The sequence below is a fragment of the Chryseobacterium sp. UYP7 genome (assembly GCF_056279225.1).
Genome location: NZ_JBWBQW010000008.1, coordinates 173,015 through 217,124, shown reverse-complemented (window position 1 = coordinate 217,124; position 44,110 = coordinate 173,015). Strand labels below are relative to the sequence as shown.

General features: G+C 34.8%; 30 protein-coding genes and 2 pseudogenes (1 of these 32 only partly in view). 22 read left to right on the top strand and 10 right to left on the bottom strand.

The features are described 5' to 3' along the window. A pseudogene (locus tag ACZ9HT_RS15430) lies at positions 1-237 on the bottom strand (hypothetical protein); the annotation flags it as partial. Between the two features lie 313 nt (positions 238-550). Between ACZ9HT_RS15430 and ACZ9HT_RS15425 the strand changes: the two are divergent. The 9 genes and pseudogenes from ACZ9HT_RS15425 to ACZ9HT_RS15385 form a co-directional block, all read left to right on the top strand. Further along, positions 551-898 carry a hypothetical protein gene (locus ACZ9HT_RS15425; protein ID WP_476041389.1) on the top strand — a complete coding sequence of 116 codons (348 nt, stop codon included), beginning with the start codon at positions 551-553 and terminating at the stop codon, positions 896-898. After that, complete coding sequence (locus ACZ9HT_RS15420) at positions 898-1,473, top strand: hypothetical protein (protein ID WP_476041388.1); 576 nt, start codon at positions 898-900, stop codon at positions 1,471-1,473. Before ACZ9HT_RS15425 ends, ACZ9HT_RS15420 begins: the two co-directional genes overlap by 1 nt. 231 nt (positions 1,474-1,704) lie before the next feature. Next, on the top strand, positions 1,705-3,420 hold the full coding sequence (locus ACZ9HT_RS15415; RefSeq protein ID WP_476041387.1) for a hypothetical protein: 1,716 nt from the start codon (positions 1,705-1,707) through the stop codon (positions 3,418-3,420). Between the two features lie 75 nt (positions 3,421-3,495). Then, complete coding sequence (locus ACZ9HT_RS15410) at positions 3,496-5,337, top strand: DUF8202 domain-containing protein (protein ID WP_476041386.1); 1,842 nt, start codon at positions 3,496-3,498, stop codon at positions 5,335-5,337. A 22-nt stretch (positions 5,338-5,359) separates the two neighbouring features. Then, positions 5,360-15,682, top strand: a complete 10,323-nt coding sequence (locus ACZ9HT_RS15405; RefSeq protein WP_476041385.1) for a toxin TcdB middle/N-terminal domain-containing protein — start codon at positions 5,360-5,362, stop codon at positions 15,680-15,682. Beyond that, positions 15,679-16,176, top strand: coding sequence for a hypothetical protein (locus tag ACZ9HT_RS15400; protein ID WP_476041384.1), 498 nt, complete (start codon positions 15,679-15,681; stop codon positions 16,174-16,176). Before ACZ9HT_RS15405 ends, ACZ9HT_RS15400 begins: the two co-directional genes overlap by 4 nt. 14 nt (positions 16,177-16,190) lie before the next feature. Then, complete coding sequence (locus ACZ9HT_RS15395; protein WP_476041383.1) at positions 16,191-17,039, top strand: RHS repeat-associated core domain-containing protein; 849 nt, start codon at positions 16,191-16,193, stop codon at positions 17,037-17,039. Continuing rightward, positions 17,039-17,398, top strand: a complete 360-nt coding sequence (locus tag ACZ9HT_RS15390) for an immunity 8 family protein (RefSeq protein ID WP_476041382.1) — start codon at positions 17,039-17,041, stop codon at positions 17,396-17,398. The genes ACZ9HT_RS15395 and ACZ9HT_RS15390 overlap by 1 nt, the downstream gene beginning before the upstream one ends. Positions 17,399-17,579: 181 nt before the next feature. Next, positions 17,580-18,425, top strand: a pseudogene (locus ACZ9HT_RS15385) (RHS repeat-associated core domain-containing protein); the annotation flags it as partial. Between the two features lie 169 nt (positions 18,426-18,594). Here the strand turns inward: ACZ9HT_RS15385 and ACZ9HT_RS15380 are convergent. Further along, entirely contained in the window at positions 18,595-18,987 is a 393-nt protein-coding gene (locus ACZ9HT_RS15380) for a helix-turn-helix domain-containing protein (protein ID WP_476041381.1), read from the bottom strand. A gap of 501 nt (positions 18,988-19,488) precedes the next feature. On the opposite strand from ACZ9HT_RS15380, the gene ACZ9HT_RS15375 reads away from it, so the two are divergent. The 8 genes from ACZ9HT_RS15375 to apaG all read left to right on the top strand — a co-directional run bounded on the left by ACZ9HT_RS15375 (position 19,489) and on the right by apaG (position 28,044). Then, entirely contained in the window at positions 19,489-19,755 is a 267-nt protein-coding gene (locus ACZ9HT_RS15375) for a GIY-YIG nuclease family protein (protein ID WP_476041380.1), read from the top strand. Positions 19,756-19,825: 70 nt separating this feature from the next. Next, positions 19,826-20,095 (top strand): GIY-YIG nuclease family protein, encoded by a 270-nt coding sequence (locus tag ACZ9HT_RS15370; RefSeq protein WP_476041379.1) that lies wholly within the window; start codon positions 19,826-19,828, stop codon positions 20,093-20,095. Between the two features lie 346 nt (positions 20,096-20,441). Beyond that, complete coding sequence (locus ACZ9HT_RS15365) at positions 20,442-21,710, top strand: glucose-1-phosphate adenylyltransferase (protein ID WP_476041378.1); 1,269 nt, start codon at positions 20,442-20,444, stop codon at positions 21,708-21,710. Between the two features lie 78 nt (positions 21,711-21,788). Next, positions 21,789-22,826, top strand: a complete 1,038-nt coding sequence (locus ACZ9HT_RS15360; RefSeq protein WP_476041377.1) for an SRPBCC family protein — start codon at positions 21,789-21,791, stop codon at positions 22,824-22,826. 96 nt (positions 22,827-22,922) lie between these two features. Next, a complete protein-coding gene (locus tag ACZ9HT_RS15355; protein WP_476041376.1) occupies positions 22,923-25,730 on the top strand; it encodes a 2-oxoglutarate dehydrogenase E1 component in 2,808 nt (935 codons plus the stop codon). Between the two features lie 5 nt (positions 25,731-25,735). Then, positions 25,736-26,302, top strand: coding sequence for a hypothetical protein (locus tag ACZ9HT_RS15350; RefSeq protein WP_476041375.1), 567 nt, complete (start codon positions 25,736-25,738; stop codon positions 26,300-26,302). 18 nt (positions 26,303-26,320) lie between these two features. Further along, positions 26,321-27,577, top strand: a complete 1,257-nt coding sequence (gene odhB / locus ACZ9HT_RS15345) for a 2-oxoglutarate dehydrogenase complex dihydrolipoyllysine-residue succinyltransferase (protein WP_476041374.1) — start codon at positions 26,321-26,323, stop codon at positions 27,575-27,577. Between the two features lie 80 nt (positions 27,578-27,657). Next, a complete protein-coding gene (gene apaG / locus ACZ9HT_RS15340; RefSeq protein WP_476041373.1) occupies positions 27,658-28,044 on the top strand; it encodes a Co2+/Mg2+ efflux protein ApaG in 387 nt (128 codons plus the stop codon). Between the two features lie 16 nt (positions 28,045-28,060). Here the strand turns inward: apaG and ACZ9HT_RS15335 are convergent, their stop codons facing one another. From ACZ9HT_RS15335 to ACZ9HT_RS15310, 6 genes are read right to left on the bottom strand one after another with little or no spacing between them, the layout of a single operon-like run. Next, a complete protein-coding gene (locus ACZ9HT_RS15335) occupies positions 28,061-28,618 on the bottom strand; it encodes a 3'-5' exonuclease (RefSeq protein WP_476041372.1) in 558 nt (185 codons plus the stop codon). A 39-nt stretch (positions 28,619-28,657) separates the two neighbouring features. Further along, entirely contained in the window at positions 28,658-29,425 is a 768-nt protein-coding gene (locus ACZ9HT_RS15330) for an alpha/beta hydrolase (protein WP_476041371.1), read from the bottom strand. After that, entirely contained in the window at positions 29,426-30,718 is a 1,293-nt protein-coding gene (locus ACZ9HT_RS15325) for a hemolysin family protein (protein WP_476041370.1), read from the bottom strand. 53 nt (positions 30,719-30,771) lie between these two features. Next, positions 30,772-31,638: an alpha/beta hydrolase gene (locus ACZ9HT_RS15320; RefSeq protein WP_476041369.1), complete on the bottom strand. Its 867-nt coding sequence runs from the start codon at positions 31,636-31,638 to the stop codon at positions 30,772-30,774. A 58-nt stretch (positions 31,639-31,696) separates the two neighbouring features. Beyond that, positions 31,697-32,659 carry a glycosyltransferase family 2 protein gene (locus ACZ9HT_RS15315; RefSeq protein WP_476041368.1) on the bottom strand — a complete coding sequence of 321 codons (963 nt, stop codon included), beginning with the start codon at positions 32,657-32,659 and terminating at the stop codon, positions 31,697-31,699. A gap of 28 nt (positions 32,660-32,687) precedes the next feature. Next, positions 32,688-33,560, bottom strand: coding sequence for a lysophospholipid acyltransferase family protein (locus ACZ9HT_RS15310; RefSeq protein ID WP_476041367.1), 873 nt, complete (start codon positions 33,558-33,560; stop codon positions 32,688-32,690). A gap of 86 nt (positions 33,561-33,646) precedes the next feature. Between ACZ9HT_RS15310 and ACZ9HT_RS15305 the strand changes: the two genes are divergently transcribed. After that, positions 33,647-34,234, top strand: a complete 588-nt coding sequence (locus ACZ9HT_RS15305; RefSeq protein ID WP_476041366.1) for a thioredoxin family protein — start codon at positions 33,647-33,649, stop codon at positions 34,232-34,234. A 51-nt stretch (positions 34,235-34,285) separates the two neighbouring features. Here ACZ9HT_RS15305 and ACZ9HT_RS15300 read toward each other — a convergent pair whose 3' ends face one another. Together ACZ9HT_RS15300 and ACZ9HT_RS15295 are read right to left on the bottom strand one after the other, a co-directional pair. Next, the gene (locus tag ACZ9HT_RS15300; protein ID WP_476041365.1) at positions 34,286-35,647 is read right to left on the bottom strand and encodes an aldehyde dehydrogenase; all 1,362 of its coding nucleotides are present in this window, start codon (positions 35,645-35,647) and stop codon (positions 34,286-34,288) included. Positions 35,648-35,710: 63 nt separating this feature from the next. Beyond that, complete coding sequence (locus ACZ9HT_RS15295; RefSeq protein ID WP_476041364.1) at positions 35,711-37,309, bottom strand: GMC family oxidoreductase; 1,599 nt, start codon at positions 37,307-37,309, stop codon at positions 35,711-35,713. Between the two features lie 172 nt (positions 37,310-37,481). Here ACZ9HT_RS15295 and purB point away from each other — a divergent pair, with 172 nt between their 5' ends. The 4 genes from purB to ACZ9HT_RS15275 all read left to right on the top strand — a co-directional run. Further along, positions 37,482-38,909: an adenylosuccinate lyase gene (gene purB / locus ACZ9HT_RS15290; protein ID WP_476041363.1), complete on the top strand. Its 1,428-nt coding sequence runs from the start codon at positions 37,482-37,484 to the stop codon at positions 38,907-38,909. An 83-nt stretch (positions 38,910-38,992) separates the two neighbouring features. Continuing rightward, the gene (locus ACZ9HT_RS15285; RefSeq protein WP_476041362.1) at positions 38,993-42,682 is read left to right on the top strand and encodes a phosphoribosylformylglycinamidine synthase; all 3,690 of its coding nucleotides are present in this window, start codon (positions 38,993-38,995) and stop codon (positions 42,680-42,682) included. A gap of 149 nt (positions 42,683-42,831) precedes the next feature. Beyond that, on the top strand, positions 42,832-43,437 hold the full coding sequence (locus ACZ9HT_RS15280) for a SatD family protein (RefSeq protein WP_476041361.1): 606 nt from the start codon (positions 42,832-42,834) through the stop codon (positions 43,435-43,437). Continuing rightward, positions 43,438-44,110 carry the 5' portion of a DUF3307 domain-containing protein gene (locus ACZ9HT_RS15275; RefSeq protein WP_476041360.1) on the top strand. Its footprint extends 29 nt past the window's final position, so the window shows 673 of its 702 coding nt (coding positions 1-673); it begins with the start codon at positions 43,438-43,440; the stop codon falls past the right edge of the window.

Genomic DNA, 44,110 nt, shown 5'->3' with positions numbered 1-44,110 from the left:
TAATTTGGGACTCACTGTTTCCTCCTTAGCATGGGAAAACAAAAGTTCAAGCTCTGCGTCTGATTTTTCGTTGATGATCTCAAAACTTAATCCAAGGACTTCAAATAACGAAATATATTTCTTTACGGTGTTTCTGGAAAGTGATAAGTAGTTACTAATAAACAACTTACTCTTTCCGTTGCTATAAAATTTAATGACTTTTCTAATTTTACTCATGTCTGTTGTTTTATTGGCCATAATCCGTATTTTTTATACGAATTTATGGTGCTAACAACATGAAAAAATCAATCGTTTTTACCTCAAAAAACCAACCAAAATCCAGGTGGTCAATTTGCTCCGAATCTTGGTGGTCACTTTGCTCCGAATCAGGTGGTCAATTTACTCCGAATTTTGGTGGTCAATTTGAGCGTTTTTTCCACCTGATCTCACTTTTCCTGAAATCACCAATGAAATTTATTATATAAAAGACTCATTATGCTATTCGCTTGGAAAAGAAAATAGCAGCAGCATTGTTCTTTCAGAAATTTCAAAAAAACAGAAACCATTTTTAGTGGAGAAAAAGAAAGAGGGCGCTCTTTTTTCAAAAGAATGGATTCCCAATTATCTTCATCGTAAAAACATCAGCGATACGGTTTTATTCAATAAAAAATACAAAAGATTTGAAGTAAACGCTGCCAAAAGTTTCTCAAGATTTTATATTTATCCAACCGACACTATTTTACCATATTCTATTTATAAGCACGCTGAAATCGACTATGGAGGAAGGTTAGAGTGTGTTGATTCCTATAATAAGGAGAAAGATGTTTTTGTCACGCTTCAACTATCACCACGAAAAAACTGGGACGAGGAAGCCAAAGAAATTTTCGAGTTTAATGAGTTTGTGAAAAAGAAAAAGTGATGAATACAAATCCAACTCTTTATACGATCGCAGAAATTTCGGAAATTTCAAAGAGCGTTTCTGTCTTAGATTATTTCCTTCATCTTGAAAAACAGAGTAAAGTAAATTTTGATAGAAAAACAGGGAACGACTATTATTTTAGGACAAACGACAATAAATTTTCAGTTTCAGAAAACCAATATTATGATTTTAAAACAGGTGAAGGCGGTCAAATAATAAAAGCAGTAATGGAATTGGAAAAAATTGAGTGGAAAGATGCGCTTGAATTTTTGAAGAATTTTAAGGGACAAGTTTCGGAACAAAATAGAGTTGCAGAAAAAAGAAAAGTAGACTTTGGAAAAAAAGCTACGCAGTTTTCTGAAGTCGTAATTACAAATTCTTTTATTCCTAATAATGAAAAGTTGGTTTCCTATTTTGAAAAGCGAGGAATATCGAAAAATATTTTAATAGAAAATACGCGACAAATCCATTATGAGTCTGCAGGAAAGAGATACTTTGGAATTGGAATCGAAAATCTTTCTCAAGGCATCGAAAATCGTAATCCATTAATGAAAAGTAAGATTGGGAGGAAATGACATTTCTAAACTAAAAGGTATCAGAGACGAAATGATTGTTTTTCAGGAATTTACAGATTACACATTAATAAATTTATTACTAATAATAATTATTTATTAATGTTTGTTAATAAATGATTATTATTTCATAAAAAAAGTTAAATTTGTGCTTGTATTTTATTTTTTTTAATATAAATATAAGTATATCATTGCTATTTAAATCATTTTAACATATTTTTATAATTAATTTGTATGAAAAAAAATTTATTTTTTCTATTGCTTTTCCTTTCTTTTTCCTGTTTTGCACAAAATGAACAAGCAATTTATTTACAACAAGAGCATGCCAGACTTGCAAGAGTAAGTAATCATGAAATAGCTATTCAGAATTATATTAGCCAAAATATAGCCTCCCATACGTTATCATCAGTAATAGTAAACAGAATATCTGCACAGAAGCATGAAGATGGAAGTGACCTTACTCAGGCTGAAATGAATGAAGTATTTCTTAATACTAAAAAACAAGAACTGAGAATGCAATATTTTAATGAAAACTCTTCGGCTGGCAATGATTATATAGCAACCGTACCAACGGAAGGAACGACTTGCTTAAATAATGGATTTGAAGATAATACCACATCTGGTTTTGCATTATATTCGGAAAATCTATATAATTCATGGGTTATTTCTAAAAATTTCCCTAATTCAACATCGGGGTTTGCTGTGGATCCTGAAATCATAACTATTGTAGATAATTCTAAAATAGATCCAATAACCAAATTATCTCGAGTTGGAGATATTGCTGATGGTAATATACACAGGGCGATACGCTTGAATAATAGTAAAGTTGGAAACAGAGATGTTTCAATGATAAAAAAAACATTTACGATACGACAAGACCAGGATAATATTACATTCAGATATGCTTTAGTTTTAGAAGACCCTCAACATCCTGGAGGATATAACCCTTACTATCAATGGCGTTTACTAGATTCAGCTGAGAACGAAATTACGCAGAATACTATAATAGCGGATAGAGATAATACCTTGGTTTTTAAAAAAATAAATAATGGGGATATTGTATATACAGAGTGGAATTGTGAAAGCATAGATGTTTCTCAGTATAGGGGACAAAACGTAACACTACAAATTATTCTTTCAGATTGTGGTTATACCGCGCACTGGGGATATGGATATTTCGATAATTTTTGTGACACAAAATGTTCAGCACCCACTTTTGGAAAAGTCGTTTTAGATCCGATGGGAATTACTTGTCCGCTACTACCTCTTACTGTATCGGGAAGTTTCATAACTCCTACTGGTTTTGAACTGGAAAAATTAACCCTTAAAGCAAAAGATCTCACAACACTTCAGTACGTGCCTTTAAGCAATCCTAATCAATATACCTTATCTGGAAATGAGTTTCGTTTTAAAGTCGTAGGGCAGGACTTATTTCCTTCGGGACAATCATCAAGTAAACAATTTGACTTTATTGTTATCGCAAGTTTTAAGCTAATTGGAGCAAGCACGTCAACTTTGGATGTTCCAAGTCAGAGCGCTAATGATGGACCAGATGTTACGTTTAACAGTGCTTGTAAAATTTGTAATGCCTGTTCATCAGAAGTAATTAATATACAATTATTTGGAAGTTGTAATGGAGGTCTAAACGATTATTATTGTGGATTTCAACAAGAAATCAATTTTAGTGCAGTTTTAGGAGCTACGACAGGAACTTATAGAATTTATAATGTGGAGGCAACCAATCCAAATCGCAATGAGGTCTCAATATATAATAGTGGGAATGAGATTCCAATAAATACGCCATCGTCTTGTTCAATTTATTGGTATTGGAACGATTATTCTTCAGAGGTCCCCACAGATATGACTGCTGATATTGATTATACTGATGCTAGTGGTAATAAAAGAACAAGTCATTTATATTTTACTGCAACAAAGAGTTATGGTAATTAAAAGACCAAAAACATTATTTAATATTTGTGAAAATTGCCAATGTTTTTTATTAAAATTAATATCCTAAATCAAAATATGAAAAAACTTTATTTATTACTTATCATTATCACATATAATCATTTTTACTCCCAGAATTTTTTTGGGAACATCCCCGATTTGGTGTTTAGAAAAGAAATAGTAAAGTTGCCTTCTGTTTCAGATACTCTTGAAGGTCATCTCATGAATTATCATTTTGTTAAGGATACTTTAACTTCGCCTTTTTTATATAATACCAAATCAAAATTAAATGACTTAAGTATTATCTATGTGGGAAACAGATTGGGAGGAGCAAACAGAACTTCACTGGGCAAAGTAGGAAGTGCAAACATCACAAGTACTGGTGTATATGATTATGGAGATACGTTATCAATTAATATCCCTATTGAACAGCCTAAAATCCTCACCTATTCCAAAAAAGATAAAAGCAGGAGTCCTTATGTCTTTTTATCACCCATCAAAAATAAAAACCTTTTCATCGCAGATCTACTTATTTTCAATAGAACCCTTTCCAACATAGAAAAGCAACAAGTTGAAACCTTTCTATCGATTAAATATGGAATTTCTATCAATTATATATCAGAAAAAAATTATCTATCCTCTGATGGTAATACGATATGGAATTTTAAGGACAACAAAAAATATGGATATCGTGTTACCGGTATTGGCAGGGATGATATTTTTCAGCTTTATCAAAAACAGTCAATGAATGCGGATAATGATGTTGTAACATTTGCCTTAAATAAAAAAGAACTATTAAACGATAATAATACCGGCTCTTTAGATAATATGGAATTTTTATTATGGGGTGACAATAATGAAGAACTTGTATATCCGGAAGAAGATTTACTCTCTACTCATTCAAAAGGTGATCTATTAAGAGTTTGGAAAGTATCGGCAAAATCAGGAGCTGGGATCAATACTTCTACTTATTTTAATCTGAAAGATGTTAACTCAGCTGCAGAAATACCAAAGCTTAAAATTTTTAGAACTTCAGAAGATTTACAAAATAATATTGCAGAATTATATTCTGGGGAAAAACATAATGATTCAATATATGTTTTTAAAAATATTACCTGGGATTTGGATCATAATGGAACTGATTATTTCACTTTAAATAATAGTCAAACCACAGGAAATGTTTCAATTAGCAGTACTTGTAGTGAACTTCAAAATGGAACAGTAAAAATAGATATACCTTCCAATATTAATGCTGTAAATTATTCTCTTTACGATAAAAAAAACAATGTATTTATTAGTAATCATGAGTCATTTAGTGCAGGTAAGATTGTAATAAATAATTTAATACCAAGTCAATACCAAATTATTATCCACAGATCAAATAATCTCCCTGAAATTATTAAAACATTTGATATGGAAGGTATATCTAATCAGAATGTAGAAGATTATTATTTATGGCAAGGAGAATCTATCGAGTTAGATATCAATTACCAAAATTACCAATACACTTTAGTTAAACCTAATGGTTCGATCATTACACACCCTCCTTTTTTATTAGAAGGGTTGGGTAACTATACTTTAAAAGTGAAAAACAGATTAGGTTGCGAAATACAGAAACAATTACGCGTTCTTAATCAAACTGATTATGCCGATCAGAATGAGAACTCATTATTTAAGGACATAAAACTTTATCCTAACCCTTCACATGATGGTATTTTCACCGTTAAAGTGGAACTCAAAGCTCCCAAACCTATTACAATTCAGGTATATAACTCTTTAGGAATATTATTAAAACAAGCGCATTATAATGATACACAGAATGTGCTTTCAACATTTTCAATTCCACCTGTTGTTGGATATTATAATGTTAAAATATTCATTCCAGAAGAATCAAAAGGTTATAACCTTCTTATCAACTAATATCCAATATTCAAATAGAAAGATGACGAATTCAAATTCTTTTTTTAATGTGAAGCATTCAGGACTTTTTTTGCTTCTTATTTCCCTGTTTTTTTCTTTTACTAACCCTAACGAAATTTTAAAGCCTGCTCATTTCTCAAAGGAAACAAAAAATCGTTTTAATCCTTTTTTATTCGGTGGACAAAAAAGCGGACAGAATTCGTTGGAGCATTTTGCTTTTCAACTTAAACATGCTAAATCTGATCAATCAAATTATGGGGCTATATCACATAAGGATAACACTGGAACTAATTTTGAGCCAACATATGAGGGAAATCTAATTTATAATAGCACAGATAATCACGAAGCAATAATTGGAAGTGAGAATAAAGAAAATTGGAATGATGATCCTGCTGATAATATTTACAATGTAAATGTACTTAATTATGACAAAAATAAACAATATACCCTTACTTATTCAGTAAAAGGATTAAGTAGTAGTTCTTCTATAACTAGGAGCATTAATCAAAGTTTTTCTTTGGGAGGATATGTTTCAATCAAATCAGATTCGTGGGTAGTTATCAAAGAGGAAATTGACCCTTCTTTAATAAATCAGGGGAGCAATCAGATCCTTTTTAATACCATAAATTCCAGTGATTTTTATCGTGTAAAAGATGTGAGTATTATTGAATCTAAAAAAAATGAAAATTCATTTTACAAAATAACTTCCAAAATTATTGCGAATGATAGAATTTATATAAAAGGATATTATAATGAAAATTCCCTCATTGAATCAATTGATATCTTAGGAAAAAAAGCATCCATAACCAAAAATGAATTTGAGTTTTTTGATTCTTACAATCAGAATGATAAAAAAGGTCTAAAAATTAAATTTACAAAAAAGAATGGAAGTGTTGTTGAAGAAAGTATTTCTAATTTTGATAAAGACAATAATGCTTTAATATATAATTATAATCTACCAGAAGAGAAAATTATTTCGAAGAGCAAACTCGGAGTATTAATTGGTTTGAGAAATATAGATCTTCCTCCTGTAGAATCCTCAATAACCAATGTAAGTAGAGATTACGGTGGTTTTCGCTATCAAAATTTTTCTGAGGAAAAAAAAACCATTCAATTGCCTTATGATAAAAATAAACTTCCCAAGGGATCTTTTGAAAGTGATATTGCCCCCTTCGGGTTTAATTATTTGCAAAAAAAATGGCAGCGATTAAAAATTGACAGTATAGATACAGAAAAAGAAGTAGTGATTTTCACCATTGAAGGAGGGGGGCAAAATGATTATGTAAATGGAATAATTAAAAACCCTGAAAGTCCTGAAACTGCATCATTCACGCCTACGACTACGAATGACATTCCAGTAGCAAATCCCACGTCAAAAATCAATATGATTTCGCCACCAACTGTTAACCAACAAGGTTCAGCAAACGTGTCTTATCCAATAGAAATTCCTTCCGGGATTAATGGTTTTCAACCATCCATTTCAATTAATTACAATAGTGATAGTAAGAGTGGAGGCTGGGCTGGACTAGGTTGGGATGTTCCGGTAGAAACTATTGATATAGACACCCGTTGGGGGGTTCCAAAATTTGATTCAATTAAAGAATCTGAAATTTATACGATTAATGGAGAACAATTGGTTTTTGATGATAATTATTTACCCAATAAGATCCCTTACAATGGGAATACCCGTGGAATTGTAGATAAACAATTTTATTTCCGAACCGGTGTGAAAGAAGGAGCGAAAATTATCAGAAAAGGAACTAGTACACAAAACTATACCTGGGAGATAACAGACAGTGACGGAAATGTTAAAAAGTATAATGATGTATTGAAAGATGGAATCGGAAATAATATACGATGGTATCTTTCCTCTATTATAAATAAATATGGGCAATCGCCCATTGAGTATATTTATGTAGATAAAACATACGATCTGGGGAAAAACACCGAAGGAATAAACAAATATTTAGAAAAAATTAAATATTCCAATAATACTACAGTAGAGTTTGATGTTAATTCATCGGTTATTGATGGTCTGAGAACACCAAATCGAAATGATATAGTTTCAAGTTATAAATTAGGAACTAAAATTTCTGAATTTAAATTATTGGATAAAATCACCGTAAAACGAGAAGATAAAAAAATAAGAGAATACCAATTGGTATATAAAACTGGTGACTTTGAAAAGACAGTACTTTCCAGTATTGTACAAAAAAACGGGAATAATGAAGAGTTTAATAGGCATAATTTCAATTACAGCAAATTTGGTGAAGATTCTTCACATTGGGATGGTGAAGATAATTATAACTTATTCTCTGAAAATACACAAACAATTTATTCTGACACGGATAAGCTAAACAATGGTTTTTTCCCTGGATCTGATATGACCTTACTTAGTGGAAACGAAGGAAAGATTTGGAACTGGAGGGGTGCACTAACGATAGGGTTTTCTAAGTCATTGGCGTCTTGGTTTTTCCCAATTACAATTGATTTTACTAAAAAAGGTACTATTGGTTTTAATTATTCTTATACCGAAAATGAAAATTTTGGTAAATCCCAACTAATGGATATCGATGGCGACGGGCTTCCTGATAAAGTTTTTTATAAAAATAATGGCACCATTGCATACCGAAAAAATCTAGGTACTTCATTCAGTTCAGGAAACCCCATTACCGTAAATGGTCTTAACAATAAGCCATTATCAAGGGGCAACTCCTACACCAATACTTTTGGCTTAGAGTATAGCTGGAAGAGTAAAGCGTCTGGAGGTATTAATTACTCAACCACAAAAACCAATTCCCCAATTTATTTTTCTGATGTAAATGGTGATGGTCTTGTTGATTTGGTTTCTTATGGACAAGTATATTTCAATAAAATTAGATCAGATAAAAACAATGTTTTCAATTCATTTTCTGCTGTCGAAGATAATTATAAAGCTTTAAATGAAACTCCCAATACGATCTTAAAAGGTATTGATGCTCCAATTACTACAGTACCAGAAGAAGAAAATACTCTTTTGTCAAATATTGTACGTGTTTGGGAAGCACCACAAACAGGAGTTGTTGATATTTCAAATGTAATTAAGCTAGAGCAAAATTCCACTAGCGGACAAGGTATTGATTTTTGGATTGAAAAAGGTGATTTAACCAGAAACAATGAATTTGGATCTATAACTCCTTCCAATGTGATTCCCAATTCTCACATTATTTTAAATAATGCCAATTCAAACAATCAATATTTACCTGATATCTTGGTGCAGAAAGGGCAAAGAATCTATATGATTGCGAGCTTAAAAGAAAAATCAGCCGGAGATAGAATAAAAATAAACTCTAATATTCAATACAGACCAAATGCAGATATACCAAATGTAAATCTTCAAGATGCTAATGGAGAGTACTTTTTTAAATTTGATGCAAGAGAATCATTTTTAGAAAGTTCATTTAAAGGAAATGCAATTGGAGATAAAGGGAATGCAAAAATCATGTGGGCAGGACTACCAAATGAAGTTTTTTCGGATGCTGTTAGTTTTAAGATTTATAAATTTGAGAAAAAAACATCGGATACTATCACACTAACTGCTCCTGTCCCAACCCTCATTTTCCATCAGAAATTACAGCGTGGTCAGTCACTGAGTGAACTTGCAACTGATGAGAATTTGATTGCAGGAGTGAATATTGAAAACTTCCCTGTCAATACCAACAGCACTGATGCAGACCCAACTATTACCTATTTGTATTTAGATGTCTCATCGGATACTAATATTGCCTGGACCAAAATAAACTGGCAGCCCAAAATACACATAGATATTCCTAATGAAGCTTCGCAAGAATATAACGCTGTTGTACAATACCGAACCTTTTCTGAAAAAATAAAAATACAGAATTTCCCACCACTAGGGAGGGAGTTTACAACAACAGATAAACGCAGATATTACCCAGCTTTTGGGGAATGTTATAATGATATCTCTATACCTGTTGCGAATTCAAGCGGGGCTGAAGTAACTTTTTCAATGAAGTTTATAAACTATTACGATAAAGTGCAAGGAAAGTTTTTTCCCGTTTATACTAAAAAAAAGAAAGTTGTTGTAAAAAATGGATGGATGGAAACACCATCCATTGACTATTACGGTTCGGCAACTTACAGTCAGTTGTTTTATGAAATACATACCGATAATTATGAAGTAGGTAAATATCTCGGTAATTTGAACCCTTATGTGAATATTGTAGATAATAACTGTTTTCTTTCTTCATCCGGAGAAAAGCTGAACTATTATTCATCGCGCTCCAATACTAAGCACTATAATCTCTTATTGGGTCAAATGTGGCAAGGTTGGGGTGGTTTGTCTTATAACGGTTCTTATAACAACTCGGTGAACTCTCCTATAAAGGAAGAAGATTTCAATCCTTCCAATTTATTCAGTGAAGATGATAATTATATTGCTGAACCTCCATGTAGTCCTCTTGCATCAGACTATGAAGATTGTCTTTTAAATTTTATAAACGCTCAAAAAAATAAAAGATATTTTACACCCCTTGAAGTGGATGCGGAAAGTCATACTTATACTTCCCCAATGGAGTCTTCTGTTCTTGATAAGGAATACTTGCAGCCTTATAATTTAATGGCACACAAACCATCTCAAACTTTTGAAGGAGCTCCTAAATCAACAACCGCTAATCCTTTGGCTATTATAACCCACTCGAAAGGTTGGAGCCTTAATATGTATGGTGGTTTTTCAATACCTGGTACCTCATTCAATGTTGGCGGTAACGGAGGATATTCCAAAGACAATACTTCTGAATTTTTTCAAGATTTTAATGGTGATTCTTATCCGGATATTATTATAGAAAACCAATATTACAAAACTGATATTACTGGTGCCCTTACTGCTCCGGAAACATTGAAATCAGCTAAAATAATTGTAAATCAGACATACAATGCAGGTTTGAATGGTGGGTATAGTAACAGTATTAACTCCACTAAAGCTTCCAATAATTCTCAAACTGATTTCAATTCATCCGGTGAAAAATCTTCTCATACAGGAACTTCTGCAAATTCAGCTGGAGTAAGTGCCAATCTATCTGTAGGTGCCTCTTGGTCTGGGAATAATAATATTTGGCTCGATATAAATGGAGACGGATTAATGGATTATATATCCAATGGTCAAGTATATGTTAACAATGGAAATGGTTTTGAGCTGGAGGACTGGAATATAGGCTCTGATGTGTTCAAAAATGAAACTGTCGCGGTTTCAGGTGGCGGCGGCGTTAGTATAGGTGGCGGAAGTTGGGTGATGGGAGTAGGCAAAAACCTGTCCTCCTCAGCTACCCAAGTTATTTTTATTGATATGAATGGTGACGGATTATTAGATAAATTGAAAAAACATAATAATCATCTTTATCTTTATATTAATACGGGTAAAAAGATAAGCGATACCTTCGTTGATCTAGGGGAAATAAATGCAGGAATTAACACCCAGAATTCATCTGGTTTTAATGCTTTTGGAACCATCTGTCCCGTTATTTTTAAAATTAAAGTGTGTGTATCTTTGGGGGGGAACAAGGATCAATCTACTAACAGGCAAACGACAGATTTACGGGATTTTAATGGAGACGGGCTACCTGATATACTGGTATCTTATAATGACACCCAAATGACTGTAATTTCAAATCAGTCGGGTAAATTAAATTTATTAACTTCAATTGAAAATCCATTAGGTGGCAGAATGAAACTAACTTATGATAATATAAGTTCGTTGTCTCAAAAGAAAATAGGGAATACCTATCAAATGCCATTTACAAAGCAGGCATTGGTGAAACTAGATATTGATGATAATGAATCTACTGCGAATATTCTTGCACGAACGAACGAAAATCGACCTGTTTATTATAAACATTATTTTTTCGATTATGAAAACGGAGTGCAAGATAGAAGAGAACGCAATTTCTTGGGCTTTGGTAAAGTAACGACAAAAGATATGACAGGGATTACCCAAGTTACAGAATATGAAACCAATTATACCAATCAGTCTGATTTTTATGTGCCTTATGACAGTACTTCTGTCAGAAAATATTTTTATAAAAAAGGACTGATAAGATCTACCTATACTTTGGACAGTATAGGCGGACAAAGGGAAAGACAAAGAGTTAATTACACTTATCGTTATTTCGATCAAACGGCAGACAGTTATATTTTAACTGAAAGACAAACAGAACCTCAGTTCAAAGATATCGGAAGAATCATTCCATTCTTATTTAAAACTGAAAGTATCACGACCGAATATTCAGGAACGGGCCACCATAGTAAAACAGTCATCTCAACCGTTAATAAATATGACAAATACGGTAACGTAACAAAATATACCGATTTGGGTAGTAATCCTACCAATACTTCCGATGATCTTATTGTTTCTATTGTTTATCATCCGGTAAGTACAAACAATATGGGTGGTATTCCTCAACAACATATTGTTACAAATTCGAGCAATACGGTTCTAAGAAAATCCGAGACTGAAATAGATACTAAAGGTGAGATAACAAAAATCAAACGTTTTATTGGTGATAATTTTGCAGAATATAAATATGAATATAATTCTTATGGCAATCTTACAAAATCGATCTTTCCTAAAAACGAAGATGAGTTGGAAACTGATCGGATGTTCTATTCTTATGAATACGATCCAACTTATCATACTTATTTAACCAAAGTATCTGATGCCCGAGGTTTATCCAGTAGCACAACTTATGATACCAATTATCTGTTTGGAGTTCCAAAAACAGTTACAGATGCTAATAACAGTGTCGTTACTTATACCTATGATTCTTTTGGGCGTTTAACTGAATATAGAGCACCTACAGATTACAACTGGACTATCAAATTATCTTATTATAAATTAGGGGATTTGAATTCCAAAGTTGCGGTTACGGAAAAGAGAGCTCCAATAGTAAATGGTATTGTACCTTCTTTAAATTATTTCAGCAGTGTTTATGTCAATAATTGGGGTGAAGAACTTTCTACGAAGAAATTGTATGGTGGAATTGCCAACAACTATATCTATACCTACACTAAATCACCGCTTAAAGATATTAAAGGGCGAACTATAAAGAGCTTCATCAATAAATTAGCGACCCAAGAAACAGGAAGTATTTTAGATGCAATGAAAAACTTTAGGCCACAAGATAATCAAATGTTGAATGCAGATGAGTTTAAGAATTTTTATGTCAATTACAAATATGATGAACTTGATAGACCAATAAAAGCCATTCAAAATGCTGTATTAACTTACGAAGGAATTAAACCCTTAACAACAGAAACCCAATACGGATTTGGTGCAGATCGTAATGGAATTATTCAGTTTACCAAGAAAACAATTTCTCCAAAAGGGTTGGAAAGTTTAGTTTATACCGATGAAAAAGGAAGAACTACTGCAACAAAACAAATTGGTGATAACAAAAACCTTTGGGTAAGTTATGCGTATGATCTTTTAAACCAACTTATGGAAGTAGAAGATCAAAATTCTAATAAAATGGAATTTACTTACGATCAATTGGGCAGAAGAACATCTGAAAAACATCCAGATGCTGGATTAATGACCTATGAATACGATTACAACAATAATCTTATTTATATGGACAATACCGTTCTCCGAGATCTTAACCAAAATATTTCCTACCAATACAAATTCAACAAACTCACGAAAATTGTATACCCAAATTATAACGTAACCTACGAATATGGCGCTGTAAATGAACCAGATTTTGGAGCAGGAAGATTGATAAAACAAACCGATCACACCGGAATTCAATTTTTTAAATACAATCAATTAGGGCAAATTGTAGAAAATAGAAGGTTTATGGTCGCTCCAGATGTAGATGCCAAACTATTTAAAACAAGTTACACCTACGACCTCTATAACAGGATCAATAAAATCGTTTATCCTGATAGCGAAGAAGTATTCTACAATTACACCCCTTTCGGATTATTGAATAATCTTAAAAGTAAAGCTCCAGGAGCAACAGCTCAAGAGCCAATAATTTCAAATATTCTATATAATTACAATGAACAGACTTTAGAAACTACGGCAGGAAATGGTACTAAAACCCAGTACGATTACGATTCTTGGGGAAGGTTAGAAGAAATGGCACTACAAGGAATATCAACACAGTTGAAAAAAAACCAGTACCTGTTCGATAAAGACAATAACGTTGCAAGTGTTACCACCGCAGTACCAATGACTGGAATGTTTGCACAAAATGACATTTCTATTGGTGCTGTAAAAACATTTGAATACGATGGTTTCAACAGACTGAAAAAATCAACAATTAAAGCAACTGGAAAAACAGGTAGAAAATTTTATCAGCTAGATATGGCATATAATGACATGCATGGTATAGCCAATAAAGATTCCCGTTGGAAAGAATTTAATACGACTGCGTGCCAAAACCCAAATGCCGCAGGAAATAAATCAGTTTACAATTATAGTGACCTCAATCATCCTAATGCCGTGAGTTCCATAGAATTTAATTCCCCTAATTCTGGCGTAAACTTCATTACACCTTGGGATTGTGGAAGTGGAGTAAATATATTAGCTGTGCCTACCACCGAATTATATTCCTATGATGCAAATGGGAATATGACAAAAGTTGTAAATGGGAACGATGGCTTATTAGGAGAAATCGGTTCAGAACCAGTAGAAGACATCAAAAGAAAACTCTTCTGGGATGCCCAGAACCGACTAAAAGGTATTACTGAACAAACTGCTTTTCACCATTATGTCTATGATGAAGATGGACAGAGAGCCTTAAAAAGCGAGGGCGCGTCAAGAGGTTTGCGCACCGATGGAAACCTTCGGCCTGGTCCTAACCCTACTATTATGGGACCTTACAACTATTACCCGAATGGATATATGGTGATGAACGAAAGACAAGTAAGTAAACATTATTATATTGGTAGTAATAAAATTGCAGCAAGAGTGAGCGAAACGCCATCGCACGGATTTTTAGCACCTTCTAATTCAGAACTATCCGATCTTTCAGGTGCTTTAAAATTAGAAGCAGATGATATTGTAGCAGAAGCTGGATTGAATCCGATTTTATGGCATCCTATTTTTATCGGCGGAATCGATTTTGAGAGTGAAGAAACCTGTGCAGCAGAGATCTTGGCCGAAGCAGAAAAATATTCCCCAAAATCTACTTGCTACAAAAAATTGATGAATGGGTATAATGATGCACTAATTAATGGGACAAAAGAAGGAAGTTTCTGTACCTTTTGGCACAATTTCCAATTGGATGATTGTATGGCAAATCAACCAACGGAAGAATTGAAATACCAAACTTATTGGGTGCATCCCGATCATTTGGGAAGTTCATCTGTCATCACGAACCAAAGTGGCAATACCACCAATTGGTATGAATACATGCCATTTGGAGAAATGTTGATGGAGCAAAGCAATAATTCTTACAATAATCCGTATAAATACAACGGAAAAGAATTAGACGAAGCCACGCAATTGTACTATTATGGAGCGAGGTATATGGATCCAAAGACGAGTATTTGGTTATCTGTTGACCCATTAGCGGTGTATAATCCTGTAATGGAAACCGAGTTTTATGGTGATGGGCAACACAACGGGGGTGTCTTTTATTCTGGTAACTTAAATCCTTATATTTATACTTATCAGAATCCGATAAATTACGTCGATCCCAATGGTAAGCAGAATTATTTTATGACGCCAACATCTACTTACAGTAGCAAAAACATTACTTATCTACCTTCTAAAGTAAGAACAGCAGGATTTGCAATAAGAAATCCATGGGCGGCAGCTAGAATTGGAGAATATAAAAGAGGGAGTGATAATATTTCTAGTATATCTACTAGATTTGGCACTACTGGAGGAATATTAGATTTAAATAAAGATAATAAAGGGAGGTCTTTTGATGAAGGTTCAGAACGTGGAGCATTTCGACATACTATCTGGCAAGCTGAGATAACGAGAGCTTTTAGTTCAAATATAGCAGAGCAAGCAGGAAATTCGCATGAAGATAATCCAAATGTAGATTTGTCTAGTAGGACATTTGACAATATAGAAAATGCTGACCAGACAGCAGATTTGTTAAATAATATAATTGGTAGAAAAATAGGTAATGCCAAAGCTATAAGTAATTTGACGGAAGATGTTTTAGAAGAATTTAAAACAAATGGGTTATTTCAAGCAAAACAAAATAAAAATGGAACCTGGAATGTTTCTAAAGAAAAATTGTCACCTGCAAAATACCAACAATATAAAGAAAGATTAAATGATATGAATTACAAAGGTAGAACAGCAGAGGAACAAAAAAAGTTAAAATGAAAAATAGAACATTAAACTATTATCTTCTTTTAGGATTATTATCTATTTCTCTTATCAGTTGCAAAAAAGATAATTTGTATAGTGTTGTTCATGAAAAATATTCTAACTGTGGCTATAATAAAGAGAAATGTATAATAGATTTTGATAAGGATTTAAAGGGGTTAATAAAAGAAAATTGGGATAGAATTTATATACTGAATGGGTCATATCCTACAGAAATCAATTCATTAAATGGGAAAGATGATTTTTTATTCAGTGAGACAATGCCAAAAATACTTTTTGTCAATGATAAAAAAGTCGTATATCAAGAAGGATATGATACAAATATGGGACAAGATAGAACGGGATTGTTATTAGACTACAATTTACATCCATATATAATTATTAGTCGAAAAAACTCTAAATTTTTTATTTTTCCAATGGAGAAAGATGAAATTCATTATGTTAAAAATGCATTGTACATAAAATGGTTTAATTCAACGGAAAAGAATTAGATGAAGCCACGCAATTGTACTACTACGGAGCAAGATCTTGCAACCCAAGGTTATCGATTTGGTATGGTGTAGATCCACTAGCAGTGTACAATCTAGTAATGGTAACCGATTTCTACGGCGATGGGCAACATAATGGTGGAGTATTTTATTCAGGTAATTTGAATCCGTATATTTATACTTATCAGAATCCGATATTGTATGTAGATCCAAATGGTAAGCAGAATATTGCTAGTCGTCTTTTCGGTTTTTTTATTCCTCCAATTAATCCAGGAAATTCTCCTTTAATGCAAATGCAGCATGGTTTATTATTTCAAAAAGTTGGAGCTGCAGGTGCAGGTATAGTTGGAGACTATGCAACTGGGGGAGCATTAGATAAATTATTTCTTGCTTATAGTGCCGGAAGTGCAGTTCATAGTATGGAAATGCAATCATATTGGAGAGATAGAGGAAATGAAGCAGCAGCTAAAAAATACGAACAAGAAGGAGCAGATGCAACGGCAAATCTAACATTATATGGAGCTGGAGCTGGAGCAGTGAGAGGAGTTAGAGAAATTAGAAACGCTGTAAGACCAGGTCTTAATTATGGACAAAAATTAGGCATTATCCGAGAGGCGTTGCAAGGTGAAGGAAATTTTGGGTTGGGGGTTGCTACAGAAAAAGAAGCTATGCAATTAGGAAAAGATTTTGTTGGTAAAGGATATAGAACTAATTCCGATGGTTCTTTGGGAAGTCCTGATGGGTTAAGAGAATTTAGACCACCATCAAATAAACCTAAATTAGGAACAACGCAAGCAAATTTCAAAACTCGGGAAACTCCAAGTGGAAAATGGCAAAATAATGGGCATCTAGATATTAAAAAGTAATGAAAGCAGAACTTAAGGGATTTCATAGTCCTGACATTTATGATTTAGAAGGATTTAATCCTTTAGAAAAAGACCATTTTTGTTTCTATTTGGAAATGTCAGTTAGTCCAAAAAATAATGAAGGATCTGAACAATTTGGAATTACAATATGTACTCCAAAATGGTTGATTGATAATAAAAATGAAAATGATATTATCTTTGGTAGACATTATCTAATTGTTTTTGAATATAATTACAGTAAAATCTATAATTTTATAAAAATTTATATTGAGAATTTAGAAGAGGATAATTGGGATAAATTAGCAGAAAAAATAGCACGAATTGCCTATTGGGAATTTGAAGATTATCAAGAATATTAATTTTAGAGTACATAATTTGGGAAGTTTCTTCCGTTATCACTAATCATCAGGAACAACAACCAATTGGTATAAATACATGCCATTTGGCGAAATGCTGATGGAGCAAAGCAGTAGTGAGTACAATAATCCGTACAAATATAATGGCAAAGAATTAGACGAAGCCACGTAATTATATTATTACGGTGCGAGGTATATGGATCCAAAGACGAGTATTTGGTTGTCCGTGGATCCGCTGGCGGAGACCACGCCAAGCTGGAGTCCATACGCTTATGCGTTCAATAATCCAGTGCGGTACATTGATCCCACAGGAAGGCAAAATGAAGATTGGGGAAGAAAAGGGAATCAGTGGGAATGGAAAGATAACATAACAAAAGACAATTATAAATCTCTTGGTTATGATGCTTATTCTAATGGGAATGATGCAAACTCTACTTATCAATCGGGTGATCATTGGGTGCAATTAGGAACAGAAAAAAATAAATGGAGCTATACAAGTAACCCTAATAAAGAAAGTGTACCAAGTGATATCGAAGGATATAGAGCGTATCAATCATATCAAGGTTATCACAAAGGGGAAACTTTTTGGGAACATACTTTCAGAGGTATGGGAAATGCAGTTAGAGATTCTAAAATGGATTTTGCTGATGGATTAATGTTCACAGGAAACGCAGGAAGAGTAGTTGAAGCGTTGGAAGCAACGGAGAAAACATCTTCACTATTGCGAGTTGATCAGCATGTGACTGCAGAAGAATTTTCTACATTCTCCACAACAAGCAAAATTCCAAGATCAAATGTGTTATTTAATAATCCAAATGGATTTTCCGACATTAATTTAACCCACTGTGCGGAATTTGACGTAAATCCTGATATTTTAAAACTGAAAGATGCTACAAGGAGTTGGTATCAAGTTCTTACTAACACAAAAATTTATCAGAAATTGTTTGAAGCAAAGGGAATTCAAATGCAAGAAGCAACAGGAAGTAATATAAAATTAAAAACTCCCTCGCTTTTGCGAGAGAGTTTTTAGTTTACAGCGCAACATTTTGCTGTACAAACTCTTTAAATTTTTCCCCTCTCCGCAAAGTTTGTAACTTTGAGGGATACTACAAAACATATCTGCATTATAAGTAACAAATGTGTATTATAGTTTACATTGTATTTTTTCTAAATTTAGAATAGGTTTAAATAAAAAGACATTATAGTGCTGCTACATTTTTCTGCAAGAAGTCTTTAAATTTTTTGGTTGTAAGCATTTTATCAATGATTTTAAAGACGGTGCTTTTATCATCTTCATCTAATTGCTGGATGAGTTCCATCTGTTCCAAAGTAGATTTATCTTCAATTACAATCTCTTTTGGGCTGAAATTTTCGTTGTAATTGATGATTTGATCGGTTGTAAGATTAAAAAGATAAGCCATTTTATTAAGTTCTGATACGGTAACTTCCCTTAAACCCTTTTCAATTTTGGAATAAGTAGATTTATCTACACCAATGTGCAAAGCCACTTCCTTTTGCATAAGCCTTTGCTTCTCACGAACTGTTTTAATATTGTTTGCTAAATCTATAGAACAAAAATAGAGAAATATCAAGATGGGCTTTAAGAGAATTTGACAGGCTGAAAGATCGGAAATAACGTGTATTAGTCATTACTTAATTTGATGGAAGATAGCTGTTTTATATTATTTCTTCAACAAAATACCAAAAATACAATCTCCAAACCAAAAATTATCGAGCTGTATTTACGTTGGACTTCATATACGAAATACGAATTGAATTACAATTTAATTAGTACAGGATGTCAAAATCATATCATTGTTTAAAGGGGAATGGATCAAAATAAATAGACTTGATTATCTGCTAATTGAGTCTTGTGTATTAAAAAAGTGAAATGAATATTTGGAAAGAATTAAAAATGACCTATATTTGCACCAGTAAAAACGAAGCTCTTTATTATGTTTGTAAAAGTGACCTATTCGGTGACCTAGTAAACAAAAGAACAGCATAAAGCGTATGGATAGGTTTTTTTCTGAAAAAGTACAAATCCCGTCCGGATCGCAAAGTCTCTCAATTTATTGGGAGACTTTTTTAGTATGAAATATTACGTTTATATTCTTTACTCTGCATCGCTGGATGTTTACTACAAGGGATTTTCCACAGATGTAGCAAAGAGATTGGAATACCATTTAAATTCACAGCATAAATTTACATCCGCTACTCGAGACTGGGTGATTGTTTATGTGCGAGAATTTATCGATAAGTCAGAAGCTTTAAAAGAAGAACGACGATTGAAGAAACTTAACCGTAAGTCCATAGAAAAATTAATTAGAGAGAATGCTGACCTGTCATCTCGTCCTTAGACGAGACGGGTTTGAGTCCTTTCATTCTTCAGACAAGACATAGTCTCTCAATTTATTGGGAGACTTTTTTATGATGAAGTATTACGTTTATATTCTTTACTCTGCATCGCTGGATGTTTACTACAAGGGATTTTCTACAGATGTAGCAAAGAGATTGGAATACCATTTAAATTCAGAGCATAAATTTACATCCGCTACTCGAGACTGGGTGATTGTTTATGTGCGAGAATTTATCGATAAGTCAGAAGCCTTAAAAGAAGAACGACGCTTGAAGAAACTTAACCGTAAATCCATAGAAAAATTAATTAGAGAGAATGGCGACCTGTCATCTCGTTCTTAGATGAGACGGGTTTGAGTCCTCTCGTCTAAGGACGAGACAAAGTCTCTCAATTTATTGGGGGACTTTTTTATGATGATAATTTAAAATTCTTAATTTATCAAATCTAAGATCTCAGATTAAAGAATTACGGCTGTAAATTTCAGTTGGAACTTAAGATTACCAATTATTATTTAGGCTGATTGGATGAATTTATCAAATACTGCTTTTTAATTCAACAAACCTTTCAAAAATCATCATCAGATCTTTAAAAACCCGCGATAATCCCCAAATTATATTTTGATTAGTGCTTAAAAAATGGTAATATTGTTAGAGATCAAAAAATCTAACAAAAAATAAACACATTTCTATGAAAGCTAACGTCATCTCAATTGTACTCGGCGGTGGGAGAGGCACTCGACTATTTCCTTTAACTTATTCCCGCTCTAAGCCCGCAGTTCCAATTGCAGGAAAATACAGGCTGGTTGATATTCCTATTTCTAACTGTTTAAATTCGGGGTACAATAAAATCCTGGTTTTAACCCAGTTTAATTCGGCTTCTTTAAATTCGCATATTAAAAACTCTTACCACTTCGACATATTCAGCCGTGGTTTTGTAGATATTTTAGCCGCAGAACAAAATGTAGAAAACGATCAGTGGTATCAGGGAACTGCCGATGCAGTGCGTCAATCTATGAAGCATTTAGATAAGTATGATTACGATTATATTTTGATCCTGTCCGGAGATCAGCTTTACCAAATGGATTTTCGGGAATTGATCGATTTCCACTGCAAGAATGAAGGCGATATTACGATTGCCACAATTCCTGTAAAAGCGAAGGATGCTCCCGGTTTTGGTATTTTAAAATCCGATGATGATGGAAATATAACTTCTTTCATTGAAAAGCCAAATTCTGATATTCTTAACGATTGGAAATCCGAGGTTTCCGAGAAAAGCAGATCGGAAGGCAAAGAATATCTGGCTTCGATGGGAATATATGTTTTCGGTAAAGAAGTTTTGAAAAAAATGTTCTCCGAAGATCCTGGTGACGATTTTGGTGGGGAACTGATTCCGAATGGAATTGGAACCTATAAAACACTCAGCTTCCAATACGATGGTTACTGGACAGATATTGGAACCATAGATTCTTTCTTCGATGCCAATATTGATCTGACGAGGGATTTCCCAAAATTTAATCTTTTTAGCAATGCACCGATTTATACGAGAGCGAGAATGCTTCCACCTTCCAAAATTCTAGGTTCATATGTGAGTAAAGCGATCTTTGGCGACGGTTGCATCGTTATGGCAGATAAGATCGAAAATTCGATCGTAGGAAATCGCAGCAGAGTTGATAAAGGAAGTACTTTAATGTGTACTTACATGATGGGTGCAGATTCTTATCAGGATACCAAAGAAATTATCTCCAATGATCAGCATGGAATTCCGAATCTTGGAGTAGGAAAATACTGCTACATTGAGAACGCAATTCTGGATAAAAACTGTAGAATCGGAAATAATGTCCGCATCATTGGCGGGAAACACTTGCCGGATGGTGACTACGATAATCATTCGATCAAAGATGGAATTGTAGTCGTGAAAAAGAACGCGACAATTCAGCCAGGCACGATTATTCCTTAAAATTTTAATTAAGTACAAAACACGGCAATATTTTTATCGCCGTGTTTTTTTATGCCTTAGATTTTGTATTTTTGCCGCATGCGTTGGTTAAAGTACGGGACTGTAATTGTCCTTTTTTTATTGGCAATCTATGCCGTTTCTATGTCGTTTGTATCGGAAAGTAAAAACTTTACTATCGAGAAGGAAATTAATTATCCTGTGGAGAAGGTTTTTCCGCAATTTAGCAATCTGCAGAATTTCAGCAGTTGGAACGCTTTCTTTTCTGATAATGATAAATTGACCTTCGACTATTTTACACCATACGAAGGACAGGGCAGTTCGATGTCTTACCACGATAAAAAAAACGACGAAGTTTTCGGGGATCTGTTTATTCGGTATGCAAATCCAAATAAAACTTTAAGATATCAACTTTTTGAAGGTAAAAAGAGTAATCCTTATGGTATTGAAGTCAAATTTAAAGGCGAAAATGGCAAAACCAGAATTACGTGGTTTATCAGAACTCCTAAACAGCCTTTTTTAAAAAGGTCTCTCAATTTACTTTCCGAAGATTATATTGCTGATCAGATCGATAAAAGCATGAAAAACCTGTTTAGCAATCTGGGAAATAAAGTGGATCAGGAAAAACAGCGTGAGAGTATAAAATTCGACAGTTTGATGGTTGAACAGCAAGATAGTCAATTACTTTTGGGTGTTAATGTAAATTCCAAGAATGATAAAAATGCTTTGTTCAAAAATATCATCATGAACCATAACAAAGTTCTGAATTACGTGAAGATGGATCTGGGTAAAAAAAACGACGAATACGGTCAACCCATCCTGATCACCGATGCAGATAATTTTAAGGATAAAGAAGTTTCTTACTACTATGGCATTCCGCTTTCCAAAAAAATGGGTGTGTCCGATAATAATTTTAGTTTTCGAACCATTAACGCATCCAAAATTTATGTCATGTATTACCGCGGTCCTTATCCCGGTAGGATAAAATCTATTCAGGAGCTTCTTTTACAGGCGAAAAAAGATACGTTGCGAACTGGTGATCTGCAGCAAACTTTTTTAGAGGAGCCAAGAGAAGAAAATAATACCGTAATTAAATTGTCACTGCCCGTTTTCAGATAATTAATTTAACTTTTTTTAAGGCTTTTTCCTCTTAGTACCTCACTTATTTTTGCTAAATTTGTCTTTTAAATAAAATAAAGAGTTAATCTGTAAAAAATGGACAAATTTTCATTCCTGAATGCTGCACATTCGCAGTTAATAGAAGACTTATACCAGCAATATTTAAAATTTCCCGATTCACTTGAGCCTTCCTGGAAAGCATTTTTCCAGGGATTTGATTTTGCCCTAGAGAATTATAACGACGATATTCCGAACAATTCTTCGACTTCTTCCGTGCAAAATGCGGCTCCTGTTAGCAATCAGATTATTTCTAAAGATCAAATTCCAGAAGAAATTAAAAAGGAATTTAAGGTTTTAAACTTAATTGAAGCGTACCGACAAAGAGGTCACTTGTTCACCAATACCAATCCTGTTAGAGAAAGACGGCACTACGAACCCACTTTAGATATTGAAAATTTTGGACTTTCCAATGCTGACTTAAATACCAAATTCAATTCTGCCACCGAAACAGGAATGCCTGCCGTGGCGACTTTGCAGGAAATTATCAATCACCTCGAAAAGATTTATTGTGAATCCATTGGCGTGGAGTATATGCACATTAACAACGTTGACGAAAAGAAGTTCATAAGAGAATGGATCACGGTCAACGAAAATCACGCGCAACTTTCTGCACCCGAAAAAACGGAGATTTTAGAAAAATTGAATCAGGCTGTTGCTTTCGAAAATTACCTGCATACTAAATTTGTTGGGCAGAAAAGATTTTCACTCGAAGGTGGCGAGTCTTTAATTCCAGCCTTAGATCAGCTGATCACGCGTTCTTCTCAATTGGGTGTTGATGAGGTTGTTTTAGGGATGGCTCACCGTGGAAGATTGAGTGTTTTGACTAATATTTTCGGAAAATCCTACAAACAAATATTTTCAGAATTCGAAGGAAAAGAATTTGAAGAAGATGTGTTTTCCGGTGATGTGAAATACCATTTAGGATCTTCAAAAAAAATAAAGACAGAATCAGGCGAAGAAGTTTCCATCAATCTAACTCCGAATCCATCGCATCTGGAAACTGTTGCGGCGTTGGTAGAAGGAATTTGTCGCGCAAAGGTTGATAATAAATACAAAGATTACAAAAAAGTTTTACCCATTGTTATTCATGGCGACGGCGCACTTGCCGGACAGGGAATTGTGTACGAGATCGCGCAAATGATGACTTTGGAAGGCTATAAAACAGGGGGAACCATTCACATTGTTGTGAACAATCAGGTTTCCTTTACCACCAATTATTTAGATGCTCGTTCTTCTGTATATTGTACAGATATTGCGAAAGTGACTGAATCTCCAGTAATGCACGTGAATGCAGATGATGTTGAAGCTGTTGTTCATGCGATTAGATTTGCTGCAGATTTCCGCGCGCAATTTGGCAAAGATGTTTACATCGATTTACTGGGTTATCGGAAATATGGACATAATGAAGGTGATGAGCCAAGATTTACTCAGCCGCATTTGTACAAGTTGATTTCAAAACATCCGAATCCGAGAGAAATTTACAAAGAGCAGTTAATTAAAGAAGGAACTGTTTCTGAGGAAGTTTTAAAGGAAATGGAATCTAAATTCAAAGCCCTTTTAGATGACAATTACGACGCTTCAAAGGAAATCGTAAAAAACACAATGGATGTTTTTATGTGTGATGACTGGGTCAATTATCCACTAAGTCCGAAAGATGCAATGCAGAAACCGGTCAATACAGGATATGATTTGGAAGAGCTGAAAAAACTCGCCATCAAAATGACAACTTTGCCGGCAGATAAAAAATTTATTTCCAAGATCACGAGGTTGTTCGATAACCGTTTGAAAATGATCGATTCGAACTCTTTGGATTGGGCACTTGGCGAATGGTTGGCTTATGCAACTTTATTGACGGAGGGAAATAACATAAGAATTTCTGGTGAAGATGTGGAGCGGGGAACTTTTTCTCACCGCCACGCCGTTGTTAAAACAGAAGATGCAGAGGAAGAATATATTCCTTTAAGACATATTTCAGATAATCGTTTTGATATTTATAATTCCCACCTTTCCGAGTATGGAGTGCTTGGTTTCGACTACGGTTACGCCATGTCCTCGCCAAATACTTTAACGGTTTGGGAAGCTCAGTTTGGTGATTTTGTAAATGGAGCTCAAATTATTGTCGATCAGTATTTGGTCGCTGCAGAAGAAAAATGGAAGATCCAGAATGGTTTGGTCATGCTTCTTCCGCATGGTTTTGAAGGACAGGGTGCAGAGCATTCTTCCGCAAGACTAGAAAGATTTTTAGGTCTTTGTGCAAACGAAAATATGACGGTTGCCAATGCAACAACTCCGGCAAATTATTTCCACTTGTTGAGAAGACAGTTGAAATGGAATTTCAGAAAACCATTGATCGTTATGACACCGAAATCTTTGCTTCGTCACCCGAAAGTAGTTTCTCCGTTAGAAGATTTTGCAAACGGAGCGTTTCAACCGATCATTGATGATGCTGCAGCAAAAGAGGATAAAATTGAAAAATTGGTTTTATGTTCCGGCAAGATCTACTACGAATTGTTAGCTAAAAAAGAAGATTTAAACTGTGAGAATATCGCTTTGGTGAGATTGGAGCAAATGTATCCAATTCAGGAAGATAAGATTCAGGAGATATTCGCAAAATATAAAAATAGAAAGCACCTTCTTTGGGTACAAGAAGAACCGGAAAATATGGGAGCTTGGAATTATATTTTAAGAACGTTCCGTGATACAGGAATTCAGGTTATTTCGCCGGTTGCGAGTGGATCACCAGCGCCGGGAAGTCATAAAATGTTCGAGAGAAATCAGAACAGTGTTATTAACAGAGTTTTTGACAGAGACGACGAGCCTGCAAAAAGACCGGTAACAGCTTAGTTTTAATGAAAAAGTTCTTTCTGCTTTTAAGTGTTATTTTTTGTGTTCCGTTTTTTGCGCAGAACATGAAAGCCGAGATCGAAGATCAGTTTCGGGATTATAATCGCTTAATAGTTGAAAAAAAATTTAATGAGGCTTTAGATTTATATGGTAATGAAGATTATCTGAAATTATTTCCGAAAGAAGAACTGGTCGATATGATGAATAAAATGTTCAACGATCCCCAGTTAACGATCAATTTGATGATGCCGTTAAACATTGTTGTTAGTGAGAATGTTATTGATCAAAACGAAAAGAAATTTGTGAAGATAGATTTTCAGCAAAAGCTCGAAATGAAATTTAACGAAGCAGGATTAGACTCAAACAACATATTGTCTGCTTTAAGGCGGTCTTTTGGGAACGAAAATGTAAAATATGATGAGACCACGGGGATTTTCTTGATCGACGCATTAAAATTAGCAGTAGCAAGTTCTTCAAATTTAAAAAACTGGCAATTTCAGATTTTAGATAAAAAGCAGATCCCAGTTTTGAAAGCATTTATTCCGGAGCAGTATTTAAAAGAAATAAAATAATAAACAAAAATATTCACGATGTCAATATTAGAAATGAAAGTCCCGTCGCCGGGAGAATCCATCACAGAAGTTGAAATAGCATCCTGGTTGGTAAAAGACGGCGATTACGTAGAAAAAGATCAGCCGATTGCCGAAGTTGATTCCGACAAAGCAACCCTGGAACTTCCTGCGGAAGAAAGTGGTATTATCTCTTTGAAAGCAGAAGAAGGTGAAGTAGTTCAGGTTGGTCAGGTTGTTTGCCTTATCGATAGAGATGGTGCAAAACCAGAGAGTGCTGCCAAAGCCAAAGGTGAAAATGCTGAAGCTCCAAAAGCGGAAGAGAAAATCGTAGAAAAATCTGCCATCGTTCAGGAAGCTAAAAAAGAAGAAAAACCTGCATCTACCAGTTATGCATCGGGAACTCCTTCTCCGGCTGCGAAAAAGATATTAGACGAGAAAGGGATCGATGCTTCGCAAGTTTCAGGATCCGGGAAAGACGGTAGAATTATGAAACAGGACGCAGATGTTGCTTCTGTTGCCGCAATGGGCGGAAGTTCTACGACAAGCGGTTCAAGAGGTTCAAATACTACTAAACTTTCAGTGCTGCGTCGTAAAATCGCGGCAAGATTAGTTTCTGTGAAAAATGAAACTGCTATGTTGACGACTTTTAATGAAGTTGATATGTCTGAAATTTTCAGAATTAGAAAACAATATAAAGAAGAATTTACCCAGAAACACGGCATCGGATTAGGATTTATGTCCTTTTTTACAAAAGCAGTGACCAGAGCACTTCAAATGTATCCGGATGTAAATGCTTCTATTGATGGAGATTTCAAAACGAATTATGAATTTTGTGATATTTCAATCGCAGTTTCAGGACCGAAAGGTTTAATGGTTCCCGTTCTTCGAAATGCAGAAAATATGTCGTTCCGAGGTATTGAAGCCAATATTAAATCTCTTGCAGAGAAAGTTAGAGACGGTAAGATCACGGTTGACGAGATGACAGGTGGAACTTTTACCTTAACCAACGGTGGAACTTTTGGATCCATGATGTCTACGCCAATTATAAATCCACCACAATCTGCAATTTTGGGAATGCACAATATTCTCCAAAGACCTATGGCAATTGATGGACAGGTTGTAATTCGCCCGATGATGTATCTGGCAGTATCTTATGATCACCGCATCATTGATGGTAAGGAATCTGTAGGATTTTTGGTTGCAATCAAAGAGGCAATCGATAACCCGGTTGAATTCTTAATGGATGGCGACGAAAGAAAAGCTTTGGAACTATAAACATTTCACAAAAAGCTTTAAAATATTAAATCCCGCTTTTAAAAAGGCGGGATTTTTGTATTGATGTTCAAAACATTACTATGTTCTCTACCACTACTTTCGATATAAAGGTTTCAGTGATTCCTGAGTACGATGTTAAAAACAGTTTTCCTTCTGAAAATCGGTTTGTCTTCCGTTATCACATCTGTATTGAGAATCAAAGCGAATTTCCCATTAAACTTTTAAAAAGAAAATGGCTGATTTATGATGTAGGCTTCGGTTTTACGGAGGTTAGCGGAGATGGAGTTGTTGGTCTGACTCCCGAAATTCAACCTGGAGAGGTCTTTAAATATTTTTCAAATGTAGCTTTAAGGTCTGGCGTTGGAACCATGTCTGGCATTTATTTCTGTACACATCTTCTCACCAATGATGATATGGAAATCGAAATTCCGAAATTTAATTTGATGGCTCAAGTCTTGAGTAATTAATCTTTAAAATTCCATTTTATAAAATCTTTAGATTTTTCTTCATCACATCAGTCACTTCTTCATTTCTCGTCAACATTAATCGTTCAAAGGCAAGCAGCGATATTTTTGCACAAACTTCAGCATCAGCGCCAGCTCTGTGATGATTAAATTGAATGTTATGCTGTTCTGCCAATGACTTTAATCCATATTTAGGCAGATCTTTCCAGGATCTTTTCGCTAAAGAAATGCTGCAGAGATAATTGATTTTTGGTTTGAAGAAACCGTAGTAATCCAGACAACTTCTCAACACACCGGCATCAAATCCAGCGTTGTGAGCGATCATTAAATTTCCGTACATCAAACTTTCGGCTTCATGCCAAATCTCATCAAAAGTAGGAGCGTTCTGAACATCTTCCGGATAAATCCCGTGAACATCGATATTTCTTGGATGAAAATAGGGGAAACTTGGAGGCTTAATGAGCCAGGTTTCTGTTTTAACAATGATTCCATTTTCAACGACACAAATTCCCATCTCACAGGCAGAATGTCTTTCGTGAGTAGCAGTTTCAAAATCAATAGCGCAAAAATCAATCAATGTTTTAGTATATTTTTAAAATGAAAGTAACAGTTATTATTAGGAGAGGATCTTTTTTATTTCTGAAATGAATTCTTCATGTGAAATCAAATTATCGTGAGTTCCACCTAAAATTTCAATGAATTTTTTTTCAGTGTCAGGATTGGATTTTTCGAAAACTTCAAACAATTTTTTTCCGGATTTTAAGGGAACAACAAAATCTTTGCTTCCATGAAAATGATACAAAGGAACGTTAATTTTTGAAATATTTTCGTTAGACAAGAAATGGTAAGTCATGGTGGGCGAAACTTTGTCGGTCACTTTTTTTGGCAGCCAGCGATTGACAATATCCTGCAGATTAAAAAATGTAGATTCTAAAATAACGGCTTTCGGCTTATTTTCTGCAGCAACTTTTATCGCAAAAGCACCACCTAAACTTCTTCCATATAAAATTATTTTTTCCTCCCCATAAATCTCTTTCGCATAATTATAGGAGAACTGCGCATCCGAATAAAGAAAATCTTCGTTTCTTGGACCGGAACTTTTTCCGTATCCACGATAATCCATGACCAAAACATCATAACCGAATTTTGTATATTCATTTGCGATTTTTCCCCAGCGGTGGAGATTATCTGCGTTACCATGAAAGTAAACAATGACTCCTTTCGCTTTTTTTAATTTGAAATGAAGGACATTGATTTTACCCTCGAAAGGCGTTTCCCACAAATACTCTTCAAACTCCTCTTCAAAATCAAATTCATGATCCGTCGGCAAAACTACGGGTAGAAATACTACTTTTTCCTGAAAATATTGAAGCAGCTTTCCCATTTACTTGCGCGGTGTAGGTGTGTTTCTCGAAATTAAAATTTTATCAACACGTTGCCGGTCTTTACCAATGATCTCCAGATCCAGATCCTCAATTTTTATTTTTTGCCCAACTTCAGTAGATCCGCCACGCTCAGCAAGAAAAAAGCCAACGAGCGTGGTATAATTATCTTTGTTATCAAATTCGTAGTCAAGATGAAAATATTTAGTAAACTCTACGATCGGAAATTGTGCATCTGCAATCCAGGAATTTTCGCTTTTCTGAACAATTCGATAATCGAAGTTTTCGTTCGTCGCAGTGTTTCCAACCAACGCATCTAAAACGTCGTGCATGGTTGCAATTCCCAGCGTATTGCCATATTCGTCGATGATGATCCCGTTGTGATTTTTATCTTTTTTGAAAATCTCCAGCACTTTGTAAGCGTAATAATTTTCATTAAGGTAAATAGGTTGTCTTAAAAGTTTTTTCAGATTGAAATTTAAAGGATCTTCGATCGGAAAAATATCTTTCAGCATCACAATACCGAGAATGTCATCTAGATTATTTCCGTTCGTAACGGGATAGGCATTATGTTTTTCTTTTTTAATTTTCTCTATGATATTTTCGAGACGATCTTCAATATTAAAATAAGTAATTGCAGTTCGGTGCGTCATTAAAGTGTTGATCTTACGGTCGCCCAGTTCAAAAACCCTTTCTACAATATTATGTTCAATTTGATCGATCTGCCCTTCCATCGCGCTTTCTCTAACGATCGATTTTATTTCTTCTTCAGTCACAATGCTGTCGGACTTGCTGTCAATTCCTAATAATTTTAATATTAAATTATTGGAAGTGGTAAGAAGTAGAACAAATGGTGAGGTGATTTTCGATAAAATAGCCATCGGTTTTGCGAGCATTGTAATAATGCGCTCCGGATAAGTCATTGCAATTCTTTTCGGCAGTAACTCACCCAGTAAAATTGAAAGATAAGTAATGAAAATTACAATTCCGATCGTCGCAAATGTTTTGGAATAGGGTTGAATGGCCGCGAATTGATCCAGAAATCCCTTAAAATCATTTGTAAGCGTTTCTCCGGAATATACTCCAAGTAAAATACCGATGAGTGTGATTCCGATCTGAACGGTAGATAAAAATTTTGTTGGATTATCGGAAAGTTCCAAAGCTTTTTTTGCACCCGCGCTGCCTTTTCTTCCGGCACTTTCCAGTTTAAATTTTCGGGAGGAAACGAGCGACATTTCCGACATTGCAAATACTCCGTTGAGCAGAACGAGTAAAATGATGATGAGTAATTCCATTAAGTTCTTTAATTAATACAAAGATAATTTTTTTGGTTTTAGGATGATCATTTTTATTTACGGTGAGAGTAACCCAGACTTGTTTTATCTGAATTCATAAAGACTTTTGGCTCCGCGAAAATCTCTTCCATCACATGATGGTATTCTTCGAACTGATGAATGTTGATATGTCCTGCTCCCAATATTACGTAAAGTCTAGTCAACTTTGGATTAATTTCCGACAGATCGATGGCGGTTTTTATTGGAACTAAATGATCATCAGAGCCATGAATAATTTTGATAGGACACCGAACGTTTTTCAGATAATGAAACGTCGGAATATTATATCTGAGGAAAGGTTTTGCCGGCATAAATGGCAGATAACGATGAATAGTTCTTAAAAGAGAGTAAAGTGGTGAAGTCAGGATCAACATCCGGGGATTATTTTTTGCCGCCAGTCGCGCAGCGAATCCGGAACCGAGTGATCTTCCATAAACGATAATTTTATCTTCGGAAAATTCTTCTTTTGTGATATCGTAAATAAATTGGGAATCGCGTTTCATTGCTTCAACCGTTCTTTTGCCCGTACTTTTCCCGAATCCGCGATAATCCATCATAATGACCTCATAATCTAGCCGCGTAAAATCGATGGCAAATTTCCCCCAGCCTTTAATGCTTTTTGTATTTCCTTTTAAGTAAAGAACAACTCCTTTCGGATTATCAACCTGAAAATGAAGATAATTAATTTTTGCACCTTTTTCTGGCTCAACCGTTTTTTCATCAGCCTTTAAATTATCATATGCGAATTTAAAATCTGGCGAAAGCTTTTCGGGCTGAAAGAAGAATTTGTGTTGAAAAAAATAAATAAGCAGACCTATTACCAAAATAACGGTAACAACGATCGCAAGGATAAAATAAACATCTACTTTCATATGGTTCATATAAATGTAGCGTTATTTATTAAAAATACCGAAAGTATTGTAAAATTTTAATGATTACTTATAGGAAATGCTTAAATATTAACCATTTGGTTCCATAATAATCTTTGATCTGATTTTTCCCGCGGAGTTTTAAGGTTCCGAAAAAATGAGCGTACCAACTGGCATGGGCGCGAAGTACAGCCCAGAAATGAGAGAAACCATTCTTAAAACCTAAATGTACTGCAGCCAAACCGTCTAAAATTAGTCGAAACGGGATTAACCAAAGTAGAGTAGTTGTGGGTAAATTCTTTAGAAGCATCGACAGATTGTTCCGAATGTTTAAATAAGTTTTCTGTGGACTTTCTTTATTTAAGGTTCCGCCACCAACGTGATAAACTGTAGATTTTCCGACGTAGTAGATTTTCTTCCCTGCATTTTTTAAACGCCAGCAGAGATCAATTTCTTCCTGATGAGCAAAGAATCTCGCATCAAAACCATTTTGCTCCAAAAAATCTTTGGTTCTAATGAAAAAGCAACATCCGGAAGCCCAGAAAATCTCCTTTTCATCGTCGTATTGTCCGTGATCTTCTTCAATCTTTTCAAAAACTCTTCCACGGCAATAAGGATAACCTAAATTGTCGATCAATCCGCCACCAGCTCCCGCGAATTCGAAATAGTTCCGTTTATTATAATCAAGGATTTTCGGCTGAACTGCAGAAATATTCGGATCTTTTTTGAAAACTTCCAGAATAGGTTCGATCCAGTTTTCAGTAACTTCTACATCTGAATTTAAAAGACAGTAAATTTCGCTGTCTATTTTTTTTAAACCTTCATTATAACCTCCTGCAAAACCGTAATTTTTATCGTTAATAATGATTTTAACAGCAGGAAAGTTTTTATTTAGAAAAGAAACAGAATCGTCGGTAGATGCATTATCAATAAGATAAATTTGAGTATCAGGGGAATTTGTAATCACGTTGGAAAGAAATTTTTCTAACCAACCTTTGCCATTCCAGTTTAATATTGCGATTGCTACCTTCAATTTGAAAAATAATTTTGAGACAGGGATTTTAACCCATTACTTTTATTGCATTTTTATATTTCCACCTTCTGTGAGACCAAAGATAATTGTCGGGTCTTTTATTAATGGTGTTTTCCAGCAAATTATGGAATTTTTTTACGACTTCAAACTCTTCAAATTTTTCGCCATCCGGAAAAATTCTGTAGTAATTGATCTGATAATAACCACGCTTTACCTTTTTCATTTCGCAAAATACAAAGGCCAGATCCATTCTGGTAGAAAGTTTATCATAGCCAACAAATGCGGGAGTTCTTTGATTCAGAAAATTTAAACCGTAAGTCACCTCCGAGAAATGAGGAGTTTGGTCGGCAACAAACATGTAAACCGAATTGCCATCATTAGGATTTCTGAAAATATGACGGATTACCTCTTTAGCTTCTAAGGCTTCATTTCCGAAGCGATTCCGCAATAGTTTGATCTTTTCTTCCCAAAAACTACTTTGCACTTTACGGTAAACGGGAAAGCTTTTTTCCTGCGGAATAATGGTTGCCAAAGCGTTGTACCATTCCCAATTAAAGATATGACCCGCTAATAAAATTACATTTTTCCCCTCTTCTTTTGCCTCTTTAAAAACATCCTGATTCAAATGCTGAACCCGAACCCTTAACTCTGTAGACGAAATGGTGAATGATTTAAAAGTTTCTGCCAGATAATCGCAGAAATTAATATAAAAATTCTTTTCGATGATCTTTACTTCTTCTTTTGATTTGTTGGGGAAAGAATTGTTGAGGTTTTCCAGAACAACTTTCCTTCGATAGCCAACGACACGATAGATCACAAAAAACATGAAATCTGAAAACAGATACAAAATCTTCAGCGGAAGTTTCGAAAAAAATAGTAAAAAAGTAAAAATGATCTTCATAAATGGTTCGCAAATTTAATGATAATAAACTTTAGCGTTGGCTCTATTTTTGTTAATTTGCGACAACTAAACTTAATTAAAAATCAATGAAAAATAATTCAATAAAATTTTTGCTCTTCTCTACTTTACTTGCTACTACTTTTGCATGCTCGCAGAAAACAGAAAAGGCACAGGTTGAAAGTAAGAAAGATACAATAGTTGTTGCGAAAACAGACAGTGCCGCAATTCTGGAAGCTAAGAAAAAAGCTGCTGCGGCAGAAATAGCTAAACTTCCGAAACCTTACAATGATAAAGAAGATGCAGCGGCGAAAATCGCTGACTTGGTAAAACAGGCAAAGGCAGAAAATAAGAATGTCATGATCCAAGCGGGTGGAAACTGGTGTATCTGGTGTTTACGTTTTAATAATTATATACAAACTACGCCGGAACTAAAAGAAGTAGTCGATAAAAATTACGTTTATTACCATTTAAATTATTCGCCGGAAAATAAAAATGAAAAGGTTTTTGCGAAATACGACAATCCCGGCGCCAAATTCGGCTATCCTGTTTTTGTCGTTTTAGACCAGAATGGGAAAATGATCCACACTCAAGATAGTGCAGTTTTAGAAGATGGAAAAGGATACAGCTTAGAAAAGGTGAAAGCATTTTTCACAGAATGGGCTCCTAAATCATAACTTAAAAATATCAAAAAAATAAGTCTCGTCAGAAATGGCGAGACTTATTTTCTATAGGATCTTACTGATCCATTTTAATTTTTTATCGGTGTACGGTGGATATTTAAGGTCGGGTTCACCCCATGTTGCCCGATCCACAACGGCCTTCTGATGAGAAAAAGCCTCGAAGCCAAATTTACCGTGATAATTTCCCATTCCCGAATTTCCTACGCCACCAAAAGGTAAATGATCGTTACTCAAATGCATCATAATATCGTTAATGCAACCGCCGCCAAAGGAGATTTTCGAGATGAAGTTTTCTTTTTCTTCCGAGATGTTGGTAAACAAATAAGCAGCAAGCGGTTTCTCATGATCTGCGATCTGAAGCAAAGCTTCATTGAAATTTTTAAAAGTTAAAACCGGTAAAATCGGTCCAAAAACTTCTTCCTGCATCACATCATCGTTCCAGGTTACATTCTGAAGGATTGTGGGTTCAATATATCTTCTTTCAGCATCTGTTTTACCGCCGTAGAAGATCTTTTCTTTGTCAATTAATTTAACGAGTCTTTCGAAGTTTCGGTCATTAATGATTTGGGCAAACTGCTGTGAACCGGATTCATATTTGAATTTCTGAATATATGATTTTAACGAATCCAAAAAACTGTCTTTGGCCTTTTCATCGACCAGAATATAATCTGGCGCCACGCAGGTCTGTCCGGCATTTAGGAATTTACCCCAAACAATTCTTTTCGCCGCCACTTCAAAATCCGCGCTGCTTGTTACGATTGCGGGACTTTTTCCACCCAATTCCAAAGTAACCGGCGTTAAATGTTTTGCCGCAGCTTCGTAAATAATTTTCCCAACTTTCGGACTTCCTGTAAAAAATATTTTGTCGAATTTTAATTTGAGGATTTCGGTTGTTTCTTCCACACCACCTTCTGCAGCGAAAAAATATTCTTTCGGAAAATTTTCATTGATGATTTTCGCCATTACTTTCATGGAGTTCTCTGCCATTTCACTTGGCTTTACAATACAGGTATTTCCTGCTGCTAAAGCCGCAACAACGGGTGAAAGAGATAATTGAAAAGGATAGTTCCAGGCGCCAATCACCAAAGTACAGCCAAGTGGTTCCGGATAAATTTTACTCGAACCAAATTGATTAGCCAAATTAGTGCGAACGCGTTTCGGTTTTGCGAGGGATTTTAGATTACTCAGAAAATAATCAATGTCTTTCAGAATAAAAGAGATCTCGGTGGTTAAAGTGTCAAATTTCGATTTGCCGAAATCTTTGTAAATCGCTTCGTATAATAGATCTTCGTTTTTAAGAATTACTTCTTTCAGTTTCTCCAGATACATTTTACGGAAGTTGATGTTCTTCGTTTTCTGGGTATTGAAAAATACGCGCTGTTCAGTTAAAATATTTTGAAAATCCATTATTTTTTATTTATCGTTCGATATAAAATTAGTTACTATCACTTTAGAATGATTAAAAATCAACTAGATTTTTAATATAAGATCTGCTGCCTTTTCCCCAATCATAATACATGCCGCATTCGTGTTTCCGGAAATAATATCTGGCATTATCGAAGCATCTGCAACTCTGAGGTTTTCAATGCCGTGAACTTGTAATTGATCATTCACCACAGAATTTTCCCCATTTCCCATTCTGCAGGTTCCAACTGGATGATAAAGCGTTTCTAATGTTTTTTTAATGTGCTCGATCAAAACTTCATCAGATGAATTTCGAGGAGGCCAATTCATTTTCTTTAATCTGACATCATCAAAACTCACAGAATCTAAAATTGCCATTGCTTTCTTCAAACCAATTACCAATCGCTTAACATCATTTTCTTTTGATAAGAAATTTGGTTGAATAATCGGAGACACTCGACTGTCATTAGATTTCAACCCAACAAACCCTACGCTTTCAGGATGAAGTAAAATCGCTAAAATCGTATATCCATTCGTCAGCGGAAGTGAAAATGGATTATATAAGTCAGCTTTATAATCATTTCCCATATGCAACGGCGAAAAATGAAACTGCAGATCTGGAATTTGTTTATCTTCTGAAGATTTAAAGAAGGAAGTGGTTTCAATGATAGAATGGTTGAGCAAAGATTCCTTTTTTCGGAAATACTGAAATAAGTTATTGACGAAACCAGTTTTTTTAATAATATTATTTAATCCATTTACCTTACTGAAATCGCTGGTTCCAGTCCAAACATGGTCTTTAAGATTTTCGCCAACTGCGGGTAGATCTTTAATTAAATCGATATTAAATTTTTTCAGTTCCTCTTTAGGACCAACTCCGGAAACTTTTAAAAGTTGCGGAGATTGAATAGCACCTGCGCAAAGAATGACTTCCTTATTGCAAAATATTTTTCCAGAGGTATTTCTTCCGGTGTAAATTTCTACGCCGATCGCTTTTCCATTTTCAATTAAAATTTTCTTGACAAAAGTCTTTGTTTTGATGGTTGAATTTGTTCGATCAGCTATGGGTTTTAGAAATGCTTCATAAGTGCTTTGACGAATGTTTTTATCGATCGTGTATTGTAAAAACGAAGAACCTTCCTGCTTTTCGCCATTGTAATCTTCATTAAAATTTAAGCCATTTTCTTTACAGGCTTCAATAAATTGGTAGGTCGATTTATTGTACTCTTTTCTCAGTGAAACATTTAGTTCGCCATTTTTACCATGAAACTCATTATTAAAGGAATGGTTGTTTTCAGATTTTTTAAAATAGGGAAGAACCGCTTCGTAATTCCAGCCCTCGTTTCCCATTTGTCGCCAATCGTCATAATCTTTTGAGTTTCCGCGAACGTAAGCCATCGCATTTGTCGCACTGGAACCGCCTAAAGATTTTCCTCTCGGAATATAAATTTTTCGATTATTGACAAATTTTTGGGGCTCAGTTGAAAAAGCCCAATCCATTTTACTGCGATTCAATAAACTATACCAACCCGGAATTTTAGATAAAAAACTGGGTTTGTCACCGGCTTCTATCAATAAAACAGAATTTAATGGATTCTTACTCAATCGATTTGCTAAAACACATCCCGACGAACCTGCGCCAATAATTATAAAATCTAAATTCATTTTTTTTTATGGTCTAATTCCTAAATTTAATCATTTAATTGACCATTTTTCAAAAAATTTATCATTTTTAATAAAGCTTTAAATAAGATATTGACAAATAAAATTTATTTAAGATTGATTAACTTTTATTTCTGCTCTTAAAATATTACTTTTGTGACCTTAAAGATTTAAAATGAATTCCTACAAAAATCCTCTTGAAGAACGTTATTCGAGTGAAGAAATGCTCTACAATTTCTCCCCCAATAACAAGTTCCGAAACTGGCGAAAACTATGGATATCACTCGCCGAAATCGAGAAAGATTTAGGACTTGACATTTCCGACGAACAAATCGCTCAACTTAAAGAAAACGCAGAAGATATTGATTATGTCAAAGCTGCTGAATATGAGAAAAAATTCCGTCATGATGTGATGGCGCATGTTCACACGTATGGCGACGCTGCTCCTTTGGCAAAAGGAATTATTCACCTTGGAGCTACTTCGGCTTTTGTAGGAGATAATACCGATTTGATTCAAATGCGCGATGGATTATTACTCATCAGGAAACAATTGGTCAATGTGATGAAAAATCTGGCTGATTTCGCGCTTCAATACAAAGATTTGCCGACTCTTGGTTTTACCCATTATCAACCGGCACAGTTAACAACCGTTGGAAAACGCGCCACTTTATGGTTACAGTCTTTAGTTTTAGATTTTGAAGAATTAGAATTTTTCATTGAAACTTTAAGATTCCGTGGTGTTAAAGGAACGACTGGAACAGCTGCAAGCTTTTTAGAATTGTTTGATGGTGATTATTCCAAAGTAAAACATTTGGATAAAGAATTATCGAGTCGTTTTGGTTTTGATAAAGTTTTCGGGGTTTCAGGTCAAACTTATGATCGAAAAATTGATGCAAAGGTTGTCGCATTGCTTTCTAATATTGCACAATCTGCTCATAAATTCACGAATGATTTAAGGCTTTTACAGAATTTAAAAGAAATTGAAGAACCTTTCGAGAAAAATCAAATTGGTTCTTCTGCGATGGCTTACAAACGAAATCCAATGCGTTCGGAAAGAATCGGTGCTTTGGCGAAATTCGTGATGTCACTTTCTACAAGTTCAGCAATGGTCGCTTCTACACAATGGTTTGAAAGAACTTTGGATGATTCTGCCAACAAAAGATTGACCATTCCACAGGCGTTTCTTTCGATTGATGCTATTCTGATGATCTGGAATAATATCATGAACGGAATCGTGGTTTACGAAAACAGAATTCAGAAACATATAATGGAAGAACTTCCGTTTATGGCGACCGAATATATAATTATGGAAGAAGTGAAAGCCGGCGTTGACCGTCAGGAAATTCACGAAACCATCCGCGTTCATTCGATGGAGGCTTCGAAAAAGGTGAAGGAAGAAGGAAAAGAAAACGACTTGCTGGAGAGGATTATGAACGATACTTCCTTAAAACTGGATAAATCGAAATTGATGGAAGTGCTCGACCCGAAAAACTTCATTGGTTTCGCACCTATTCAAACCGAGGAGTTTATTGAAAATGAAGTCAATCCAATCTTAGAAAAGTACGCTGACCTGATCGGATTAAAAGCCGACCTTAAAGTATAAATTATTAATGCAGTCTTTTTGGCTGCATTTTTTACTTTGTCAAAGTTTTAAATCTTTGACAAAGTTTATTAATAAAATTGAAAATGAAAAAAAGAATCTTCGTAGAAAAAAAAGGAATTTTCGATGTTGAAAGTCCGAAAGTTTTTAATGAAATAAAAAATATCGTTCCGACGATTAAAGATGTTAAAGTCTATAATGTGTATGATGTTTTTGGTGTTGATGATAATGAGTTTTCAAAAGTCATCAACAGTACTTTTGTAGATTCGGTGACCGATATTTTGCATGAAGAAAATCCTGCAAAAAGTACTCATTTCGCGACTGAATATTTGCCTGGACAATATGATCAACGTGCAGATTCTGCACAACAGTGTATTGCTTTGTTGACTGAAAATGAGAATGGTAAAGTGAGAAGTGGAAAACTCATCGAATTATTCGGAGCTTCTGAATCTGAAGTAGAAACCATTAAAAATCATTTGATTAATAAAGTTGAATCTCAGGTTAAAGATTTATCAAAATTGGAGATTCCAGCGGAAGAAACTCCTGATCCGGTTATTGTTCATGAAGGTTTCACTGATTTTTCTGCAGAAGAATTAAAAACATTTTATGACAATCACGGTTTTGCTTTAGATATTGACGATTTAGAATTTATTCAAAATTATTTTAAAACCGAAAATAGAAATCCAACCGAAACGGAACTTAAAGTTCTTGATACTTATTGGAGCGATCATTGTCGACATACGACTTTCGAAACTGAACTAACTGATATTCAGTTTAATGATTCTTTTAAATCGACTTTAGAAACGATATTTAATGATTATTTAGAGAAAAGAAAATTTTTAGGCAGAGAAGCGAAACCAGTTTCTTTAATGGATTTGGCGATGGTTTGCGCAAGATATTTCCATAAGACAGGTAAATTGGAAAATCTGGTTGTTTCCGATGAAATAAATGCCTGTACGATTGAAATAGAAGCCGAATTCGATGGTAAAAAAGAACCGTGGTATTTGTTATTTAAAAACGAAACCCATAATCACCCAACAGAAATTGAACCTTTCGGTGGTGCCTCAACATGTTTAGGTGGCGCAATTCGTGATCCTTTGTCCGGACGTGCTTTTGTTTATCAGGCGATGCGTTTGTCTGGAGCAGCCGATGTCTTAGAGCCTATTTCCGAAACATTAGCAGGTAAACTTCCACAAAGAACAATTACGAAGCAAGCAGCAAATGGTTATTCTTCTTATGGAAATCAAATTGGTTTAGCCACGACTTCTGTGAATGAAATTTACCATGATGGTTACAAAGCAAAACGAATGGAAGTTGGTTTTGTCGTTGGTGCCGTTAAAAAAGATTGGGTTAAAAGAGAGCAGCCTCAAAATGGTGATCTTGTTATTTTATTAGGTGGAGCAACTGGAAGAGATGGTGTTGGTGGCGCAAGCGGAAGTTCGAAAGTTCAGGATGAAACCTCGATTCATACTTTGTCAACCGAAGTTCAGAAAGGAAATGCTGTTGAAGAACGTAAAATCCAAAGACTCTTTAGAAATCCAGAAGTCACGACTTTAATTAAAAAATCAAACGATTTTGGTGCAGGTGGAGTTTCAGTTGCGATTGGCGAAATTGCTGATTCACTGGAAATTAACCTCGATATTTTACCTTTGAAATATGAAGGTTTAAATGGAACTGAACTTGCGATTTCTGAATCACAAGAAAGAATGGCTGTCGTTATTGAAGCGAAAGACAAAGAAAAGTTCATCAGGTTCTGTGAAAAAGAAAATATAAAAGCCGTAGAAGTTGCCAAGGTAACCGATTCTGGCAGAATGCAAATGTTCTGGCAAGGTAATAAAATCGTTGATTTAAGCCGGGCATTTTTAGATACCAACGGTTGTGCAAAAACGCAGCATACTGAAGTGTCACACTTGCAACCAATTGAAAATGAGATTATAAAGTTCAGTGAAGAGAATTTCTTCAACATCCTTTCCGGTAAAAATGTCGCTTCCCAAAAAGGATTGGCTGAAATGTTCGATGCTTCTGTCGGCGGAACTTCTGTGGCAATGCCGTTTGGAGGAAGACATCAGTTGACCGAAATGGAAGGAAGTGTACAAACACTACCTATTTTAAACGCTAAAAACATCGAAACAGTGTCGTTAGCATCTTGGGGATTTGATGCGGATATATCGTCTCAAAACTCTTTGGTTGGCGCTGCGAATGCCGTGGTTGAAAGTGTTGCCAAGATTGTCGCGATGGGCGGAGATTATAAAAACATCCGTTTGAGTTTCCAGGAGTATTTTGAAAAGTTAGGAAACCAACCAGAGAAGTGGGGGAAACCGTTGGCTTCTTTGCTTGGTGCGTATGATGCGCAGATGAATTTCGAATTGGCTGCGATTGGTGGTAAAGATTCCATGAGTGGAAGTTTCCAGGATATTCACGTTCCGCCGACCTTGATTTCCTTTGCTTGTGCGAACGGAGAAAAAAAGAATATCATTTCACCGGAGTTTAAAAGAGCCGGAAATAAATTATACTTATTCAACCATATTTCACAAGAAAATGGAATGCCGAATTATGAGGATTTGAAACAGATATTTGATTTTATATTTGAAAATATTAAGTCCAAAAAGATTGTTTCGGTGAAGACCATTAAAGAGGGTGGAGTTGCAGTTGCTTTAGCAAAAATGAGTTTTGGGAATCATCTTGGAGCAGAAATTAAAGTAGATGAGGATTTCCTTTTAACAAAGAATATTGGAAGTTTAATCATCGAAAGTTCAGAGAATTTAGAAAATTATTTACTTCAAGTCATTGGTGAGGTCAATAATTCTAATAAATTGAAAATCAGTAGTTTAGAGTTTAACATCGAAAAATTACTTGAAGTGTGGGAGTCGACTTTTGAGGAACTTTTTCCAACCAAAGAAAAATCAAAAATAGTTGTTGAAATAGATTCAAAATTGAATTCAATTCAGCCAAGAACGATTCATATTATCAAACATCAATTAGCAAAACCGAAAGTTTTTGCACCGATCTTTCCGGGAACCAATTGTGAATATGAAACTCAGAATGCCTTTAGAAAAGAAGGTGCTGAAGTTTCAGGATTACCTTTAATTAATCTCAATCATCGACTTTTAAATGAAAGTTTAGATGCCTGGATTTCGGAAATTAATCAGTCACAAATTTTAGTTTTATCGGGCGGATTTTCTGCCGGAGATGAGCCGGATGGTTCTGCGAAATTTATTGTGAACGTTTTGAAAAATGAAAGGATGAAAAATGCAGTTCATCAATTGTTAGAACGTGACGGTATGATTCTCGGAATCTGTAACGGTTTTCAGGCTTTGGTAAAATCCGGATTGTTGCCTTATGGTGAGATTCGGGATTTAGATGCAGATTCGCCGACTTTAGCGCATAACGCAATCGGTCGTCATATTTCCCAAATGGTCGATGTGAAGGTCATTAATGATGATTCGCCTTGGTTAAAAGGAATGAAAGACCAAGTTTATACCATTCCAATTTCGCATGGTGAAGGACGATTCATGGCTTCAGAGCAAGTGATTCAGGAATTGTATGAAAATGGACAGATCGCTTCTCAGTATATTGATCACGACGGAAAGATTGCCCATGGAATGCCGTTTAACCCAAATAGCTCCTTATTCGGAATTGAAGGGATTACGTCAAAATCTGGAAAAATATTCGGAAGAATGGGACATGCGGAAAGATATTCGGAAGGATTAATGAAGAATATTCCAACCGCGAATTATCATAATATCTTCAAAAACGGAGTTGAATACTTTAAATAAAGATTTTTGGAAAAGCGATTATAAGCAATATAGATTATAATTGTAAATTATAATGTAATTAGCTTATATTATTTGATTAAGAATAGATTAACTATTAGGTATTTACCTTATATTTTGTGTTTATAAGTAGAATTGCTTATATTTGTACGATGATTGCGATTATTACCGGAGATATCATTAACTCTCAACAATCCGATACGGAAGTTTGGCTTCCAAAGTTGAAAGGTTTATTGGGCACATGGTCCGAAACTCCTGAAAGCTGGGAAGTTTACCGAGGGGATGAATTTCAGTTAAAATGCAGTGTAGATGAAGTGTTTAGAAAGGCTTTACTTATAAAATCCCTTATCAAAACCTCCGAAAATTTAGATGTTAGACTCGCAATAGGGATTGGAAACGAAGTCTTTACTTCCGAAAAAATTACCGAATCAAATGGTTCTGCTTACGTCAATTCCGGACGATTATTGACCGAAATCAAATCTCAGGGTAAAACACTGGCCATTCAAACAGAGAATGAAAAAGTAAATCGCGATTTAAACATTCTTTTCAAATGGGCCTCCATCGATTTTGATAACTGGACCGCCGCAACTTCAGAAATTATTCATCAGTTATTGCGAAACTCGGATCTCACGCAGGAAGAACTCGCAAAAGAATTAAGTATTACCCAATCATCAGTTAGCCAACGACTTAAGCGGGCAAACTTTGAATTATTACAGGAAACCGATCATTTTTTCAGAAAAAAAATCGCAGAATTATAGATGATTTTCACCAACCTCATATTAGCACATTTATTGGGAGATTTTATTCTTCAGCCCAATTCTTGGGTTGCTGATAAAGAGGAGAAAAAGGGTCGAAGCATTTATTTATATCTTCATGTTCTGATACATGTTCTTTTAGCACTCCTCTTTTTATGGGATCTCAATTTATGGTGGATTGCCATAATAATCGGAGTTACTCATTTTTTCATCGATTTGGCTAAACTGAATTTTCAAACTCAAAAAACGAAAAGAACCTGGTTTTTCATCGACCAATTTGCGCATATTTTAGTGATCTGTGGTTTGGCATTTTTCTATTTTCCCTATTTTAAACTGGAAGATTTTTTTAATGCCGAAAGCTTAAAACTCATTACGGCCGTAGTGTTCTTAAGTGTTCCAAGTTCTATTCTCATCAAAACAATTATCTCTTTTTGGACACCAGTGACTATTGATCACAGCAAACTGAAAACTGAATCACTGGTGAATGCCGGAAAATACATTGGTATTCTCGAACGGCTTTTGGTTTTCGTATTTATTTTGGTAGATCATTGGGAAGGCGTCGGATTTATGATCGCCGCAAAATCGGTTTTCAGATTTAGTGATTTAGCTGAAGCAAAACAGAGGAAACTCACAGAATACGTTTTAATAGGAACTTTGCTGAGTTTTGGAATTGCAG

Bases quoted from the DNA above. Each gene is read 5' to 3' on its own strand.
- ACZ9HT_RS15415 (WP_476041387.1), top strand. From the start codon at position 1,705: ATGAAAAAAAATTTATTTTTTCTATTGCTTTTCCTTTCTTTTTCCTGT.
- apaG (WP_476041373.1), top strand. From the start codon at position 27,658: ATGTTCTCTACCACTACTTTCGATATAAAGGTTTCAGTGATTCCTGAG.
- ACZ9HT_RS15285 (WP_476041362.1), top strand. From the start codon at position 38,993: ATGAAAAAAAGAATCTTCGTAGAAAAAAAAGGAATTTTCGATGTTGAA.
- ACZ9HT_RS15295 (WP_476041364.1), bottom strand. From the start codon at position 37,309: ATGAATTTAGATTTTATAATTATTGGCGCAGGTTCGTCGGGATGTGTT.
- ACZ9HT_RS15370 (WP_476041379.1), top strand. From the start codon at position 19,826: ATGATGAAGTATTACGTTTATATTCTTTACTCTGCATCGCTGGATGTT.
- odhB (WP_476041374.1), top strand. From the start codon at position 26,321: ATGTCAATATTAGAAATGAAAGTCCCGTCGCCGGGAGAATCCATCACA.
- ACZ9HT_RS15350 (WP_476041375.1), top strand. From the start codon at position 25,736: ATGAAAAAGTTCTTTCTGCTTTTAAGTGTTATTTTTTGTGTTCCGTTT.
- purB (WP_476041363.1), top strand. From the start codon at position 37,482: ATGAATTCCTACAAAAATCCTCTTGAAGAACGTTATTCGAGTGAAGAA.
- ACZ9HT_RS15400 (WP_476041384.1), top strand. From the start codon at position 15,679: ATGAAAAATAGAACATTAAACTATTATCTTCTTTTAGGATTATTATCT.
- ACZ9HT_RS15325 (WP_476041370.1), bottom strand. From the start codon at position 30,718: ATGGAATTACTCATCATCATTTTACTCGTTCTGCTCAACGGAGTATTT.
- ACZ9HT_RS15410 (WP_476041386.1), top strand. From the start codon at position 3,496: ATGAAAAAACTTTATTTATTACTTATCATTATCACATATAATCATTTT.
- ACZ9HT_RS15305 (WP_476041366.1), top strand. From the start codon at position 33,647: ATGAAAAATAATTCAATAAAATTTTTGCTCTTCTCTACTTTACTTGCT.
- ACZ9HT_RS15375 (WP_476041380.1), top strand. From the start codon at position 19,489: ATGAAATATTACGTTTATATTCTTTACTCTGCATCGCTGGATGTTTAC.
- ACZ9HT_RS15405 (WP_476041385.1), top strand. From the start codon at position 5,360: ATGACGAATTCAAATTCTTTTTTTAATGTGAAGCATTCAGGACTTTTT.
- ACZ9HT_RS15280 (WP_476041361.1), top strand. From the start codon at position 42,832: ATGATTGCGATTATTACCGGAGATATCATTAACTCTCAACAATCCGAT.
- ACZ9HT_RS15320 (WP_476041369.1), bottom strand. From the start codon at position 31,638: ATGAACCATATGAAAGTAGATGTTTATTTTATCCTTGCGATCGTTGTT.
- ACZ9HT_RS15420 (WP_476041388.1), top strand. From the start codon at position 898: ATGAATACAAATCCAACTCTTTATACGATCGCAGAAATTTCGGAAATT.
- ACZ9HT_RS15360 (WP_476041377.1), top strand. From the start codon at position 21,789: ATGCGTTGGTTAAAGTACGGGACTGTAATTGTCCTTTTTTTATTGGCA.
- ACZ9HT_RS15310 (WP_476041367.1), bottom strand. From the start codon at position 33,560: ATGAAGATCATTTTTACTTTTTTACTATTTTTTTCGAAACTTCCGCTG.
- ACZ9HT_RS15330 (WP_476041371.1), bottom strand. From the start codon at position 29,425: ATGGGAAAGCTGCTTCAATATTTTCAGGAAAAAGTAGTATTTCTACCC.
- ACZ9HT_RS15365 (WP_476041378.1), top strand. From the start codon at position 20,442: ATGAAAGCTAACGTCATCTCAATTGTACTCGGCGGTGGGAGAGGCACT.
- ACZ9HT_RS15355 (WP_476041376.1), top strand. From the start codon at position 22,923: ATGGACAAATTTTCATTCCTGAATGCTGCACATTCGCAGTTAATAGAA.
- ACZ9HT_RS15390 (WP_476041382.1), top strand. From the start codon at position 17,039: ATGAAAGCAGAACTTAAGGGATTTCATAGTCCTGACATTTATGATTTA.
- ACZ9HT_RS15300 (WP_476041365.1), bottom strand. From the start codon at position 35,647: ATGGATTTTCAAAATATTTTAACTGAACAGCGCGTATTTTTCAATACC.